We start from the raw sequence: 56,629 nt of genomic DNA, 5'->3' as shown, positions 1-56,629 counted from the left end.
TGCCCAGGGTCGTGCCGCCCTTGACCGTGTACGTCTTCGTGGCCGGCCTGCCGCCCTCGGTGCCCTGCGACGCCGTGACCCGCACCTTGGCCGTCTTGCCGGGGGCGACCAGCGACAGCGTGGAGCCCTTGGAGCGGTTGTCGGCCACCGTCGCGCGCGTGCCCACGGCACTCGTCCCCGGGATGAACGCCGTCTCCTGGTCGGAGCCCTTGCCGCGGACGACCCGCAGGCCCGCCACCACCGGCACCGCGTCCTCGGTCGGCGTGAGGATCAGGGAGCCCGCCTCGCCCTTGGTGACGTCGCCGAGGTCCACGGCGGTCGTCATGCCGGACTTGACGTGCAGGGTGGCGTTCCCCGCCGGGCTGATCGAGCCGGTGGGCGACGCCAGTTGGACCTTCAGGTCCGCGTCGTCGGTGCCGGGCGCGAAGGCCACCAGGCGTACCGAAGTGGCGTCCTTAGGGATGCCGGGCAGGACCACGCGGCCCGCGGGGTCGGCGGACGGGGGCAGCCAGTCGCCGCCGAGCTTGTCGTCCGACGACTGCACGGCGGCCGCGACCCGGCCGCTGCGCGCGGTGACGTGCAGCGTGAGGTTCGTCTGCTCCTTGGGGATGAGCGTGGAGAGCAGCACCGGGACACTGCCGTTCGGCTGGACCTGGATCGACTCCCCCACCTCGGACTTGATGGGGCCGTCCGGGCCGTACAACTCGACGTCGACGACGGCCGCCGAGTCGTCCGGGTTGGTCAGGTGGACGTAGTCGCTGCGGTCCTTGGCGGTGCTCGCGCCCGGGAACCAGAAGTCCGTGTCGGGCGCGGTGCAGTTGGCGCCCTGGACGCCGCGGCCGCTGCCCGCCGCGTACGTGGTGGTCTGCTGGACGGTCCAGCCGGGGGCGAGCCTGCCGTGGGCGGTGCCGATGAGTGCCGGCGATTCGGCCCCGGACTTCTCGGCGGCGACGGGCTCGCCCGGCTTCTTCGGGGTCAGGAACGGCTTGACGGCCTTCTTCTTGTCCTGCTCGTCGCCCTTGACGGCGGCTTCCGTCAACGCCCGGGTGGCGGGCAGCAGTTCCGCCTGGCCCGCCTCTTCGGAGCCCTTCGACTCCGGGGTGAACGCCGTGTACGACGTCTCGGCGAGGTCCGACGAACTGGGCACCGGGCAGAGCAGGCTGGTGCGCTCGACGGGCAGCCGGGCGGCCGCCTTCGCGCCGTCGTCGGCCGAGCCGTCGGGCACGTTGGCCGCGGCGAACCCGGTGACGGCCGCAAGGGCGGCCACGGCGGCGATCAGGGACTGGGTCGTGCGGTTCACTGCTGGCTCCCGTCGGGGCGCTCACTGTCGGGGCTGTGCGGCGGCTGCGGGGGCAGGGGCGGCATCGGGGGCTGCTGCTGCCCGTACGTCGCGTCGTGCGACTGCTCGTACTGCTCGGCGCCGCCCTGCGCCCCTCCGTAGGCGTACGGGTCGTACTGGCCCCCCTGGTAGGGGTCGGCCTGGTAGCCGGACCCGTCGTACGAGCCCGCCGGGTACTGCGCGTCCTGGTACTGCTGCTCGCCGCCCTCGTACGTGCCGTGGTCGGCGCCCGCGTGAGCCGGGGCCTCCCATTCCTCGTACGACTGCGAGTGCGACTGCTGCTGCGGAACCGAGGCCAGGGCCTCCTCCGAAGGAGGAGGCGGCGGAGGGGGAGGCGTGCCGTCCGGCACCGTGCCCTCCTGGGCGGCCTGTTCGGCCGCGGCCTGCTCGTTCTGGGCCCGCAGCCTGCGCGCCCTGCGCCCCTCGCCCTCGACGGGCTGGGCCGGGATGACGGCCTCTTCGGGGAGGTCGTCGTCCACGTCACGGCGGCGGCCCGGCAGCGCGAGCACCACCAGGACGACGGCCATCGCGCCCTGCGCCCACAGCCATCCGGTGTGGCCCGCCGAGCCTTCGTAGGTGACGTCCAGACGGCCACCGGTGGCGGGCAGTTCGAAGCCCTGCGCCCAGCCGTCCAGCGTGGTCCTGGTCAGCGGGCTGCCGTCCAGGGTGGCCGTCCAGCCCTCGTCGGCGGCGTCGGCGATCCGCAGGGTGCGGCCTTCCTCGCCGGCCGGGATGTTCGTGTGCAGCTCGACCGGGCCCGCGGCCACGGGCAGCGGATCGCCCGACTCGGACACGATCGCGGCGCGCGCGACCTGCAGGTCGACGCGCCACAGGGCGCTGCCGTCCTCCTGGCTGAGCCGGGTGAGGCCGGGCGTCGCGTCCAGGACGCGGCTCATCTGGCGTGGCGCACCATCGCGTACGAGGACGTAGCGCACGGCGAAGCCGCCGAGCTGGTCGGCCTGGTCGGCTCCGGAGCCCGCGATGAGGCGGGCGACGATCTTGTCCAGGTGCTTGTTCGAGCCGCCGGCATCGGCGAGTTCGGCGTCGCCGAGCCGGGAACCCGAACCCCGTACGAGCGAGTACGCGACCTGTCCCGCCGACTCGCTGTCCAGGACGAGCGTGCGGGCCTGGTCCTGCGTGCCGCTCTCCTCGGCGACGAACGCGGGCACCTGCACCGGGTCACGGCGCTCCAGGGGTTCGTCGGCGCCGCGGATCATCCACCCGGCGGCGACGAGCAGCGGCCCGGCGGCCGCCGCGAACGCGATGAGGACGGCGACCGGCTGGCGCCAGCCGAAGCTCTGCTCGGCGACACGCGTGCGTGCACCGTCGGCGCCGAGCGCGGCGGCGGCAAGGAGCGCGATGCCGTAGCCGAGCGTGGCGGGTCCGGCCCAGGCCGAGCCGTTCGACAGGGCGGCGAAGACCAGCGCGACCAGTGCGACGACCCACGCGGTGCGGACCGCCAACTGCCGCTCGGTGCGCAGCAGTGCGGCCAGGGCGGCGAGCACGATGCCGATGAGCAGCAGCCCGTCCACGGTCCCGGGACCGCCCGGGCTGCCCCCGAGCAGGTCGAGCGCGCTCGCGGAGCCCGTGCCGAACTCGAGGCCCGCCTCACGGAAGAAGCCGAAGGGCAGCAGCGAGAGCGACCAGGGGGCGAGGATCAGGATCGGGGTGCCGAGCGCTGCCAGGAAGCGCAGTCCGTAGGCGGTGATGTCGCCGCGGCGCACCGCGAGAAGTGCGAGGCCGAGCACCAGGGCGATCGGCCAGACGATCGGCGTGAAGGCGGTGGCGAGCGTCAGGAGCAGTGCGTACGCCCACGTGGCGCGCCAGCTCCCGCGGGTGCCCTCCGAGGAGGCGAGGCCGCTGGCCGCGACGCCCGCGCGGGCGATGAGCGGCAGCAGGATCGCGAGGACGGCGGTGCCGATGCGGCCGCCCGCGAGCGCGCCCGTGGCGGCCGGCAGGAAGGCGTAGGCGACCGAGGCCCAGGCGCGAAGGAGGCGCGACTCGACCAGCGGCCGGGACGCGAAGTAGGCGGCGAACCCGGCCAGTGGCACCGAGCCGACGAGGAGCACCGTGACGGCGAGCCCGGTGGATCCGAACAGCAGCGAGGAGAGCCCCGCGACGAGCGCGAGATACGGCGGCGCCGCCTGGGTGCCGCCGGTCCCCACGGGATGCCAGGCATCCAGGAAGCGCGACCAGAGCCCGGCGGCGTCGGCGGGCGCGGGCAGCAGTGCGCCGCCCGCGAGCGCTCCGCTGCCGAGGAGTTGGCGGCAGGCGATGAGCGAGGCGAAGAGCAGCACTACGAAGAGCATCGGTCCCGGCTTGCGGGCGATGCGCTTGAGGCGTGCGAACTGCTCGACCTCCAGGAAGTCGGCGTCGTCCCCGCCGGGTCCGGACTCGACGGCGCCGTGCCGGCCCGCGCCGGTGACGGCCTCGGGGTCGGAGCGGCCGACGATGTTGCCCGCGACCTGTTCGATGGTGGCGCGCACGGTGGCGCCCGGCGGCGGGAAGAGCGGCCGCATCTCGGCGGCTTCGACCACCGGCTTGCCGCGCTTCTTACGGGCGCCGACGATCCTTCCGGGCCGCAGCAGCGTCCCCAGGAGACCCGCGACCTCGTCGACCGCCTGCCCGGGGACCTTGCCGACCAGATACGCGACGGTGCGCAGGACGGTGCCCACCACGAGCCGGAACAGCACCCAGGGCAGCACGGCCGTACGGGCGTTGACCAGCAGCGTGTACGAGGCGCCCGCCTTGTCCACGCGGTGCGGCGACGTCGACGTACGCCCGACGCAGTCGACGGTGCGGCGCTCGCGCGACGATGCCTCGGCGTGCCGTACGACGGCGTCGGGGGCGACGAGGACGCGGTGTCCGGCGGCCGTGGCGCGCCAGCACAGGTCGACGTCGTCCCGCATCAGCGGAAGGCGCCGGTCGAAGCCGCCGAGCTGGTCGAAGACGTCGCGCCGGATCAGCATGCCGGCCGTGGACACCGAAAGGACGGGCCGTACGTGGTCGTGCTGGCCCTGGTCCTGTTCGCGGCGGTCGATGCCGGTCCAGCGGCGGCCGCTGTTGGCGACGGAGACGCCGACTTCCAGGAGCTGCCTGCGGTCGTACCAGCCGCGCAGCTTGGGGCCGACGATCGCGACGTCCTTGCCCACCTCGCGTTCGTTCTCCACGACGCGGAGCAGTTCGGCGAGCGCGCCGGGCTCGGGCGCGCAGTCGTCGTGCAGCAGCCACAGCCACTGCTCGGGCTCACCGTGCGGCAGTTCAGGCAGGTCGTAGGCGTCGTCGCGCCAGGACCTGGTGACCGGGTCCCAGCCGCTGGGGCGCTTCAGATAGGGCAGCTCTTCCGGGGTCAGCACGCCGGCGGTGCGGTTCGCCTCGTCGACGGCGGTGCCGAAGCCGGAGCGCCGGGCCAGATGCAGGACGCGGTCGGGGCCGAGGGCCTCGGTGACGAGGCGGGCGGAGTCGTCCGCGCTGCCGGTGTCTGCGGCCACGGCGTTCTGCACCGGACGCTCCTGGCCGAGCAGCCCGGCGAGGGCGTCGGGCAGCCAGCGGGCGCCGTCGTGGGAGACGATCACGGCGGTGACTACGTGCCGCGGGAACTCAGGTGCGGCAGCGTCGTGGTGACTGGCTGCCGAATGGCTGTGCACGGACATCGAGGTACGGGCCCCGGTTCGATGGACTGCGGTGGACGCCTGCGCTTCATGGGGGCGCCGGGGCGTCTCGGACGGGGCCCCACACTAACGGCTGGCATCACAACGGCCCGCCGCCTGTGGACATCCCACGGGCGACGGGCCGTTCCTTACGTAGGGGTGTGTGCCGTTTGGTCGGGCGGAACCTGCCGGCGTTCAGACGGCGGCCTTCTTCAGGCGGCGGCGTTCGCGCTCCGACAGACCGCCCCAGATGCCGAATCGCTCGTCGTTGGCGAGTGCGTACTCAAGGCATTCGGAGCGGACCTCACAGGCGAGGCAGACCTTCTTGGCCTCGCGCGTGGAGCCGCCCTTCTCGGGGAAGAAGGATTCGGGATCGGTCTGGGCGCACAGCGCGCGCTCCTGCCAGCCGAGTTCCTCGTCCGCGTCCTCGACCAGCAGTTCCTGAACCAGCTCGGTCATGTGCGCCCCTCGTCTGTACGTGCGTCCCCGTGGTGCTGCCGTTACCGATTTCGGCTGAACGACACGAGTGAAATTACAAGTGTGCCGATCCGGGCCAGTCAAGCCGAGATCTGCTATTGGGTCCCTTATTCACTCTGCGGAACCAAGGCTATGCGGAAAGTGTTCAAATCGACATAAACCCCGACACTTGCCAGTGGCCCATCTCGAGGAGCCCCGTGACCGCCTCCCATCAGGGAAGGACGCCACGGAGATCAGTCCCGTTGCAGCCGGTCCACCGAAGCGAAGGGGATCACATTCGGGTCACGGGATCACGACGGGGTTTACGCGCCGGTTGAAGCGCGATGTGTCCCGTGCGCCGGATGCACAAACCTTTCACCTCAGAGAGCAACCGGATGAGGTGAAACATATCCCACATACCGGACAGTGAGTTGACAGAGAAGGTGTGAGCCGGTGTCCTGGTGGGCATGCTCGCAAACTTGGCACTCTCGACGACCCGCAGCAGCGGGCTCCTCGGTGCTGCCCACGCGCGCTGTCGCTGTTCCTGTTCCAGCTGTTGAGTCATCCGCTTCCAGCTGTTGAACCGCTCGAAACGCGCCACTCCGTAGAGCCGTTTCCAGGGCATCACCGCTTTCAACGCTTCCACCGCTTCCCTTCCGCGACACCCCAGCACTCACGTTGAGGAACCACCGCACGATGAACAGCGACAGCGACCTCCAGATCGCCGGCGACATCCTCGAAGTCACCCACCTCCTGCAGCCCGCCCGGGAACACCCGGCGACCGTGGCCGAGTTCGCGGGCCTGGCCCGCACCATCGCGGCCGACCGCGCGCAGTGGGCCCATCTCGTCGAGTACGACGCGACGAGCCGCTGGTACCACCGCCTGCGCACCGGCCCCGGCTACGAGGTGTGGCTGCTCTCCTGGGTGCCGGGACAGGGCAGCGGGCTGCACGACCACGGCCGCTCGTCCGGCGTACTGACCGTCCTCGACGGCGAGCTGACGGAGCGTACGGAACGCGGCCAGCGCGCGCTCGGCGCGGGATCGCAGCGGGTCTTCGCGCCCGGCTACGTACACGAGGTCGTGAACGACTCGCTTGAACCGGCCGTCAGCCTGCACATCTACTACCCCGGCCTGACCGACATGCCGATGCACGCGGCGCAGTGCGGCGTGAGCGCCAGCGAGCCGGTGGCCGGAGATGTCGTGACCGCCTGACGCGGTGTCGTACCCGCCTGACATGCTTGGCCTCATGCGCATTGTGGTACTGGCCGGCGGTATCGGCGGCGCCCGTTTCCTTCGCGGGCTCAAGAAGGCCGCGCCTGACGCGGACGTCACGGTCATCGGCAACACCGGTGACGACATTCACCTGTTCGGTCTGAAGGTCTGCCCCGACCTCGACACCGTGATGTACACGCTGGGCGGCGGCATCAACGAGGAACAGGGCTGGGGCCGCACCGACGAGACGTTCAAGGTCAAGGAAGAGCTCGCCGCCTACGGAGTCGGGCCCGAGTGGTTCGGGCTCGGCGACCGGGACTTCGCCACGCACATCGTGCGGACGCAGATGCTCGGCGCCGGATTCCCGCTCAGCGCCGTCACCGAAGCGCTGTGCGAGCGGTGGCAGCCCGGAGTGCGCCTCATCCCGATGTCCGACGACCGCGTCGAGACGCATGTCGCCGTCACCCTCGACGGCGAGCAGAAGGCCGTGCACTTCCAGGAGTACTGGGTACGCCTCCGGGCCTCCGTGGACGCGCACGCCGTCGTGCCGGTCGGCGCGGACCAGGCCAAGCCCGCGCCCGGTGTCCTCGAAGCCATCGCCGAGGCCGACGTCGTGCTCTTCCCGCCGTCCAACCCCGTGGTGAGTGTCGGGACGATCCTCGCCGTCCCGGGGATCCGCGAGGCCATCGCGGAGGCGGGCGTGCCCGTGGTCGGGCTCTCCCCCATCGTCGGGGACGCGCCCGTGCGGGGCATGGCCGACAAGGTGCTCGCCGCCGTGGGCGTGGAGTCGACGGCCGCCGCGGTCGCCGAGCACTACGGCTCGGGGCTGCTCGACGGCTGGCTCGTCGACACCGTGGACGAGGGTTCCGTGGAGCGGGTCGAGTCGGCGGGCATCCGCTGCCGGGCCATTCCGCTGATGATGACCGACCTCTACGCGACCGCCGAGATGGCGCGGGCCGCGCTCGACCTCGCGGAGGCGGTGCGCGCGTGAGCTCGTTCCGTGTCTGGGCGGTGCCCGGCCTTCCCGAGGTGCGGCAGGGCGACGACATCGCCAAGCTGATCGCCGCCGCCGAGCCGGGGCTCGCCGACGGGGACGTGCTCCTGGTCACCTCGAAGATCGTCAGCAAGGCCGAGGGGCGGATCGTCGAGGCCGCCGACCGCGAGGCGGCCATCGACAGCGAGACGGTGCGGGTGGTCGCGCGGCGCGGGACCCTTCGTATCGTCGAGAACCGGCAGGGGCTCGTGATGGCGGCCGCCGGTGTCGACGCCTCCAACACCCCTTCGGGGACCGTGCTGTTGCTGCCCGAAGACCCTGACGCATCGGCCCGCGCCGTGCGCGAGGGCCTGCGGGACGCGCTGGGCGTGGACGTCGGTGTCGTCGTCACCGACACCTTCGGGCGGCCCTGGCGGGCCGGGGTCACCGATGTCGCCATCGGGGCGGCGGGCGTGCGGGTCCTCAACGACCTGCGGGGCGGCGTGGACGCGTACGGCAATCCGCTGAGTGCGACCGTCGTCGCCACCGCGGACGAGCTCTCCGCCGCCGGGGATCTGGCCAAGGGGAAGGCCGGCGGGCTGCCGGTCGCGGTGGTCCGCGGGCTGCCGCATGTCGTGGCCGAGACCGGGGAGACCGATGAGGGGGCTCGTGTCATGGTGCGGGGCTCGCGTGACGACATGTTCCGGCTCGGTACGTCCGAGGCCGTGCGGGAAGCGGTGACGCAGCGGCGGACCGTGCGGGAGTTCACCGACGAGGAGGTCGATCCGGGGGCGGTGCGGCGGGCCGTGGCGGCTGCCGTGACCGCGCCGGCGCCGCATCACACGACGCCTTGGCGGTTCGTGCTCCTGGAGTCCGAGGAGTCACGGGTGCGGCTGCTCGACGCGATGCGGGACGCGTGGGTCTGCGACCTGGAGCGGGACGGGAAGTCTTCGGAGTCCATCGCGAAGCGGGTTCGGCGGGGGGATGTGCTGCGCAAGGCGCCTTATCTGGTGGTGCCTTGTCTGGTGATGGACGGCTCGCATACGTATGGGGATGCGAGGCGTGACGCTGCCGAGCGGGAGATGTTCGTCGTTGCCGCCGGGGCCGGGGTGCAGAACTTTCTTGTGGCGTTGGCCGGGGAGCGGCTCGGCTCTGCCTGGGTTTCGTCGACGATGTTCTGCCGGGATGTTGTACGGGACGTTCTTGGGCTGCCGGGGTCTTGGGATCCGATGGGGGCCGTTGCTGTGGGGCACGCTGCGGTTGAGCCCGCGGCTCGGGTCGGGCGGGATGCGGGGGACTTCATCACCGTGCGGTGACTCGCCCCTAAAGGGGCGCGATGTTGCCGACCCGCATGCGTGGCTCCCTGCGCGGTGGTGTTCTGCCGCTCAGGAGGATCAGGCGGGCCGCCCTGTGGCGTTGGCCCGCGTACGGCTCCAGGAGGGCCAGCATCGCCTCGTCGTCCGCTCTGCGGTCGCCTGCGAGGGCGTAACCGATGATGCCGGGCAGGTGGAGGTCGCCGACCGTCACGGCGTCGGGGGCGCCGTTGCTGCGCTGGACGGTCTCCGCCGAGGTCCAGGGGCCGATGCCCGGGATCAGCTCCAGGCGGGCCTGGGCCTGGAGCGGCTCCATCGCCGCCGCCTCCTCCAGGCGGGCCGCCACCCGCGCCGCGCGCAGGATCGCCGACGCGCGCTTGTTGTCCACACCCGCCTTGTGCCACTCCCAGGACGGGATCAGGGTCCAGGTCCTCGGGTCCGGCATGACGTGCAGGCGGAGTTCGGGGGGCGTCGGGCCCGGGGCCGGTTCGCCGTACTTGCGGACCAGCAGGCGCCAGGCGCGGTACGCCTCGTCCGTCGTGACCTTCTGCTCAAGGATCGACGGGATCAGGGACTCCAGGACCAGTCCCGTACGGGTCAGGCGGAGGCCGGGGCGGCGGTGCGCCGTTGCCGCGAGCAGGCGGTGGCGGGGGGTGAAGTCCTCCGGGGCGTCCGAATCGCCGAGGAGGTGCGGGAGCCGGTCCAGGAGCCAGTCCGCTCCCGGGCCCCATGCCTCCGCCTCCGCCGTGCCGGTGCGCAGGGCCACCCGGAGTGTCCCGGGGCCCTGAGGGGTACGGCTCGCCCGCCAGGCCGAGCCGTCCGGTGTCGTACGGAACGTGGGGTCCGATGGGCCTCTTCGGAGCGGGCCCAGGGTCAGGCCCAGGTCCAGGGGGTAGGGCGGGGTCCAGGTGCGGGTCCTGGACGCCGTGGCCTGGCGGGGCACCCCCTGCGGGATCGCCGTTTCGCCGCCGCGCACGGTGGTGCGGGTGGGACGCGGGGCGAAACGGGATGACATCTGTCCGAGGGTAGGGGCTTTTTTGTCCCCTACCCCGCCCCTTCCCGAAAACCCGCTGGCGCGGGGGCCTTGGGCGCCGTCATCACCGGCTTCGCCGAGTTCGTCCGCAAACTCCCCCAAGCTCTTAAAGAGCAGGGGGGGACCCCCTCGACGGGCTGAGAACTTCGCCGGGCCCGGGCTGAAAGACAGCTACTGATCCGACGAGAACCGCACAGCCCCCGCCGGCAGGCTCGCCCCGCACCACACCCGTACCCCGTCCCTGAGCTCGTTGTCGGCGCCGACATCCGCGCCGTCGCCGATCACCGCACCCGCCAGGACCGAGCGGGCGCCGATCCTCGCGCCCGCGCCGATCAGGGAGTCCGTGACGACCGCGTTCGCTTCGATGACCGCGCCGGACAGGACCGTGCTGCCGTCCACGCGGGCGCCCTCACCGATCACCGCGTTCTCGCCGACGACCGTGCCGCCCGTGAGCTTCGCGTCGGGGGCCACCGTCGCCGACGGCAGGACCAGGCGGTCGCCGCAGCGGCCGGGGACCGCCGGGGAGGGGGCGCGGCCGAGGACCAGGTCCGCCGAGCCGCGCACGAAGGCCTGCGGGGTGCCGAGGTCCAGCCAGTACGTCGAGTCGACCATGCCCTGGAGGTGGGCTCCGGAGGCCAGCAGGTCGGGGAACGTCTCGCGTTCGACCGAGACCGGGCGGCCCTCGGGGATCGTGTCGATGACCGAGCGGCGGAACACGTACGCGCCCGCGTTGATCTGGTCGGTGACGATCTCCTCGGGGGTCTGGGGCTTCTCCAGGAAGGCCGTCACGCGGCCCGTCGGGTCCGTGGGGACCAGGCCGTACGCGCGCGGGTCGTCGACCTTCGTGAGGTGGAGGGAGACGTCCGCGCCCGAATCCTCGTGGGTCGCCACGAGGGCGCGGATGTCCAGGCCCGTGAGGATGTCGCCGTTGAAGATCAGGACCGGTTCGTCCGGTCCCGAGTGGAGGCGGGACGCCACATTGCGGATGGCGCCGCCCGTGCCGAGGGGTTCGGTCTCCGTGACGTACTCGATGTGGAGGCCGAGGGCCGAGCCGTCGCCGAAGTACGGCTCGAAGACCTCGGCGAGGTAGGAGGTCGCCAGGACGATGTGCTCCACGCCCGCCGCGCGGGCCCGCGCCAGCTGGTGGGTGAGGAACGGGACGCCCGCCGCCGGGACCATCGGCTTGGGAGTGTGCACCGTGAGCGGACGCAGCCGGGTGCCCTTGCCGCCGACCAGGAGGATCGCTTCTGTCACCTGTCGTCTCTGCTTCCTGCTGGGGCCGGCCGAACTTGAGTCGCGGCCGGCCAGTGTATGCAGATGGCTTTGCAGATCGTGCAGTGCGCTGTACGGGTCGTGCGGTGTGCCCTGTGGTACCGGTCGTGCGGTGGGCGCCGGCCTCAACGGCCCTGGTAGCGGGCGGAGGTGGACCGGGCCGTGCCCAGCTTCTTGTACAGGCGAATTCCGGGGCATGCCGTGGCGAAGCCGTCACGGTGCCCGGAGATCACACGCAGCCGGACCTTTGTGCCTTTCCTGTACAGATTTCCACCGCCGGACTTCAGGTATGTCGTTCCGCGCGGGTTCGCGCCGTACAGGCCGAGCTTCCAAGCGGTCAGCCGGGCGATGGCCTTCACGGCGGCCTTCGGCGGGTTGGCCGAGCCGAAGGAGCCGAGGACGGCGATGCCCATGCTGTGGGTGTTGAAACCGAGAGTGTGGGCCCCGAGGACTGGCTTTGCCACACCTCCGGCACGTCCTTCGTAGATGTTTCCGCACTTGTCGACGGCGAAGTTGTAGCCGAAGTCACGCCAGCCGCTGCTCCTGACGTGGTAGCGGTAGATGCTGCGCAGCAGGGATCCGGCCTGTGAGCAGCGGTAGTTGTTGCCCGACGCGCTGTGGTGCACGAAGGCCGCCTTCACGGATTTCGTGTACGCGAAGTCCTTCTCGCGGAGCCTCTCGTTCGCGCCCCAGCCCTTGCGCGTGATGATGCGCGGCCGGGGTCCGATGTGGGGCCTGACCTTCCCGGCGGCCTCCTCCGCGCCGCCGTGGGCGGCGATCAGGTCGGACTCCGTCTCCTCCTTGCCGAGCGCCGGGATGACGGCCGCGCCGAGCGGGGCGAGGTCGGCGTTGACCGCGGACGCGGCGGCGGTCTCGGCGGTCAGGGGCGTGCCGATGCCGCCGACCGGGGAGCCCTGCGGGGGCGGTTCGGCGCCGGGGTCGACGAGTTCGAGGCGCAGGCCCTTGGGGAGCGGGGACTCCGGGGGCAGGGCGGCCACTGCCCGGTGCTGCGACTGCTCGGAACCCGGCCGTTCGGAACCCGGCCGTTCGGAACCCGGCCGTTCGGAACCCGGCCGTTCCGGCTCCGCCCGTACCCGGATCTCGACGCCGTCCGAGTCGCCGACCCACAGCGGTGCCGTGGAGCCGCGGACCTTGCCCGAGATGCGCTCGGCGGCGTCGGGGTCGGCGGCGTGCTCGTGGTTGTGGGTCTCCAGGTCCTGCCAGGAGGACCAGATGCCGGTGCCGGACCCGCGGGTGCGGACCTGGACGCTGCCGTGCAGTTCGGCGTCCGGGTCGTCCCAGATGACGCCGACGAGGGAGAAGGGACGGACCTCACGCCGGAGCAGGCCCTGCTCGCGGGAGGGCCCCGCACGCAGGGCCCGGCCGGAGTCGAGTGGAGTGAGCCGGAGGGACTGGGTGCTGCCGGGGACCGCGCCCGAGGCCGATTCCACGGCCGGGACCGATGCCGCGTTCGGGGTCGCCGCACGGGCGCCGGACGACGGCAGGGTGAGGGGAAGGGCCAGGGCGGCCGCGCACGTGACGCCGATCGAGGAAGCAAGAAATCCACGCATACGTCTGATAGTTGGCATATCCGGATACTTCTGTCCATCGGGGAACTGACGGACCGTCGGCTCGACTCGGCCGAACCGGTGGCCCGTACTCCCCCGCCGCCCCGGGCGGCGCGCGGGCGTCCGCGTACCCTTGCGCGCGTGAACGCCACCGACCGCACCCCTGCCGACCTGCTGCGATCCGCGCTCGCCGCGGACCCGGGCCGCCCGCTGATCACCTTCTACGACGACGCCACGGGCGAGCGCGTCGAACTGTCCGTGGCCACCTTCGCCAATTGGGTGGCCAAGACCGCCAATCTGCTCCAGGGCGATCTCGCCGCCGAGCCCGGCGACCGGCTCGCGCTGCTGCTTCCCGCGCACTGGCAGACGGCCGTCTGGCTGCTCGCCTGTTCGTCCGTGGGAGTCGTCGCGGACGTCGGCGGGGATCCGGCCAAGGCGGACCTCGTCGTCAGCGGGCCCGACTCGCTTGAGGCGGCGCGCGCCTGCTCCGGGGAGCGCGTCGCGCTCGCGCTGCGGCCGCTCGGCGGGCGCTTCCCGCAGCCGCCCGCGGGCTTCGCCGACTACGCCGTCGAGGTGCCGAGCCAGGGCGACCGCTTCGCGCCGTACGCACCCGTGGACCCGGACGAGCCCGCCCTCGCGGTCTCCGGCGCCGGCGAGCTGACGGGCGCCGAACTGGTGGAGCGGGCCCGCGCCGACGCCGACGCGCGGGGGCTCGCGCCGGGCTCCCGGCTGCTCTCCGGTCTGTCGTACGACACCTGGGAGGGCCTGAGCTGCGGTCTGTACGCCCCGCTCGCGGCCGGCGGTTCCGTGGTGCTCTGCCGCCATCTGGACCAGCTCGCCGACGGCGGCCTCGCCAAGCGGACCGACGACGAGCGGGTGACCGACAGCGTGACGGGCGGGTGACCCGACACCACGGCGGACGGGTGCCCGACACCGCCCCTTAACCGTCCCCCGTTCAGCCCACCCCGGCCCCTGGCCCGCAGGCCACGGGCGCCGCGCAGGTCCATGGTCGTAAGAACGCACCATGCACCGACGTCGCCATGAGGGGTGGACGCACACGTGACCGACACCGCAGGCATGCCCTCCGGACCGGATCGCCCGGACCCGGACGGCGCCCCGCCTGAGCCGAAGGCCACGTACGCACCCGGAGCGGGGTCAAGCCCCACGGGTGCGGGCGTCGTCCGGCGCAGGCGGCGGTGGCTGCGCTGGGCGGCGATCGGCGCCGCCACGGTCGTGCTCGGCACGGCAGGCGCCGGCTGGGCGGTCTACACCAAGCTCGACGGCAACATCACCAAGGACACCGACGCCGCCGCCGAGCTCGCGCGCTACGAGAAGGAGCGCCCGACCCCGCTGGTGCACGACGCGCAGAACATCCTGCTCATCGGCTCCGACACCCGGTCGGGCCGCGGCAACAAGAAGTACGGCCGCGATCCGGGCACCCAGCGCTCGGACACCACGATCCTGCTGCACCTGGCGGCCGACCGGCAGAGCGCGACGGCGGTGTCGATCCCGCGCGACGTGATGGTGGACATCCCCAGATGCCGCCGCCCCGACGGGTCCCGGACGCGGGCCCAGTTCGCGCAGTTCAACTGGGCGTACGAGTTCGGCGGCACGGCCTGCACGATCCGTACGATCGAGAAGCTGACCAGGATCCGGATCGACCATCACATAGTGATTGATTTCGCCGGATTCAAGGACATGGTCGAAGCGGTCGACGGCGTGGAGGTCTGCCTCAAGACCCCGATCAGGGACAAGGACGCCAAGGTGAAGCTGGCCGCGGGCCGGCAGACCCTCAACGGCGAGCAGGCGCTGGGCTATGTGCGGGCCCGCAAGAGCATCGGCAACGGCAGCGACACCGACCGGATGGACCGTCAGCAGCAGTTCCTCGCGGCGCTCGTCAACAAGGTGCGGAGCAATGACGTCCTGCTCAATCCCGCCAAGTTGTATCCGGTTCTCGACGCGGCGACCTCCGCGCTGACGACGGACCCGGGACTTGCGAATTTGCGCGGTTTGTACGAACTGGTGCGCGGCATGCGCAACATCCCCACAGAACGGGTGCAGTTCCTCACGGTGCCCCGGCGCTCGTATGCCTACGACGCCAATCGCGACGAACTCGTCGAGCCCGAGGCGGACGAACTCTTCACGCGCCTGCGCACCGACGCACCCCTTCAGGTGTCGCGCAAGAAGGCGGCACAGACGGTGCGCGAGGATGCCGAGGACTCGTCGGACGACGAGAGCGACGAGAAGCCGGACGACCCTCCGCATAGGCCGAGTCCCGCACCCACATTCCGGGGCAACACGGCCGCCGGAACGGCCTGTAAGTAAAGGCATCCTCAAACGCAAGACGCCCCGCATCAAGAAATGGGGCGGATTGCCCAGTTGTAGGGGAGTGGAATTTGTCACCGACGTCGTTCAGCGCTGAACTGGGCGGATAGTGTGAGCGATCCGGTGCGCCGGGCCCCTTGTGGCCGCGCACCGCTGGACGACTGACCGAGCGCCTTCTGAGGGGGGAAAGGCGCCGCGTGGCCCCGACGGAGGACGCAAACAACCGTGGACGCGCAAGGCCGTGGGCGGGCGGAGAACATCGACCCCGCAGACCAGTGGGTACTCAACCCGAACACTGGCGATTACGAACTGCGACTGAGCCCTTCCGCAGGGCAGTCGGCGGTGCCAGGACCGCGCAGACCTTCACGGTCGGCGGCCCGCCCGGGAGCGCGCGGCCGCGGTGGCCGACGCGACGAGCGCCGTGACGAGCAGCACGAGCAGCACCAGCTGCCGGGCCAGCGCAGACGGCGGGCTCCGCAGCCGGAGTCCGCGGGCGGCCGGCGCAAGCAGAAGCCGAAGAAGTCCAAGGGCAAGAAGGCCCTGACCTGGACCGGCGGCGTGCTCGCCTTCGTCCTGGTCTCGGGCTGCGCGGGCGCGTACCTCTGGTACCAGCACCTGAACGACAACATCACCTCGATCCCCGACGACGGCGCGGGAACCGGCGGCTTCAGCAAGGACCGGGCCATCAACATCCTGGTGATGGGCACGGACAAGCGCACCGGCAAGGGCAACACCAAGTACGGCGACAAGGAGAGCGTCGGTCACGCCGACACGACCATCCTGTTGCACGTCTCCAAGGACCGCACCAACGCGACCGCGTTGAGCATCCCGCGCGACATGATCACGGACATTCCGGACTGCCCGACCACGATGGAGGACGGCAGCAAGAAGACCATCCCGGGCAGCCAGGACGTCCGCTTCAACGAGAGCCTCGGCCAGAGCGAGCGCACGCCCAGCTGCACGATGCGCACGGTCACCGAGATCACCGGGATAAAGATCGACCACTTGATGGTGGCCGACTTCAACGCGGTCAAGACGCTCTCCAGCGCGGTCGGCGGCGTCGACGTCTGTCTCGCCAAGGACATCGACGACCCGGACTCGCATCTGAAGCTGTCCAAGGGCAAGCACACCATCGAGGGTGAGGACGCGCTCGCCTTCGTCCGTACGCGGCATTCGGTGGGCACGGGCGGCGACTTGAGCCGGATCGAACTGCAGCAGCAGTTCCTCAGCTCGCTGATGCGCAAGCTCAAGTCGAACGACACGCTCACCAACCCGAAGAAGATGATAAGTCTCGCCGAGGCGGGCACGAAGGCGCTCACGGTCGACTCCACCATCGCGGACATAATGAAACTCCGCGATCTGGGCATGGAGTTGGGCAAGCTCGACATGAAGAACCTGAGCTTCGCGACCGTGCCCGTGATCGACAACCCGACGGAGAAGGTCAAGGCGACGGTCGTCGTGAACGAGGCCAAGGCCGACCCGCTGTTCTCCATGATGCGCGCCGACGAGTCGCTGACCGAGGTGAAGAAGCAGGAGAAGAAGGAGAAGGCCGCGATCGCCGCCCGCCTCAAGGGCAGCAAGGCGGACCCCTCCGAAGTGCGGGTCAACATCTACAACGGCAGTGGCAAGGCCGGCGCCGCTCAGACAACTCTCGAGTGGCTGCAGAACAGTGAGGGCGTGCTCAAATCCACCCAGCTCGGCAACGCGCCGTCGGACATGAAGAAGACGACGCTCGAGTACGCGCCCGACCAGGCCGACCAGGCCAGGAGGCTCGCCGACATCATGGGCCTGCCCGGCTCCGCGATGAAGCCCGGCAAGAGCGAGAAGAACGCGCAGGGACTCCCGGCGATCAAGCTGACGCTCGGCGGCGACTTCAAGGGCGCCGGGGTTCCCATCAGTAGGCCGTCGAAGGCGCCGGAGGGCATCCAGAAGGTCGAAGCCGACAAAACCGTGTGTGCCAAGTGACCTGAAGCGGCCGTTCTGCGTCTAACACGACGCGGGACGGCCGTACTTGGGGGGCTAGGTGGGGAGGGGCAGGCGATGGCGAGAAGCAGCGTGCGTGGGGAGGGGGCGCGACAACGCGCCCCGCACGCCAGTGATCACGGCTGGGACGAAAGCCAGCACGAGGGCGATGAGCCCCCGGACGGCGCAGACCGGCACAAGCACCGCCGTGGGGGCGGCGGTGGAAGTGCCGGTGAACCGCCGCGCCGCAGACGGCGGATACTGCGCTGGTCGGCAACGGTCCTCTCGGTACTGATACTCGGCACGGCCGGTGCCGGATATCTCTATTACCAGCACCTGAACAACAACCTCGAGACCGACGACCTGAACCTCGGCGACCACCGGGCCCCCGAGCCCACGCCGAACGCGGCGGGCCAGACCCCGCTGAACATCCTGCTCATCGGCTCGGACGCGCGGGACTCCAAGGAGAACCAGAAGCTCGGCGGCGCCAAGGAGACCTTCGGGGGCACGCCGCTCGCCGACGTACAGATGCTGCTGCATCTCTCCGCCGACCGCACCAACATGTCGGTCATCAGCATGCCGCGCGACACCCTCGTCGACATCCCCAAGTGCACCGACCCGGACGACGGCAAGGTGTACGAGGCGTCGACGCAGCGCACGATGACGAACCAGACGCTCGGCCGCGGCGGCCCCGGCTGCACGGTCGCCACCTGGGAGAAGCTCACCAACATCCACATCAACCACTTCATGGAGGTCGACTTCTCGGGAGTCGTCTCCATGGCCGACGCCATCGGCGGCGTACCGGTCTGTGTGGACGCCAACATCTACTCGCGCGACAACGAGGGCCACGGCTCCGGTCTGAAGCTGGAGGAGGGCACCACGTACATCAAGGGTGAGCAGGCCCTGCAGTGGCTGCGCACCCGCTACGGCTTCGACGGCGGCACCGACATCAGCCGCGCCAAGGCCCAGCACATGTACATGAATTCGCTCGTGCGCGAGCTGCGCGACAACGCCAATCTGAGCAGCCCCAACAAGCTGCGCAAGCTCGCCGAGACGGCCACCAGCGCGCTCAAGGTCGACGAGGGCCTTGGCAGCGTCAAGAGGCTCTACGACCTCAGCAACGAGCTCAAGAAGGTCTCGCCGGAGCGGACCACGATGACGACGATGCCGTTCGAGTACGTCGGTGCGCGCGTCGTCCCCAAGCCGGGCGACGCCGAGCAGCTCTTCCGGCTCGTGCGCGACGACGTCTCACTGGACGGCAAGGGCAAGAAGAAGCCCGCCAAGGAGAAGCTCTCGGACGATCCGGCGGCGCCGGACGACCAGATCGCCGTACAGGTGCAGAACGGCACCCGCAGCGACACCGAGCCGCCGGTCAGCGGGCGCGCGTCGACGGTGACTCAGCTGCTCACCGGCAAGGGCTTCACCAAGGCGACGGCCGACACGACGACGGTTCTCGCGGAGGAGGAGACCGTCATCAGGTATCCCAGCGCCGAGCTGGAGGGCGACGCCCAGCGGGTCGCCAAGTCCCTTGGCCTGCCGCTGAGTTCGGTGGAGAAGTCGACGGACGTCTCCGGTGTCGTGCTCGTCGTGGGCGCCGACTGGCGGGAGGGGAACACCTACCCCAAGTCGGCCGGGAAGAAGGACGACAAGACGCCGGATTCGGCCGACGCGCTCAACGGCTCGGACAAGAAGGCGTGCATGCACGTCGACCCGGACTTCACCTGGAAGTGAGCCCGGCCCCGATGACCCGTCCGGCTGTTCTCACGCTTCGGTGAGGACGGCCGGACGCCGGGACGCGATGACCTTCTTGGCGAGCGAGCGCGGGCTGGTGAGGAAGCCCCAGCCCCACGACATGTGCATCGTCGCGAGCGCCACCGGGATCTGAAGGCGCGCCTTCAGCGGAAGGCCCTTGCCCGCGGGCAGCGAGCCCGCGGCGATCGCCGCGAGATATCCGCCGGGGATCACAAAGCCCCACGGCGTGAGCACCGCGCCGACGACGACGCCCGCCGCGATCGCGCACACGGCGGTCGGCGGCGCGAGGTAACGCAGGTTGATGGAGCCTTCGTGGTAGCGGGCGACCACGTGCCGCCAACGGCCGTAGTCCTTGTACTGCTTGGCCAGGGCGCGCACGGAAGGCCGCGGGCGGTACTGCACCTTCAGCTCGGGCGAGAACCAGATGAGCCCGCCGGCCTCCCGGATCCGGAAGTTCAGCTCCCAGTCCTGGGCGCGGATGAACTCTTCGTTGTAGCCGCCCTGTTGCTCCAGGGCCTCGCGCCGGAAGACACCCAGATACACCGTTTCGGCCTTCTGGGCCTCGCCACCGGTGTGGAAGGCTGCGTTGCCCACGCCGATCTTCGAGGTCATGGCGGCGGCGACCGCGTGCTCCCAGTCGTTCTCGCCCTCGGCGTGCATGATGCCGCCGACGTTCTGCGCGCCGGTCTCCTCGAGGAGGCGGACGGCCGTCGCGATGTAGCCGGGCGAGAGGATGCCGTGGCCGTCGACGCGCACCACGATCGGGTGACTCGATGCCTTGATGGCGGCGTTCAGGGCCGCCGGCGTGCGCCCGGTGGGATTCGGCACCGTCTGGACCCTCGCGCGGTGACCGGCCGTCTCGGCGACCAGTTCGGCGGCGATCTCGTCCGTACGGTCGGTGGAGGGGCCGAGCGCGACGACGACCTCCATCTCCCCGTCGTAGTCCTGCTCAAGGATCGCGGTCACGGCAGCACGCAGATGCCGTTCCTCGTTGAGCACCGGCATGATCACGGATACGGCAGGAAGCTGCACGTCGGGCGTCGCGTTCATCGGCGCCACGTTACCGCGAATGGGGGACACCGGCGCGCGCCGCCGGGTCACTACCCGGGCCGCAGATCGTATGGGCCTACGGTTCTGGCGTCCCCCGGCCCGTCAGCGGAGGTGTCCCCCTCGTGCCCACACCGCCCCGCCGCTCCCCAAGCCCCTCCTCGCGCGGACCGCGCCCCCCGCGCCAGGCCGCACCCCGGAAGCAGACGCCCCGCTCGGCCGTGCGGAGGAAGCGGCCCCGCTGGGCCATGCGGGTGGCGACGGCGTTCTCCGTGACGGTGCTCACGGCGGCGGGGATCGGGCACGGGGTGGTGTCCAGTCTCGACACCGGGATCGACCGGGTGGACGCCTTCAAGGACATGAAGAACCGGCCGCAGGGGGGCAACGGCATGAACGTGCTCCTTGTCGGCACCGACGGCCGGGACAAGATCACCAAGGCGGAGAAGAAGAAGTACCGCCTCGGCGGCGCGCCCTGCCACTGCACGGACACGATCATGATCGTGCACATCTCAGAGGACCGGGACCGCGCAAGCGTCGTGAGCCTGCCCCGCGACAGCTACGCGCTGATGCCGCCGCACACCGACCAGAACTCGGGCGACCGCCACAAGGCCCACCCGGTCAAGATGAACGCGGCGTACGCGGAGGGCGGCCCCAACCTCACCGTGCGCACCGTCGAGAAGATGACGAAGGTCAAGATCGACCACTACATGGAGGTCGACTTCACCAGCTTCATGAAGACCGTGGACGTGCTCGGCGGCGTGGAGATCTGCACGGCGCGCCCGCTGAAGGACTCGTACACCGGACTGAATCTGGCCGTGGGCACGCACAAGCTGAACGGCGGCCAGGCCCTGCAGTACGTCCGCACCCGGCACGTCGACGGTTCGTCCGACCTCGGCAGGATGCAGCGCCAGCAGCGGTTCCTCGCCGCGCTGATCGCCAAGGCGACCAGCAGCGGGGTGCTGCTCAATCCGCTCAAGTTCCGCGACGTGAGCAGGACGCTGCTCGGCTCGGTCCGGGCGGACAAGGGCTTCGGCACGAACGAGATGCTGGCCCTGGGCCGGGCGATGCGCGGCTTCTCACCGTCCTCGTCGGAGTTCACCACCGTGCCGCTGCGCAGCAAGGGCGTGAACGTGCCCGGCATCGGCTCCACGCTGAAGTGGGACCCGCGCCGGTCCGGGAAGCTCTTCAAGGCGCTGCGCGAGGACCGCCCGCTCGCCGCGCACAACCCCCGGCGCAAGGCCGCCGTGGTCGGAGTGTCGCCGCAGCAGATCCGGGTGCAGGTCGACAACGCCACCGGCAGGCCGGGCCTGGGCAGGCGGGTCGACAGCGCACTGCGGTCCACCGGCTTCCGTACGACGCGGGTGCCGGGCAATGCGCCGGGCAAGCCCCTCGCGCGCACGGTCGTCGCATACGACCCGCGCTGGGACCGCTCGGCGAAGTCCCTCGCGGCGGCGCTGCCGGGCTGCCGGCTGCGCGCGGTCAAGGGGCAGGGCGCGACCCTGAAGGTGCTCGCGGGCCAGGACTTCAAGAAGATCAGGCCGGTACGGGCGGAGGACGCCTATCAGGGGGAGTTCGGCGCGGTCACGGGCGACCAGGTGGTGTGCCCGTAAGGAACCAGGTGGTGTGCCCGTAAGTACGGCTTCGTTCCCCGCTCGTCTTCGGCCCCCGCTCAGTCGTCGAGACCCTCCGCGGCGCGGGACTGCCGCAGGTCCTTGATCGCCCGGCGCCGCGCGAGGCGGTGCGTACGCCGGATCTGCGCCTCCTGGTAGCGCCGCCGGTCGCGCTCGGTCTCCGGCAGGACGGGCGGCACCGTCCGGGGCTTGCCGTCCGCGTCGACGGCGGCGAAGACGAGATACGCGGAGCCGACCTGCTGCGCAGGCGTCGACTCGTTCCACCGCTCGGCGAGCACCCGGACGCCCACCTCCATGGACGACCGCCCGGTCCAGTTCACCTGCGCCTTCACATGAACCAGGTCACCGACCCGCACCGGCTCCAGGAAGACCATCTCGTCCATGGAAGCGGTGACGGCGGGCCCGCCCGAGTGCCGACCGGCGACCGCCCCCGCCGCGTCGTCCACCAATTTCATGATCACGCCGCCGTGCACCGTTCCGAGGAGGTTGGTGTCGTTGTGGGTCATGATGTGGCTGAGTGTCGTGCGGGACGCCGAGGTCGGCTTGCCCGGAATCTCCGATTCCGGTCCAGGGGCGAGGTCTGTCATGGGCTCCACCCTATGTCTGACGTATGTCCCGGACTCCCCGAGCCGCTTTGCATCAGCTCTGCAACAGCCCTGAACCGAAATCCCGCCCGCCCTGTATGGCGCGCCCCCGGAGACGGCACACTGAGCCACATGAGCGATTGGCCTGACGAGCAGGGCAACGGCCGGGGATACGGCCGTGGCAGCGGGAACGCGCAGCCCGACGGCGCCCGCGTGATGCGGCATGTCCAGCGCGGCGGCGGCACGGGCCGCCCGGGCCAGCAGCCCGGAGGGGTCCCGCAGCAGCCCGCGTACGACGACGGGTACGGCCAGCGGTACGGCGACGCCCGCGACGACATGTTCGAGCCCCGCACGCCCCGCCGGGACTCCTACGACGACGGGTACGACAGCGGCTACAACACCGGCCAGGTCTACGGCTCCCCGAACGGCAACGGCCACGGCGGCGGCCAGGGCGGCGACGACGGTTACGGCACCCGCGCCCCCCGCCCCGCCCCGAACTGGCGCCGGCGCATCAAGATCGGCTCGCTCACCCTCGTCGTCGTCCTGCTCGCGGTCTCCATCGGCACGTACTTCTGGGCCGACTCCAAGCTCAAGCGCGAGGTCGACCTCTCCAAGGTCATCGAGCGCCCCGAGGGCGGCGACGGCACGAACTACCTGATCGTGGGCTCCGACAGCCGTGAGGGCATGTCCGACGAGGACAAGAAGAAGCTCCACACCGGCTCGGCCAAGGGCAAGCGCACGGACTCGATGATGATCCTGCACGTCGCGGACGACGGCGGGAACACGATGATCTCGCTGCCCCGCGACTCGAACGTGACGATCCCCTCCTTCAAGGGCGCCGAGACCGGCAGGCTCTACCCGAACACCGGCCGCCAGACGAAGCTCAACGCGGCGTACGCGGAGGACGGGCCCGAACTCCTCGTCCGCACCGTCGAGTTCAACACCGGCCTGCGGATCGACCACTACGCCGAGATCGGCTTCGGCGGCTTCGCCAAGATCGTGGACGCGGTCGGCGGCGTCGAGATGGACATCCCCAAGGGCTTCAAGGACGAGAAGTCCGGCGCCGACTTCGAGGCCGGCAAGCAGACCCTCGACGGCCAGCAGGCCCTCGCCTTCGTCCGTACCCGTTACGCCCTGCCGGGCAGCGACCTGGACCGTACGAAGAACCAGCAGAAGTTCCTCGCGGCCCTCGCCAACCAGGCGGCGACGCCGGGCACGGTCATGAACCCGTTCAAGCTCTACCCCACGATGGGCGCGGGCCTGGACACGCTGGTCGTCGACAAGGACATGGGCCTGTTCGACGTGGCGTCCATGTTCTGGGCGATGAAGGGCGTCACGGGCGGCGAAGGCAAGTCGATGAACATGCCGCTCGCGGGCTCCACCGGCGGCAACCTCCTGTGGGACAAGGCCAAGGTCAAGCAGATGGTCTCGGAGCTGAACAACGACGAGAAGGTGACGGTCTCGGGCGACTGAGCCGCCTCACGCGTACGTTGGAAGGGGCCCCGCCGGTGCATCGGCGGGGCCCCTTCGCGTACCGGCGGACCTGCTTGTACCCCGAACGCTTCGCCTGCCGCGAAGCCCCGGCTCCCGCGTGTCACGGTGGAATCAACTGCCACCCTGAAGTCCGGAGCATGCCATGGCAGACCTGCAGGTCGAACTCAACACCACCGCCGAGGCCGGAGTGCTGGATGAGCCCTCCACGGAGCGCTCTGCGGAGCCCTTCCCGGAGCCCTTCCCGGAGCCCGCCCAACCGGCCATATCCGAGCCCGAAGCCGAGTCCGCGTCAGAACCGGAAGCCGAGCCCACGTCAGAGCCGGAAGCCGAGCCCGCGTCAGAGCCGGATGCCGAGCCCGCGTGGGACCCCGACCCCCTGCCGGACCCGCTCCGGCGTGCCCACGCGCTGCTCGCCGCCCACCCCGTCGCCGACGGCTACAGCGGACTGCCCTGGGCGCTGCGCGAACTGCCCTGGTGCGACCTGGAGCTCGGCGAAAGCGGGGTGGAGGCCGATGTTCCCCGGCTGCGGGCGGGCGGTGTCGGGGCGCAGTTCTGGTCCGTGCACGTCCCGGAGAACCTCAGCGGTGACCGCGCCCTGAGCGTGACCCTCGAACAGCTCGACTTCATCAAGCACGTCGTCGGCGACCACCCCGAAGGACTGCGGCTCGCCCGCTCCGCGTCCGAGGCGGTCGACGCCCGCCACTGCGGCCGCATCGCCACCCTGATCGGCCCGGCGCGCGGCGCGGCGATCGGCGACTCACTGGCCACGCTGCGGGCCCTGAAAGACCTCGGTCTGTGCTCGCTGACACTGTCCGGCACGTCATGGGCGGGGCCCGACGGCCTGAGCCCGTTCGGCGATGAGGTCGTCCGCGAGCTGAACCGGCTCGGAGTGCTCCCCGAACTCTCCGGCGCGTCCGAGGCCACGGCGCACCGGGTGCTCACCCTCTCGCGAGCCCCGGCGCTCTTCGTACGTTCCGGGGCCCTGGCCCTGCGCGAGGCCCCCGGGAACCTCTCCGACGGTCTGCTGACCGCGCTCGGCAAGGCCAAGGCCCTGTGCCTGGTGCCGCTCGCGGCCGAGCAGACGGGTTCCTCGATCCAAGAGGTCGCGGACCACCTCGATCACGTACGCCGTCTCGCGGGCCCGGAGTGCGTCGGCCTCTCGGGCATGTACGACACCCCGGCCGCGCACCCCGAGGGTCTGGCCGACGTCTCGCGCTATCCGCATCTCGTCGCCGAGCTCATCGAGCGCGGCTGGCCGGATGCGGAGCTCGCGATGCTGACCTGGGGCAACGTCCAACGGGCGCTGCGCGGCGCGGACTTCACCGCGCGGGCGACGCGGGAGCGGCAGCGCCGCCAGGCGGCCGCCGGCTGACGCTCTCGCTCTCGTCATCGTCATGGCCGATCCGGCAGAGGCAGAAGGGATGCCCTGCCGGATCGGCGTAGACACGGAAGTCGCGCTCGCCGCCGCCGTCGTCCAGGTCGAGCGGCTTCGCGCCGATGGCCAGTACGCGCTCCTGGGCGCGCTCGATGTCCTGGACGGTCGGCCCCGCGTCGAAGTCCAGGTGGATCTGCTGCGAGTCGGCGTCGGCGCGGGGCCAGTCCGGCGGGCGGTGACCGGCCACCCGCTGGAAGCAGAGGCGCAGACCGTCGGGGGCGCGGAGGGTGACCCAGTCCGCGTCGTCGTGGGTGATGGCCCCGCCGAGCAAGTGGCCGTAGAACTCGGCGAGTCGGCCGGGGTCAGGGCAGTCGAGCACGACGCTGCGCATGCGGGCGATGGGAGCCATCGTTGCGTCCCCTCGCTCTCTCAGCAGGCGCAGAGGCAGAAGGGGTGCCCGGCAGGGTCCGCGTACACCCGGAAGCTGCGGCTGCGGTCCGACGCCTCCAGCGCGGTGGCACCGAGCGCGAGGACCTCGCGCTCGACCGCGTCCATCTCCGCGGCTTCCACGGTGAGGTCCAGATGGAACTGCTGCGAGCGGTCGGCCGACGGCCACTGCGGCGGGACGTGGCCGGGCGCCGCCTGGAAGGCGAGGGGCGTCCCGTCGTGGCCTTCGAGGTCGACCCAGCCGTCGCCGTCGTCCTTGGGGGTGCCGCCGAGGATGGCGGCGTAGAAGCCGGCGAGGGCGAGGGGGTCGGGACAGTCGAGTACGACGACGCCGAGTTTGGCGAGTGGCATGAGTCTCTCCCGGTTCGAGTGCTGGGTTACCCTTAAAGGCTCTCATCAGGTAACGGTTACTCCATACTCCCGCAATGGAGGTAACGTCGCAAGCATGAATGACAGAGCACCCGCTCCCGGCGGTCTCACGCTGGTCCAGGCGCTGGTGAACACACTGGATCTGGAGTCGGGCGCGGACGCGCTGGACACGGCGGAGGGGCGGGCCCCCTTCGGGCTCGCCGCGGGGGCGGAGACGGTGGCGGCGCGGGAGCTGCGGGAGTCCCTGCGGGTGGCGTGCCTGGCCCATGCGGGGCACGGACCGCATGCGTCCGTGCGGCCGCTCTCCCAACTCCTCGCGGGGGCACCGCTGTTGGTGACGGTCTCGGATGCCGACGGCTCGGCGTCACTGACCCCCGCGGAGCCCGCCGCCCTCGCCTCCCGCGTGGCGGCGGCCATCGCGGAGGCGGTCGCCGCCGGGACGTGGGGCCGCCTCAAGGCCTGCGAGGCGTCGGACTGCCACTGGGCGTACTACGACCGAAGCCCGGCCGGGCGGAGCCGGTGGTGTGACATGGGGGTGTGCGGGGCTCGGGCGAAGATGCGGGCTTATCGGGCGCGGAAGGCTCCGCCTGGGGGTGCGGGGTAGCGTGGCTCGGCAAATCACCGGCTTCGCCGAGTTCGTCCTCAATCGCCGGACGGGCTAAATACTTCGTCGGCCGGGCTGGAAAATTCCAGCCCGGCCGACGACGTCTTACGGGGAATCCTCAGGCCGCCGGGCGACCCATCGCCCGGTACGTCCAGCCGGCCGCACGCCACACCTGCGGGTCCAGCGCGTTGCGCCCGTCCAGGATGAGCCGCGCCGAAGTCACCTCGCCCAGCGACTGAGCATCCAGTTCACGGAACTCTCGCCACTCCGTCAGGTGGAGGACGACGTCCGCGCCGCGCACCGCGTCCACCGCGGTCTCCGCGTACGCCAGCGTCGGGAAGAGGCGGCGGGCGTTCGCCATGCCCTTGGGGTCGTACACCGTGACCTGACCGCCCTGGAGGTGGATCTGCCCGGCGACGTTCAGCGCGGGCGAGTCACGGACGTCGTCCGAGTCGGGCTTGAAGGTGGCGCCGAGGACGGCGACCCGCTTGCCCAGGAACGACCCGCCGCCCAGCGCCTCGCGCGCCATCTCGACCATCTGGCCGCGCCGCCGCATGTTGATGGAGTCGATCTCGCGGAGGAAGGTCAGCGCCTGGTCGGCGCCCAGCTCCCCGGCCCGCGCCATGAAGGCCCGGATGTCCTTCGGCAGACAGCCACCACCAAAACCAATACCGGCCCGCAGGAACTTCTTGCCGATCCGGTCGTCGTACCCGAGCGCCTCCGCCAGCTTCACGACATCGCCGCCCGCCGCCTCGCAGACCTCCGCCATCGCGTTGATGAAGGAGATCTTCGTGGCGAGGAAGGAGTTGGCGGAGGTCTTCACGAGCTCGGCGGTCGGGAAGTCCGTCACGACGAAGGGCGAGCCCTCGCCGACCGGACCCGCGTACACCTCGCGCAGCAGCTTCTCCGCGTGCGCGCTGCGTACGCCGACCACGATGCGGTCAGGGTGCAGCGTGTCCTGCACGGCGAAGCCCTCCCGCAGGAACTCCGGGTTCCAGGCCAGCTCGGCGTCCGCGCCCACCGGAGCGGCGGCGGCCAGCTCGCGCGCGAGGCGGTCCGCGGAACCGACCGGCACGGTCGACTTGCCGACGACCAGGGCGGGCCGCGTCAGATGCGGGGCCAGCTGCGCGAAGGCACTGTCGACGTAGCTCATGTCACAGGCGTACTCGCCGTGCTTCTGCGGAGTGTTCACGCAGACGAAGTGGACGTCGCCGAAGGCGGCGACCTCGGCCCAGTCCATGGTGAAGCGCAGGCGCCCGCTCGACCCCTCGATCCCGGCGACGTGCTTGCGCAGCAGTTCCTCCAGGCCGGGCTCGTACATCGGGACCTCGCCCCGCTGCAGCATTTCGATCTTCTCGGGCACGACATCGAGCCCGAGCACCTCGAAGCCGAGCTCGGCCATGGCCGCGGCGTGCGTGGCGCCGAGATAGCCGGTGCCGATCACGGTGATCTTGAGGGCCATGCGGTGCTCCAGGGGTCTACGGCCGTCAGTGCGGTGCCCGAGCATAGTCGGGCCTCTGACGGGGCACGTTTTCGCCGTCGGTGTCCCCTTGCTGCCCGCTGTCAGGAAGGTCACGTATCCGTCCCGTGGGCCGACCACTAAAATTTGGGTTACTTAACGGTAATTAGCGTCCTTGGAGCGTGAGAGACCTTGGCCGGATCGGCTGATTTCGACCTGTACCGCCCGTCCGAGGAGCACGACATGCTCCGCGACGCGATCCGTTCGCTGTCCGAGGCGAAGATCGCACCGTTCGCCGCGGCCGTCGACGAGGAGGCCCGCTTCCCGCAGGAGGCGCTCGACGCTCTCGTCGCCAATGACCTGCACGCGGTGCACGTACCGGAGAGCTACGGCGGCGCGGGCGCCGACGCGCTCGCCACGGTCATCGTGATCGAGGAGGTGGCACGCGTCTGCGCCTCGTCCTCGCTCATCCCCGCGGTGAACAAGCTGGGCTCCCTCCCGGTGATCCTCTCCGGCTCCGAGGAGCTGAAGAAGAAGTACATGTCGCCGCTCGCCAAGGGCGACGGCATGTTCTCGTACTGCCTGAGCGAGCCCGACGCGGGTTCGGACGCGGCCGGCATGAAGACGAAGGCCGTCCGTGACGGGGACGAGTGGGTCCTCAACGGCGTGAAGCGCTGGATCACCAACGCGGGCGTGAGCGAGTACTACACGGTCATGGCCGTCACCGACCCGACCAAGCGCTCGAAGGGCATCTCCGCCTTCGTCGTCGAGAAGTCGGACCCGGGTGTCTCCTTCGGCGCCCCGGAGAAGAAGCTCGGCATCAAGGGTTCGCCGACCCGCGAGGTCTACTTCGACAACGTTCGCATCCCCGCCGACCGCATGATCGGCGAGGAGGGCACGGGCTTCGCCACGGCGATGAAGACCCTGGACCACACCCGCATCACGATCGCGGCCCAGGCACTCGGCATCGCGCAGGGCGCGCTCGACTACGCCAAGGGGTACGTCAAGGAGCGCAAGCAGTTCGGCAAGCCGATCGCGGACTTCCAGGGCATCCAGTTCATGCTCGCGGACATGGCCATGAAGATCGAGGCGGCACGTCAGCTGACGTACGCGGCGGCGGCGAAGTCCGAGCGCGGCGACGCCGACCTCACCTTCCAGGGTGCGGCGGCGAAGTGTTTCGCGTCGGACGTCGCGATGGAGGTCACCACGGACGCCGTCCAGCTGCTCGGCGGCTACGGCTACACCCGTGACTACCCCGTCGAGCGGATGATGCGCGACGCGAAGATCACGCAGATCTACGAGGGCACGAACCAGGTCCAGCGGATCGTGATGGCCCGCAACCTTCCCTAGCGCCTGCGCTCTCACCGGTACGTTCGTCGCCCTCGCCCCTTACTTGGGGCGAGGGCGACTTCGTGCGGGCCCTGGGATCAGGCGTCCAGCTGCTCCAGCGTCGCCACCGACGGGCCCCGGCGAGACTGGACGTCCCGTGCCACGTCCTCCGCGGCGGCAAGGACCCGTACCGCGTTCTGCCACGTCAGCTTCGCGAGGTCGCCGCGGGACCAGCCGCGGTCGAGGAGTTCCGCGATCAGGTTCGGGTAGCCCGCGACGTCGTCGAGGCCGTCCGGGGTGAACGCCGTGCCGTCGTAGTCGCCGCCGATGCCGATGTGGTCGACGCCCGCCGCCTCGCGCATGTGGTCGAGGTGGTCCGCCACCGTGGAGACCGTCGCGACGGGGCGCGGGGTCGACTCCTCGAAGGCCGCGTGGACCTTCATCGCCTCCGGCGTCGTGTCCAGGTGGTGGAAGCCGTGCTTCCGCATGTTCGCGTCGGCCGCCGCCGTCCAGTCCACCGCGGCCTGGAGGACGAACTTGGGGACGAACGTCGCCATCGCCACGCCGCCGTTCGCCGACAGGCGCTCCAGGACGTCGTCCGGGATGTTGCGCGGGTGGTCGCACACCGCCCGCGCGGACGAGTGGGAGAAGATCACCGGCGCCACGGACGTGTCCAGTGCCGCCCGCATCGTCGTCGCCGCCACATGGGAGAGGTCCACGAGCATGCCCGTGCGGTTCATCTCCCGGACCACCTCACGGCCGAAGGCCGACAGGCCCCCGACGCCCGGCTCGTCCGTCGCCGAGTCCGCCCACGCGATGTTGTCGTTGTGCGTCAGGGTCATGTAGCGCACGCCCAGCGTGTGCAACGCCCGCAACGTGGCAAGGGAGTTGTTGATGGAGTGGCCGCCCTCCGCGCCCATCAAGGACGCGATACGGCCCTCGGTGCGGGCCTTCTCCATGTCCGCGGCCGTCAGGGCGCGGGCCAGAGCCGAGGGATGGCGCGCCAGCAACTGCTCGACGCAGTCGATCTGTTCGAGCGTCGCGCTGACCGCCGCGTCGCCGGTCAGGTCCGTGCGGACGTACACCGACCAGAACTGCGCGCCGACACCGCCCGCCCGCAGGCGGGCGATGTCCGTGTGGAGGTTGCCCGTCTGGTCGGCCGCGATGTCGAGGCGGTCGATGTCGTAACCCGCCTTCTCGCGCAGCGCCCACGGCAGGTCGTTGTGGCCGTCGACCACCGGGAAGTCGGCGAGGAAGGAGCGGGCATCGTCCAGAGAGGCACTGGCACTGTCCAGGGAAGTCATGCCGCTACTTTCCCGAGCCGAAGCCGAAACCGGAACCCGCTCCCTCGACCTTCGCCCGAAGCCGCTTGCCCTTCTCCGTGGCCTGCTCGTTCAGCTCCTGCTGGAACTCCCGCATACGGGCGAGGAGTTCGGGGTCGTGCGCGGCGAGGATGCGGGCCGCGAGGAGGCCCGCGTTGCGCGCGCCGCCGACCGACACCGTCGCCACGGGGACACCGGCCGGCATCTGCACGATGGAGAGGAGGCTGTCCATGCCGTCGAGATACTTCAGCGGGACGGGGACTCCGATGACCGGGAGCGGGGTCACCGAGGCCAGCATGCCCGGCAGATGCGCCGCGCCGCCCGCGCCCGCGATGATCACCTTGATACCGCGGTCGGCCGCTTCATCGCCGTACGCGATCATCTCGCGCGGCATCCGGTGCGCGGAGACGACGTCGACCTCGTAGGGGATCTCGAACTCGTCGAGCGCCTTGGCCGCCGCCTCCATGACGGGCCAGTCGGAGTCCGAGCCCATGACGATGCCGACCACGGGGGACACAGGAGACGTGCTCATTCGGTGATCGTTCCTCTGAGATAGCCGGCTGCGTGACGGGCGCGCTCGAGCACGTCGTCCAGGTCGTCGCCGTAGGTGTTGACGTGGCCGACCTTGCGTCCGGGCTTCACGTCCTTGCCATACATGTGGATCTTCAGCTGCGGGTCGCGCGCCATGCAGTGCAGGTACGCCTGGTACATGTCCGGGTAGTCGCCGCCCAGGACATTGGCCATGACCGTCCACTTCGCGCGTGGGCGCGGGTCGCCGAGCGGCAGGTCGAGCACCGCGCGGACGTGGTTGGCGAACTGGGACGTGATCGCGCCGTCCTGCGTCCAGTGGCCCGAGTTGTGCGGGCGCATCGCCAGTTCGTTGACCAGGATGCGGCCGTCGGTCGTCTCGAAGAGCTCGACCGCCAGGTGGCCGACCACGCCGAGGTCCTTGGCGACGCGCAGCGCCAGCTCCTCGGCCTGCAGGGCGAGGGCCGCGTCGAGGCCGGGCGCCGGGGCGATCACGGTGTCGCAGACGCCGTCGACCTGCTGCGACTCGACGACGGGGTAGGCCACGGCCTGGCCGTGCGGTGAGCGCACGACGTTCGCCGCGAGCTCGCGTACGAAATCGACCTTCTCCTCGGCGAGCACGGGGACACCGGCCCGGAAGGGTTCTTCGGCGTCCGCGACGGAACGTACGAACCACACCCCCTTTCCGTCATAGCCGCCACGCACCGTCTTGAGGATGACCGGGAAGCCGTCGCCCTCGGCCGCGAAGGCGGCCACATCGGCCGGGTCCTTCACGATCCGATGGCGTGGACACGGCACGCCGATCTCCATGAGCTTCGCGCGCATCACGCCCTTGTCCTGGGCGTGCACCAGCGCGTCGGGCCCCGGACGCACGGGGATGCCGTCCGCCTCCAGGGCCCGTAGATGCTCGGTGGGTACGTGTTCGTGATCGAAAGTGATCACGTCGCAGCCCCTCGCGAAGTCACGCAGCGTGTCGAGGTCGCGATAGTCGCCGATGACGACATCGCTGACGACCTGCGCCGCGGAATCCTGAGGGGTGTCACTGAGGAGCTTGAATCTGAGGCCGAGGGGGATGCCCGCCTCGTGGGTCATGCGGGCGAGCTGACCGCCGCCGACCATGCCGACTACCGGGAACGTCACACCCCCAGGGTATCGGCCTGTATCGGCCATCGGAGAACGGCCGGATTCCGCGCCCCCCACGGCCTCTCCCGTCACAGAGCCGCCACAGTGTGGAGGCGTCCGCGCGCGGCGGACGGGGGGCGCTGGTTAGCATGGCTTGGTTGACGCGACCGAATCACCACATCGTCGACACGACCAAATTCGAATCGACGGGGGTTGGGGCGACCACCATGACGGAACGTGGCGCACTACGGGTGCGGCTGGATCGGCTCGCGCGCGAAGTCGTCAAGTTCGGGGCCGTGGGAGCGGTCGGGACGGTGGTGAACTTCGGCGTCTTCAACTTCGTACGCCATGTCTCCGACCTGCAGGTCGTGCGCGCGAGCGTGATCGCCACGGTCGTCGCGATCGCCGTGAACTACATCGGTTTCCGTTACTTCACGTACAAGGACCGTGACAAGAGCGGCAGGACGAAGGAGCTCACGCTCTTCCTGCTGTTCAGCCTCGTCGGCCTGGTGATCGAGAACGGCGTGCTCTACGCGGCGACGTACGGCTTCGGCTGGGACGGCCGCCTGGAGTCCAACCTCTTCAAGTTCCTCGGCATCGGCATCGCCACCTGCTTCCGCTTCTGGTCGTACCGCACCTGGGTGTTCAAGACGCTGCCCGCGCGGGAGGCCGTCGCCCATGCGGAATCGTTCCTGGACGCGGAGCCCGAGCCCTCCAGGGCCCCCCGGCGCACCGTGCAGCGGACCCGCTAGCGGACCGTTTCCCCGCCGTCACCGCCGTCGCGCTTCTGCGGCGGCGTACGCGAGAGGAAAAGGCCGAACACCGGCGGCTTCGTCTGCAGCATCTCCAGGCGGCCGCCGTCCGCCTCGGCCAGGTCGCGCGCCACGGCGAGGCCGATACCCGTCGAGTTGTGGCCGCTGATGGTGCGCTCGAAGATCCGTGCGCCGAGGTCGGCGGGGACTCCGGGGCCGTTGTCCGTGACCTCGACGACCGTCTGGGTGCCGGTGACGCGGGTGCGCAGGGCGACGGTGCCGCCGCCGTGCATAAGCGAGTTCTCGATCAGCGCGGCCAGGACCTGGGCGACCGCGCCCGGCGTGCCCACGGCCTGCAGATTCCGCTTGCCGGAGCTGACGATGGCGCGGCCCGCGCTGCGGTAGGCCGGGCGCCACTCCTCCAGCTGCTGCTTGATGACCTCGTCCAGGTCGAAGGAGACGGCCGAACCGGTGCGCGGGTCACGGGAGTTGGTGAGCAGCCGCTCCACCACGTCGGTGAGCCGCTCGACCTGCGCGAGCGCGATCGTCGCCTCCTCCTTGACCGTGTCCAGGTCGTCGGTGACGGTGATCTCCTCCAGGCGCATGGAGAGGGCCGTCAGCGGCGTACGCAGCTGGTGCGAGGCGTCGGCGGCGAGGCGGCGCTCGGCGGTCAGCATGCGGCCGATGCGCTCGGCGCTGCCGTCCAGGACGTCCGCGACGCGGTCGAGCTCCGGCACCCCGTACCGCTTGTGGCGCGGCCGAGGGTCGCCCGAGCCGAGGCGCTCGGCGGTCTCGGCGAGGTCGGTGAGCGGGGATGCCAGGCGGTTGGCCTGGCGCACGGCGAGGAGTACGGCGGCGACGATCGCGAGGAGCGCGACGGCGCCGATGATCAGGAGCGTGCGGCCGACCTCCTGGGTGACCGCGGTGCGGGGCTCCTCGACAGTGACCCGCTCGCCCTCCTCGCCGTCCGCGGTGGCCCGGATGACGTCGCCGCCGGGGCGGCTGCCGATCTCGATGGGGGCGCGGCCGGGGATCTCGATGAGGGCGTAGCGGTCGTTGTCGACCCCGGCCACGTCAAGCAGGATCCCGGCGTTGATCCGCTCGTCGCTGATGAGCCGGCTGTCGACGATGCCGGCGAGGCGGACGGCCTCGGAGGTGACTCGCTCCTGGGCGCTGCTGCTGATGGTCCTCGTCTCTACGACGACGAGGCTCACTCCGAAGACGGCGATGACTACGAGGACCACGGCTAGCGTGGAGCTGATCAGGCGGCGGCGCATTTACCCAGTGTCCTGGATACGGGCCCCGTCAGGGGCGCGGGGAACTGCGCGGCAAGCCCCCACCGGTCCGCAGACGCGTCTGCCTCCGGCGGTTCTACGGCGAGTGCGGGTTCATCGTGGTTGCTCGCGCAGTTCCCCGCGCCCCTTGCGGGGCGCTCCTCAGGCCCGGATCAGCTCTTCTCGAAGCGGAAACCCACGCCCCGTACCGTCGCGATGTACCTCGGGTTCGCCGCATCATCGCCCAGCTTCTTGCGCAGCCAGGAAATGTGCATGTCCAGGGTCTTGGTGGAGGACCACCACGTGGTGTCCCAGACCTCGCGCATCAGCTGGTCGCGGGTGACCACCCGGCCCGCGTCGCGGACCAGGACCCGCAGCAGGTCGAACTCCTTGGCCGTGAGCTGGAGCTCCTCCTCGCCCATCCAGGCGCGGTGCGACTCGACGTCGATCCGCACGCCGTGCGTGGCCGGCGGCTGCTGCGGCTCGGTGGCGCCGCGCCGGAGCAGGGCCCGGACCCGGGCGAGCAGCTCGGCGAGGCGGAAGGGCTTGGTCACGTAGTCGTCGGCGCCCGCGTCCAGGCCCACCACGGTGTCCACCTCGTCGGCGCGGGCGGTCAGGATGAGGATCGGCGCCGTGTGCCCCTCGGCGCGGAGCCGGCGGGCCACCTCCAGGCCGTCCATGCCGGGCAGCCCCAGGTCGAGTACGACGAGGTCGACGCCGCCCTGCAGACCTGCGTCGAGGGCGGTCGGGCCGTCCTGACGGACTTCGACCTCGTAGCCCTCCCTGCGCAGGGCGCGGGCCAGCGGCTCCGAGATGGACGCGTCGTCCTCGGCGAGCAGTACACGGGTCATGGGGTGATGGTAGTCCGCGACGGACGACCGCCGTGGGGTGATCGACAGCTGATCGAATGCTTACGGTGGAACCCTGCGGCTATGTGGTGCGATCCTGAGAATCACCTTTAAATGTGGGCTGTTGGTTCCGTCATAACCTGTGATCCATCTCTCAAGTCCTTTCATATGCCGCACTGTCGTGGCGTATGGTGACCCAACGCCTGATGCACTACTCAAGGACCTTTGGCCCGCTGTGCGCGCCTTAGGTCTCTTTTATGTGCGGGTTGGCTCAAGCCAGCCTTGAAAGGAATGACCTGTGGTCGGGCCCTGCGCGTGATGTTGCGCCCAGGGCGTGGATCTCGGAGTCGTGAGACGCCGGTGCCGACCGCCCCCCACCGGGCGCGCACACGCTCCTGCCGCGCGTCCCGAACCCACGAGGATCGACCATGGCGTCCAGCCTGACGAAGGACTCGGCCAGTACCCCTGGCTCTGAGAAGACCTTCTTCGGCCACCCCCGCGGACTGGCCACACTCTTCATGACCGAGATGTGGGAGCGTTTCTCCTACTACGGCATGCGCGCTCTGCTCGTGCTCTACCTGGTCTCCGGCGGCGCCGACGCCGCCACCGGCAGCCAGGGCGGCGGCCTTGCGTACACCGCAGCGACCGCCACGGCCATCTACTCCGTCTACGTGGCCATGGTCTATCTCATGGCCATGCCCGGAGGCTGGATCGGCGACCGCATCTGGGGCGCCCGCAAGACCGTCGCCATCGCGAGCATCGTGATCGTCGCCGGCCATGTGTGCCTGGCCCTGCCGAGCTCGGCGATGTTCTTCGTCGGTCTGGCCCTGGTCGCGGTCGGCTCGGGTCTGCTGAAGGCCAACATCTCGACGATGGTCGGCCAGCTCTACAGCGACCCGAAGGACCTCCGCCGCGACGGTGGCTTCACCATCTTCTACATGGGCATCAACCTCGGTGCCTTTGCCGCGCCCTTCGCCATCGGCATCCTCGGCGAGAAGGTCAACTGGCACCTGGGCTTCGGCCTGGCCGCGATCGGCATGGCGCTCGGCGCGATCCAGTTCATGGTCGGCTCCCGCCACCTGTCCGCGGAGAGCAGCAAGGTCCCGAACCCGCTGTCCGCCGAAGAGAAGCGCGGCGTCATCGTCAAGACGCTGGCCGCCGTCGCCGTGATCGCGGCGTTCTACTCCGTCGTGGCCTTCACCGACGTCTACCGGCTCACCCTCAACTGGGCGCTGCTCCCGATCACCGTGGCCGGTCTGCTGATCCCGGTCGCGGTACTGGTCAAGATCAAGCGGGACAAGGACCTCAACACCGAAGAGCAGACCAAGATGACGGCGTTCATCTGGTTCTTCGTGGCCGCCGCGATCTTCTGGATGATCTTCGACCAGGGCGCGTCGACGCTGTCCCTCTTCGGTGACTCCAGCACCTCCCGGGACATCTTCGGCTGGGAGATGCCGAACACCCTGTTCCAGTCGCTGAACCCGGGCTTCATCATGCTGCTCGCCCCGGTCTTCGCCGCCGTGTGGATCAAGATGGCCCGCAGCGACCGCGAGCCCAGCACGATCGTGAAGTTCTCGATCGCCCTCGTGGTGGCCGGCGCCTCGTTCTTCGTGTTCCTCGTCCCGATGGGCATGGCCACCGGCGACACGAAGGTCACCATGTGGTGGCTGGTGCTGATCTTCCTGATGCACACGGTCGCCGAGCTGTGCCTGTCCCCGGTGGGACTGTCCCTGACCACGAAGATGGCGCCCGCGAAGTACGCCTCCCAGATGATGGGAGTCTTCTTCCTCGCCGTCACCGCGGGTGACAGCGTGACCGGCATGCTCGCCATCGCCGGGGTCGACCTCAACGGCCGGGGCATGGTCGCCCTGGAGGCCGCGGCCGCGGTGCTCGCCGGCTTCGCGGTCTACACGGCCCGCAACAAGGTCAGGGCGCTCATGGGCGACGTGCGCTGACCCGCATAGACCCACGCTCGAACTGAGGGCCGCCGCACCACCCGGTGCGGCGGCCTTTCGCGATTCTGCGGGCGCGGGGCCGCAGGGCGGTGAAGCATCTGGCCATGCGTCGTACGTTGCCGGCCCTCGCCCTGAGTGTGGCGTTGCTGTCGTCCAGTGCCGCCGTGCAGGCCGCTCCCGAGCCGCCGCCCGGCAAGACCTTCCCGTACGGGGGCCACCCTCGGCAGACCCTCACCGTGTACGGCGACGGGGGCCCCGCCCTGCTGATCCTGCACGGCGGGTCCTGGGTGCGGGACACCGACTGGAGCGGCTGGGCCCGGTGGTTCGCCGGGCAGGGGTTCACCGTGTACGACACCGACTACCGGCTCGCCACCGACGCCGCCTGGCCCGCGCAGCGCGACGACGTGCTCGCGGCGCTGCGGTGGGTGGCGCTGCGGTCGGGCGAGCGGCCGCTGGTGCTCGGATCGTCCGCGGGCGGGCATCTCGCCCTGAGCGCCGGGGCGTACGGGGCCGGTGCCTCGCAGGTCCGCGGCGTCGTCGCCCTCTCCCCCGTCGCCTCGCCCTACCGCGCCTGGGCGGACGGCGGGCGGCCCGCCGCCTCGTCCGCGCAGCGCGGGCTTCGGCGGTCGGCCCAACTGCTCGCGGGGTGCTCGCCGGACCGGGGCGGGCAGTGGTGCTGGAACCAGTGGGGCGACCTCGCCGCCACGTCGCACGCATCGGGCGCGGACGACGCGCCCATGCTCCTCGCCCACTCGGCGGGGGACTTCGTGCCGGTCGCACACGCGGATGAACTCGCCCGATCTCAGGCGGTGTTGGGGATGACGGACGCCACCGTGCGCGTCGAGCCGGGAGCGGCGCATGGGGGCGTACTCCTGAAGTCGCCCAAGCTGAGGCGACTGGTGCTGGGGTGGTTACGCGAGCACAGCGCCTAGGCAGGGTCACCGCATGGCCGGCCACCTGAACGCCGGATGCCCGGCCCTCGCCTGAAGGCCCTGAGCGCCGGGGCGTACGGGGCAGGTGCCTCGCGGGTCCGCGGCGTCGTCGCCCTCTCCCCCGTCACCTCGCCCTACCGCGCCTGGGCGGACGGCGGGCGGCCCGCCGCCTCGTCCGCACAGCGCGGCGGGAGATTTCGTGCCGGTCGCGCACTCGACGGAACTCGCGGGTACGCAACAGGAGTTGAGGATGAGGGACGCCACCGTGCCCGTCGAGCCCGGGGCCGCTCACGGGGGCGTACTCCTGAAGGAGCCACGCCTCAAGCGGGCCGCGCTGCGGTGGCTACGGGAGCACTCTTAAGGGGCGCCGAGGGGCGCCCCGTAAGGGGCGCGGGGAACTGCGCGACCAGCCACGACGGCCCCGCAGAATTCCCCGCACCCCCAGCAGAGCGCTAGCGCAGGCCGCCCCTCCGCCTCGGCAGGAACGTGAACACCGCGCCGCCCAGCAGGATCACCGTGCCGGCGACCAGGCCCAGGGCCCGCAGCGCGCCGTTGTCGTCGGCGCCGGTCTCGGCGAGGTCACCACCACCAGAGGACGAACCCCCGGCGGAGCCACCCGTGTCGGAGCCGCCCGCGGATCCGGACCCGCCGGCCGCGCCGCCGGGCTGGGCCGCCGTGTCGATCTCCAGGGACACCTCCGTCTTGGCCGGCGTGCAGGTCGTCGTCGTACCGAGTGCCTCGACCGTCAGGACGCCCGGCGAGAGCGTCGACTTGCCGTCGGCGCCCGGCTTGTAAGTGCCGGTCAGGTCAGGGATGTTGATCGGTTCGCCGGACTTGATGGGCTCCTTGTTGGTGGGGCCCTCGACGTGCACCGTGCCCTTGTCCGCGCCGCCCAGCTTGACCTCCATCGACGGCTTCACCGAGTCCGCGGGGATGTCGGCGGGGCTGTCCATGACGGACTTCTTGAACTGCACGGTCAGGCCGTAGTTCCCGCCGTCCTTCTTCGCGTCGATCTGGACGGGGGACGTCGCTTCCTTGTCGCCGATGGGCGTCTTGCACTTGTAGGGGATCTGGACTTCCTTGCCGGTGAAGTCGGTCTCGCCGCCGCCTCCGCCGGTGGAGCCGCCGGTCGAGCCGCCTCCCGTGTCGCCGCCCGTGTCACCACCGGTGTCGCCACCCGACGAACCGCCCGTCCCGCCGGTGTCCCCGCCGGTCGAGCCACCTGACGTACCGCCGCCTGAACTACCGCCGCCGTCCGTCACCTTGATGGTCGCGCCCGCCTTGACCTCCTCCTTCGGCGTGCACTTGGTGTCGGTCGACATCGGCTTGCTGACGTTGATGTTGTACGCGTCCGGGGTGAGCGTGACGTCGCCCGCCTTGGTCAGTTTCAGTTTGCCCTTCATGCCGGACAGGACCATCGGGCTGTTCTTCTTGATCGGCGGATTGACCCGCTCGCCCGCCATCGCCAGGTCCCCGGTCTGACCGCCCGCCACCTTGATGGTGCCGGTCGGCTTCACCGTGTCCTTGTCGAGGTCGAGGATGTCCGGGTTCTTGGACGCGGCCTGGGTCGTCTTCCATACGACCTCGACCTCGTCGCCCACCTTCGCGGTGGCCGGCGCGGTGATCTCCACCTTCGTGGTGCCCTGCACCGGCGGCAGACCCGAGATCGCCGGCGGGATGCACTCCGTCTTGTACGCCACCTCGGCCGCCTGCGCGGGGCCCGCCGCAAACAGGATGCCCGCCCCGCCAAGGAGGAGCGAGACCGAGGCCGCGCCCGCTCTCCGTCGTTTGCTGATCACGTGTTTCCCTTCGTCGTATTCGTCGTCGGGCTGTTCTCTGACGGTGCGGAGAGCTGTCCGGCGGGTGCGGTCCCGCCGGGGTCGGTGTCAGGGGTGAACCACGGGAGGGCGGTCGTTTGCGTACCGGGTTCCTCCGTGACGGCCGGCTTCGTACGCTGCTTGCCGCGCGCCGCCTGATCCGCCGCGACCGCCCCCTGAGGCAGCCGCAACTTCGGCAGCCGGTCGGTGAGTTCGGCGAGCCTGCCGGTGCGGTGCCGCCCCGCGGAACGGCTGCGCGCGCCGCCTCGGCGGTTCGGGCGGAGCCTGTCCACCACCGCCATGCCGATGCGGAAGACGGCCGCCGGCACGACCACGCAGAGCAGGATCCAGAAGAGGGTGACGCCCCAGGGGCGGCCGACGCCCCAGGGCTGCTCGGCGAGGACCTTGCCGCCGAACTTCAGCGAGACCAGGTAGCTGCCGTGCGCTCCCGCCGAGAGCTCCACCGGCAGTATGATCTGCGCCTTCTTGCCGGGGGCTATGGTGCCGCGCCACTGCTGCTCCTCCCACTGCGGGGCGAACACGCCGTGGGAGGTGCCCACTTGGAAGATCGGGTCCTTGACGGGGGCGGAGCCGACGTTGCCCACCGTGAAGACGAGCTTGCGGGACGGCGGGGCGCCGAACCAGGTCAGTACGCCGCTGGAGCCTTCCAGGCGGGTGTCGGTGAGGACGGAGAGCCTGCCGCCGCCCTGCTGCTCGGACAGGGCTTCGACCGGGTGGCCCGCGACCTTGAAGGGGGCGTCCGCCTGGGCCTTCTCCCCCGTTACGGTCGCCACGTGGACCACGCAGGGGCAGGGCTCCGGAGGCTCCGCAACGGGGAGCTTCTTGGTGAAGGTGCCGTCGCTCTTGGTGGTTACGGCGAGGCCCTCCGCGTTGGCGCAGGAGTTCGTGCCGCCGGGGACGCCTCTGGCCGGGGTGGCCTGGCCGCAGATGAGGATCATCAGGAGGGCGTCGGGGCGCCAGGCCTTGCCCTTGACGGTGATGTCGCCGCCTTTGCCGGCCTGGGCCTTGGAGAGGGTGACCTTCGGCTTGTCGGCGGCTGTGGCTTGAGCTGCCGGGAGCAGCAGCGCCGCGAGTGCCGCGAGCGCGGCGGCCATGGCCATGCACCACTTGCCGCCTCGCTTACCAGTGCCCGGCAGTGCAGCGTTGTGCCCACCCTTCCCCAAGCTCTCGGCTCCGCTCGAGCAGGGGAGACCCCACTCGCCGTGCGGAACGCCTGCCCACAACGGGGAGTCGTTCACAGTCGCTCGTCCCTTCCCGTGCCCGCTGCCGTCAACTCACGTTCCCTGATGCCCTGTTCAAGCTCATGCGGCGGTGGTTCGTCCGTTGCCTCCCGGCGTCTCCGTACGAACCAGAACGCCGCCCCCGCCGCCCCCAGCAGCGCGGCCCCCGCCACCCAGCCCCACGGCACAAAGCGCACCGAGGCTGATGCCTCGTCCCTGGCATCGCTCGCCGCCGTCACCGTGAGGGTCACCTCGGCGGAGTCGAGGGACGGCGCGTCCTTCCACGGTTCCGTCAGGGTGACCCTGCGGCCGGGGAGGAGTTCGATCGGGAGGGGGCGGGCGGGGCGGTCCAGGAGGGTGCCGAAGAGGCCCTCGGCGCGGATCGCCAGCTTCGGGGTCAGGACGGTATTGCCGCGGTTCACGATGTCGTACGTGATGCGCGAACCCTCCGCCTTCACCTTCTCCACCGTCAGCGCGGACAGCGTGGGACCGCTGACCCGCAGATGCACACGGACCCCCGCGTCGCGCCCGCCGCCGCGCGCGACGATCGCGCCGGGGTGGTCGCCCGGTATGGCGCCCTCGGGGACGCTCACGCTGAACGGCACCTCGGCGCGGGTGCGCGGAGGCACCTTCACCTTGCGCCGGGCGAAGGTGATCCAGGAGCCGGTGTCGGTGGGCTTCCCCCGGTCCAGGGAGAAGGCGCCGCCCCGTGTGTTGTCCGCGTCCGCGCCGGTCAGCTCGATCGTGCGCGGCTTCGACCCCGGATTGGTGACCGTCACCGTGTCCTCGAGGACGGAACCGGGCGTGCCCTCCACATAGAAGTAGGGCCGCCCGTCCTTCGCGGGCCGCGTCCCGCCTCCGGCCGACGGCGCGACGGACCACGCTCCGGACTCGTCGGCGTACCCGGGCGTCGCCACGGCCGCGCCCGTCACCAGTAGGGCCACGGCCAGGGGGAGAGCGCGGGCAACGGACAGCAGCGACGGCATCGGCGGCTCCTGGGTCTTCGTACGCGGCGGTCGGAATGAGGGCGCGCGCGGTCACCGCGTCCCCACGACGCCGCGCACCGCGCCTATCGCGAACGCGCCGCCTGGTTCCTGCGGGTCAGCCACAGCGCACCGGCCGCGCCCGCGAGCAGCACCGTGCCGCCCAGGGTGCCGAGCGCGATCGCGGAGTCCGCGGGTCCGGTCTGCGGGAGTTCGTCGCCGCCGGAGGGGGGGCTCGCCGAGCCGCCGGAGCCGCTGTCTTCACTCGATCCGCCGCCCGTGGTGCCGCCGCCGCCCGATCCCTCCACGTCAAGGGAGAGCGAGGGCTTGGGGCTGTTGGACGGGGTGCACGTCGTCGTCGTACCGAGCGCCTTGATGGTCAGGACACCGGCGGTGAAGGTGACCTTGCCGCTCTTCTTCGGCGTGTACGTCCCGGTCAGGTCGCTGATCTTGATGGGGGTGTTGGCGGGGATCGCCTTGTCGTTGGGCGCCCCGGACACCGGGACCGTGCCGCTCTCGGCGCCGCCCAGCTTGATCAGCGCGCTCGGCTTCATCGCGCCCTTGCCGAGCTCCACGGGGCTGGAAGAGACGCCCTTCTGGAAGGACATGGTGAGTTTGTAGCCACTGCCGCTCTTGACGCTCTTGATGTCGATCGGCGAGACCGCGCCCTTGTTCCCGATGGGCGTCTTGCACTGGTAGTTGACGTCCTGGACCTCGGCCTGCGCGGCGGGGGCGGCCATCAGCACCGCCGAGCCACCGGCCAGAGCCGTGGCGAGCGCGAGTGCGGCCCTTCGTTTCTGGTGAGACACCTCAGGTTCCCCTCATGCCGGTCGTGGCGTGCCGCGGGGTGCGGATTTACTGACGGCACATCAGATTGGGCGCTCAAGGTACGCCCGGGGCCTTGCCGAGGGAAGACAAAGAACGCGCCGGATCTGTAGTGATCCGGCGCGTGAACGAACCGTGGGTAACCCAAGGGGGAATTGGGCGGGCGCTACACAGGGCGGCCCGAGCGCGCCCTACACGGGCGCGCTCAGCTCCGCCCACACCGTCTTGCCGGAGACACCGGGGGTCCTGACGACCCCCCAGTCCAGGCAGAGCCGCTGCACTATGAACATCCCGTGCCCGCCGGGCCGCCCCGCGCGGTGCGGCGTGCGCGGCGCCGGCTGGCCCGCGCCGCGGTCGGAGACCTCTATGCGCAGCACCTTGGCGTCGGAGGAGAGCCACAGCTCGTCCGGACCCTCGGCGTGCAGACACGCGTTGGTCACCAGCTCGGAGACGACGAGGAGAACATCCTCCGCGGCCGCGCGCTGGTCGGCGCCCGCCGCGGGCAGCCAGCCCCACGCCTGCAGGGCCTGGCGCGCGAAGTCCCGGGCGAGCGGGACGATGCCGCTCGCGCCGTTCAGGCTCAGCCTGCGGACCTGGCGACCCTGACCGACCGCAGCCGCGGGGGCCGGGCCCTCGGGAGCGTCCGCGACGGCGGCCTCCGACTCCGGGCCGCGGTCGCCCGGCGAGTAAGGCCGGGTGGTGCTCATCAGCGCTTCACCTCACCGACAAGGGGACTCTGGACAAGTAACTGGACAAGATTGATTTAGGGACTTCTGACGGGACTTCTGGCGCGACTTCCGACGGGACTCCTGACCGGACTTCTGCTGACGGATCCAGGGTGTCTCCTGCCCGGCCGAACCGTGAGAACACCCACTTATTCGGTGCGACCCGTGTGACGCTGGTAACGCGACGATCACGCAGAGACAACTGGCGCGTAACTCTTGGGTACGTTCCGTGAGCCGGGCGCCCGCTCAGAGGGTCAGCGCCGCTTCTAGCGTCTCGTGGACGGTGAAGACCGCATCGGCCCCGGTGATCTCGAAGACCCGGGCCACCACCGGCTGCATTCCCGCCAAATGGACTCCGCCTCCCGCGGCCTCGGCTTTGAGCCGGGCCCCCAGGAGCACGTTGAGTCCCGTGGAGTCCATGAACTCCAGCCTCGAACAGTCGATGACAAGGCGCGAGAAGCCGTCGTCGAGGCAGCTCTCGAGTGGCTCACGCAACAGATCGGCGGTGTGGTGATCCAACTCACCCGCCGGAGTCACGACGGCACTCGGGCCCTCTCCTCGCACTTCGACCAGAAGTCGGCCCCGATGTGCGCTGCCGACCGTCCCGCGGTCCATTCCGTCACTCACTTCCGACCGTCGTGGCTGTTGATGACGCCCTCGAACATTACCGCCCTCTGTACGCCCCGGGTACCCGAACATCCCCCCGAATTCGGACATTTCGTCGCAGAACGCACTTGCGACCGGGCTGTGGAAGCGGGTAGGGGTAGAAGAGACAGCAATCAACACGGACGGCTTTGGAGGCGCCGCACACCGCAGTGCACGTATTGGCATCGGCAGCCATATGCCGAGAACGATGGAGGACACCATGTCACCCCGGCTCGACGAATCGCATACTGACCAAGCGACGTCGACACTCCCGACGCACCACATCGAGACAGCGATCCCGGGCCCCCGCACGGACGGCACGCCGGAAGTCCCTCCGGCCCTGCAGGCCGTGACAGACACGGAAGCCCTGGAGCACGGGCTCGCCGATCTCCCCGAGATCCCGCCGTACGCCGAGGTGGGGCCGCTGGACGCGAGGGCCCTGTCCAAGACGCTCTTCGAACGCCTCGAGTCGCTCGAGGAAGGCACGCACGAGTACGCGTACGTCCGCAACACGCTGGTCGAACTCAACCTCGCCCTGGTGAAGTTCGCCGCCTCCCGGTTCCGCTCCCGCAGCGAGCCGATGGAGGACATCATCCAGGTCGGCACCATCGGCCTGATCAAGGCGATCGACCGCTTCGAGCTCAGCCGCGGCGTCGAGTTCCCCACCTTCGCCATGCCGACCATCGTCGGTGAGATCAAGCGCTTCTTTCGCGACACGAGTTGGTCGGTGCGCGTGCCGCGCCGCCTTCAGGAACTCCGACTGGACCTCGCCAAGGCGGGCGACGAACTCGCCCAGCAGTTCGATCGCGCCCCCACGGTGGGCGAGCTCGCCGAGCGCCTGGGCATCTCCAACGACGAGGTCGTGGAGGGCATGGCCGCCTCCAACGCGTACACGGCAAGCTCGCTGGACGCCCAGCCGGAGGAGGACGACTCCGAGGGCGCGCTTGCGGACCGCATCGGTTACGAGGACCACGGGCTCGAAGGCATCGAGTACGTCGAGTCGTTGAAGCCGCTGATCGCCGAACTGCCGCCGCGCGACCGGAAGATCCTGTCGCTCCGCTTCGTCGCCAACATGACGCAGTCGGAGATAGGCGACGAGCTCGGCATCTCCCAGATGCACGTGTCGCGACTTCTGTCACGAACTCTCGTCAAGCTCCGCAAGGGTCTGACCGTCGAGGAGTGATCCCCGAGCGTTGCCCAAGCTGTCCTCAATCGCCGGACGGGCTCAATGAATTGAGCTGCCCGTCCGGCGATTGCATTTTCTCAGCTGTCTGTTGCTTTCAGCTCTGCAGCTGCTTTCAGCTCTGCAGCGCCGCCGCGACGGCTGCCTCCGCGTGGATCCGGGTGGTCGGAAACAGCGGGACCTCGCTGTGCTCCTGGCCGATGAGGAGCTCGATCTCGGTGCAGCCGAGGATGACGCCTTCGGCCCCGCCCCGTACGAGATCGGCGATGACCCCCTGGTACGCCGCGCGGGACTCGTCCCGCACCACCCCCACGCACAACTCCTCGTAGATCACTCGGTGCACGAGCGCCCGCCCCGCCGCATCCGGAACAAGGACGTCCAACCCCCGCGAGACAAGCCGCTCCCGATAGAAGTCCTGCTCCATGGTGAACGCGGTGCCGAGCAGCGCCACACGCCGCACCCCTGCGTCGAGCACCGCGTCGGCGGTCGCGTCCGCGAGGTGGAGCAGCGGCACGGAGAGGGCGCCCTGCACCTGGTCGGCGACCTTGTGCATGGTGTTGGTGCAGATCAGCACGAGGTCGGCGCCGGCCGTCTCAACTCCCTTGGCGGCAGCGGCGAGCAGCTCCCCGGCCCGCTCCCACTCCCCCGCGACCTGCAGCTCCTCGATCTCCGCGAAGTCGACGGAGTACAGCACGCAGCGGGCGGAGTGCAGCCCGCCGAGCCGCTCCCGTACGAGTTCGTTGAGCAGCCGGTAGTACGCGGAGCTGGACTCCCAGCTCATGCCGCCCAGCAGCCCGATGGTCTTCATGGATGTCACCTCTCCGTCGCGGCCAGTTCGAGGACCGTGGGGATCACGGCGAACGTGGCGTCCATGTGCGCGACCAGCGCCGCGCGGTCCTGCTCTCCACCCGGAGTGGACCATTCCTTGAGCGCAGCGCGCCACGCCGAGAGCATCAACTCCAGAAGCAGCCGCACCCGTAGCGGGCCGATGTCCGCACCCGGCCCCGGGCCGAGCCCGGCGACGGCGATCGCGACGACCTCGTCGGTGACCTCCGCGCAGTGCCGCAGGCTGTGGGCGTTGAGCGCGGGCGTGGCATCGGCGAGGGCACGGCTCGCCAGGAACCGCCGCTCCCAGCCGTCCTCCATCCCCGCCACGGCGACGTACAGCGAACGCTTGAAGACGGCGAGCAGCGGCTCCCCCGCGAACGTCCGCTCGCCGATGTCCTCGACATAGGCCCGCCAGAGCTCCCGCTCGGGCGCGAGTGCGACGTCCTCCTTCGAGGCGAACGTACGGAAGAAGGTGCGCTTGGAGACTTCGACGGCCTCGACGAGTTCGTCGAGCGTGGCGGCGCCGAAGCCCTTCTCGCCGAACAGCTGGAGCGCCGTCTCGACGAGCGCCCGCCGCGTACGCAGCTTCTTCCGCTCGCGCAGCGGCAGTTCGCTCCGCCCGCCGCCGCCCGTCGTACCCGTCTCGCTGTCCGCCATGGCGTCATCCTAGCCCTGCTCGCCCCCCGTGAGCCTTTGCCTCTTGATGCCTTATGCCACTGAGTGGCACTATCTTCGCCATGCGAGCACTGACGATCGACCACTCAGCCCCCGGCCGCCTCACCCTCCGCGAGGTCCCCGACCCGAAACCCACCCCCCATCAGGCACTTGTCCGCATCCACTCCTTCTCGGTCAACCACGGGGAGGCGGCGTTCGTCGTCCCGAACGGCGAGGAGGGCACGATCCCCGGCTGGGACGCGGCGGGGGTCGTCGTGCGGGCGGCTGCCGACGGCTCGGGCCCCGCGACCGGCACGCCTGTCGTCACGCTGGGGGCAGCGGGCGCCTGGGCCGAACTCCGCGCCGTGGACGCGGACTTGATGGGTTCGATCCCCGAAGGCGCGGATCTCGGCGCGGCAAGCGCGCTGCCGGTCGCCGCCGGGTCGGCACTGCGCGGGCTGCGGCGCCTCGGCCCCATCCTGGGGCGCCGGGTCCTCGTGACGGGCGCGAGTGGCGGCGTCGGCCGGTTCGCGGTGCAGCTCGCGGCGCGCGGCGGCGCGCATGTCGTGGCGGCGACGAGCGACCCCGCCAAGAGAGAGGCACTGATCAGCCTGGGCGCGCATGAGGTCGTGGCGGCCGACGCCCTCAAGGACATCGCGCCGGTGTACGGGGTGATCGACGTGGTCGGCGGCCCTCAACTGGTCTCCGCGTACGACGCGTTGGCACCGCACGGAACACTGGTGGCCATGGGCCACAGCTCGGGAGCCGGGGAGGACTTCCCGTACGGCGCGCTCTTCGGCGACGGCGGCCGCCACGACCGCTCCGTGACGACGTTCTTCCTGATGGACGACGCGGAGGGCCTCGGCACCGACCTGGAGTGGCTGGCGTCGCTGGTCGCCCGCGGCGAACTGGACCCCCAGATCGGCCGCCGCGACGACTGGGGCCGCACGGGAGAGGCACTGGCCGCGCTGCTGGGGCGGGAGGTCGCGGGGAAGGCGGTGCTGGACATTCCCGTGGCGGGCCTCTAGGGCAGCGCGATGCCGTGGATCACGGCCGGTCTTCCGTAGGTGACGGGCCTTGGCGTCTGACCCTCGGCAGTCGGCTGCCGGGTCATGCACTGATCACCCGCCACACGCATATACGGGCTGGTCAAGTCACCTTCTGCCGTGACTTGTCCTCACTGCTCTATGCGACTACGTGACTAGCCTGCGGTCGCCCTTGTGGCAGGGGTATGTCCATCCGTAGCTTGCTGACCACACAGACCGGAGGGGTCTCAGTGGACGAACTGCGGATGATTGCTGGTGGACCGTGCACCAGCGACGACGACAAGTGCGGGAACGGCGACTGCCCGACCGTGTACGCGACGCCGGAACCCGGCATGTTGGCGATTCAGGGCTACGACGTGACCCACCCGACGCCGGATGGCGAATCGGTCGTGTTGATCCCGGAGGACATCCTGAAGGAGGCGGCCCGTGCCCGTGGATGGCTCTAGCCCCGTACTGCTGGACGGCGACGCGTGGCAGGCGTACTTCCGCGATTTCAAGCGTTCCGCCTTCCGGCTCGAGGTGCACCAGACGTACACCATGCCCGCCGAGGCTGAGACCCTCCGCGACTTCCTTGCAGGATCCCAGAGGCCCGAGGGATTCAACGCGTCGTGGCATCGGACGATCAGAGAGCATGCGGCGGCCGGGCGGACGATGACACGCGCCAAGATCGTGCGCCGACCGCTCACACCGTACAGCCGGTATCTGTTCGAGTGGTGCATCCCCGGAAATGTTGCAGCCGGGGAGGACTACCAAATGGTTGATGTGACCGACCGACCGAACCCTGGACTTCCTGAACAGGATTTCTGGATGTTCGACGAATCGACGGTCGTACACCTCAACTACCGCTCCGACGGAACGCAAATCAACCGCGAGCTGATCCAAGACCCAGACATGGGTAAGTATCTCGCGTGGCGGGATCTCGCCCTGGAAAGTGCCGTACCGTTCAGTGCCTATCGAACCTGAGACGCAAGCACGGGAACGGAAGGATTTGGCGGAGGCCCTTCGAGGTCTCCGCCGCGCTTCCGGCCTCAGCGGTGAGCGCCTGGCGCTCCGCTGCAACATGAGCCAGACAAAGATCAGCCGCATCGAGACTGGCCGCGCGCTGCCCACGGTCATTGACGTTGAGCGAATCCTCAGGGCTTTGGCCGTACCCGACGAGGTTTCCAACGAGCTGTTACGGCTGGCGCGCAGGGCCAATGTTGATTACGCGTCTTGGCGCGCTTATGCGCGTGTTGGCCTCTACCACAAGCAAGCCGAGCTGAAGGCACTTGAGTCTTCCTCGCGGGTGATGCGGCACTTCCTGCCCGCCATCCCTACCGGCCTCCTGCACGTTCGCGAGTACGCCGTCGAGACGCTGTCACCCACGGTGGACAGCGATCCTGCCAGGGACGTCCTCAGGGCAGTGCAGGCCCGCATGGACCGCCAGGCCATCTTGGACGACACGTCACGCTCGTTCTGGTTCCTGATGACCGAACAGGCCGTGAAATGGCGACGGGCGAGCGCCGGAGCCATGGCAGCACAGTGTGCGCACATGGCAAAGGTCAACAGGAAGCCCAACGTCGAGATTGGGATAGTCCCGCAAGGAGTGCAGGTTCCCGGTACGCCGATGAACATCTTCGTCGTCTACGACGACCGCCTTGTGACGGTCGAACTGTTCTCCGGGGAAGTCGTATTGCGTGACCCGAGGGATATATCCCAGCACCTGAGTCTGTTCGACCTGTTCTGGTCTCATGCCCTCACCGGCGATGACGCTTCAGCCTTTCTGGCCGATACCGCTGAAGGCTTTATGCGTCAACGTAACTAGCGCTCTACATTTCCCTGTTGGGGCGCAATGATGGCTTCACCAATTGAGCAGGAAGGTGCAGCTATGCAGAACAGAACTGACCTGTACGGCCTCCCCATCTCCGAGGCCGCCGTGTTCAGCAAGGCATGTGGAGGCAACACGCACCCGGACGGCGAATCGTGCGTGACCCTCTCCAAGATCGGCGAGGACGCTTGGGCGGTGGGTGACAGCAAGCGGCCCGACGTCACGCCGTTGCGCTTCACCACAGCCGAGTTGGACGCGGCCGGTATCGACCCGGCGAGGTTCGGGCTCTCCGCCTGACCGCCCGCGCGGCCTCCGGTTGGGCTCCGCTCTCTCCGACAGGGCAGAGACCTGCCGGAGGCCCCGCTCCCTACTCCCCTGAACGGGACGACAGTTGCACCACCACGGTTATCTGTGGACCGGACCCAAGCAACGCTTCGACGACGAGGCCCTGCGTCGGCCTCCGCCCCTACACCCGCCCCCGGACGGCAGCCGGCCCGAGCTGGTCCAGCGCCACCGGGAGGTGAAGGCGGAGTTCCCCGTCATTGACCTGCCGCCGCTGGAAACGGCGTACTGGCTGATCAAGCCGGAGAAGCTCATCCGGGGTACGTGGGAGGAGCCGAAGGAAGCCGCGGACTGGCTCGGGGAGCGGGTGGCCGAGTACGCGGCTCGGTTCGACTCCGAGGGCGGGCGGGAGGGGGCACGCCTCGCGATACTCGTCGACTCCGCTGTCGAACGGCTCGGTTGGGGTGGGGATGTCGCACACGGCTGCTATCTGGAACGGCCCTCCTTCCTGTCCGTCGCCCTGGTGTGCTGCTCCCCGAACCGCTCCCTGCCCGAACTGCCCTGCCCCGCAACAGGCGTCAGCCGACGCAAACCCCCCGCCGCCACACCTCCCTGACCAGCGGAACCCCCGGCCGGTAGGCCAGGTGGACGTGGCTCGGGGCGTCGAGGAGGGCCAGGTCGGCGCGGGCGCCCTCGCGGAGTACGCCGATGTCCGTGCGGCGCAGGGCCGCCGCGCCGCCCGCCGTTGCCGACCAGATCGCCTCGTCCGGGGTCATGCCCATGTCCCGTACCGCCAGGGCGATGCAGAAGGGGACCGAGGACGTGAAGGACGAGCCCGGGTTGCAGTCCGTGGAGAGGGCCACCGTCGCGCCCGCTTCCAGGAGGCGGCGGGCGTCCGGCCACTCGGCGCGGGTGGAGAACTCCGCGCCCGGGAGGAGTGTCGCCACCGTGTTGCTGTTCGCCAGGGCGTCGACGTCCGCGTCCGTCAGGTGTGTGCAGTGGTCCGCCGATGCGGCGTCCAGTTCTACCGCCAGTTGGACTCCCGGGCCGTACGAGAGCTGGTTCGCGTGGATGCGGGGGTGCAGGCCGCGTGCCTTGCCCGCCGTCAGGATCGTGCGGGCCTGGTCGCCGTCGAACGCGCCCTTCTCGCAGAAGACGTCGATCCAGCGGGCGTGGGGGGCGCAGGCTTCCAGCATCTCGCCCGTGACCAGTTCGACGTACGCCGCCGGGTCCTCGGCGTAGTCCGGGGAGACGATGTGCGCGCCCATGTACGTGACCTCGTCCGTGTGGCGGGACGCGATGCGTAGGGCTCGGGACTCGTCCTCGGTGTTCAGGCCGTAGCCCGACTTCGTCTCGAACGTCGTCGTGCCCTGGCGGAGGGCCTCCGCCAAGTAGTGCGTGAGGTTCGCCTCCAGCTCGGCGTCCGTCGCCGCGCGGGTCGCCGCCACCGTCGTGCGGATGCCGCCCGCCGAGTACGCGCGACCCGACATGCGGGCGTTGAACTCCTGGGTGCGGTCGCCCGCGAAGACGAGGTGGGAGTGGGAGTCGACAAAGCCGGGGATCGCTGCCTTCCCCTGGGCGTCGTGGGTCTCGTCTGCCGCCGGGGCCTTTGCGGCGGGGCCGACCCAGGCCACTGTCTCGCCGTCCAGTACGACGGCGGCGTCCTGGATCAGGCCCAGAGGACTGCCGTCGCCCTGGGACGGGTCGTTGGTGACGAGGCTGGCGATGTTGGTGATGAGGGTGGTGGTGGCCATGTGGGTCTCCGTGGGTGGGGGGGGCTGAGGTCCGAGCGGTTTCCTTTCCCCGATCCCGCCCCTTCCCGAACTTTCCGGCTCCGCCGGCCGTGTACGTACCGTCATCACCGGCTCCGCCGAGTTCGTCCTCAAACGCCGGACGGGCTGAAATGGCTGCGGGGTATCGGGTGGGCGGGCGGGAAACATCCGCCGCGAAGCGGCGGTTCAGTCCGGCGTCAATCTCGCAGCGCCGACACCGCCTCCGCCAGCGCCCCCGGCACGTCGTCCACCAGGGCATGGGACCCGTCCCGTACGACATGACGGCCCCCGGCCACGGTATGGCGCACGTCCGCGGCGGACGCCGCGAAGACCGCCGTCTCCGCCGCCAGGCGCGGCAGCGGGCCCGCCGTGCGGACCGAGTCCAGGGCGATCGTGGTGAGGTCCGCGAGCGCACCCGGCACGATGACCCCCGCGTCCGCCCAGCCAAGCGCCGCATGCCCGTCCGCCGTCGCCGCGCGAAGCAGCGCCGCCGCCGTCCAGTGGCCCCGCGTGTGCGAGCGCAGGCGCTCGTTCAGTTCCATCGCCCGCGCCTCTTCGAGGATGTCGATCACCGCGTGACTGTCGCTGCCCAGGGAGAGAGGGCTGCCTGCCTGCTGAAGTCTGACCGCCGGGCCGATGCCGTCCGCCAGGTCGCGTTCCGTCGTCGGGCACATGCACGTACCCGTCGAGGAACCGCCGAGCAGCGCGATGTCCCCGTCCGTGAGGTGGGTGTTGTGGACGCCCGTCGTGCGGGGGCCCAGCACCCCGTGCTCCGAGAGGAGTTGCGTGGGAGTGCGGCCGTGCACCGCCAGGCACGCCTCGTTCTCCGCCGTCTGCTCGGAGAGGTGGACGTGGAGGGGGGCCTTGCGGGACGAGGCCCACTCCGCCACCACTCCCAACTGGCGTGCCGGGACTGCCCGTACGGAGTGGATCGCCGCTCCGATGCGTGCGTGGTCGCGGTCCTTGAGCGCCGACGCCCGTTCCGCCCACGCCTCCGCCGTGCCGTCGGAGAAGCGGAGCTGGTGGCGGTTCGGGGGCTCGCCCCGCGACTCCGTCAGCAGGCCCGACGCCACGTACGCCGTGTCCAGGAGCGTGATGCGGATGCCCGCGTCTGCCGCCGCCTGGATCAGCGCCTCCCCCATCGCGTTGGGGTCGGAGTACGGGGTGCCTCCCGGCCCGTGGTGCAAGTAGTGGAACTCGCCCACCGTCGTGATGCCCGCCAGGGCCATCTCCGCGTACACCGCCCGCGCCAGCGCGTGGTACGTCTCGGGCGTCAGGCGGTCCGCCACCGAGTACATGACCTCCCGCCACGTCCAGAACGTGCCGGAGCCGACCTGGACCGTGCCGCGCAGCGCCCGGTGGAAGGCGTGCGAGTGGGCGTTTGCCAATCCCGGGAGCGTCAGGCCGCGCAGCACCGTCGCGCCCGGCGGGGGTGAATCGACCCCCTTGCGGACGGCCGTGATCCGGTCGCCCTCCACGTCGACCGCGACCCCCGGCTCGACATTCGTGTCCAGCCAGGCCTGCTCCAGCCAGTACGTCGTCACCTGCACGCCAGCCCTTCCAGTACGTCGGCCAGTGCGGTCACCCCGGCCACGCAGTCGTCCTCGGCGGCGAACTCGGCCGGGGAGTGCGAGATGCCCGTGGGGTTCCGTACGAACAGCATGGCGGTGGGGATCGACTCGGACAAAATGCCCGCGTCGTGTCCGGCGCCCGTTCCCAGGACGGGGATCGGCTGGTCCGCGCCGGCGCCCAGGATCGTGGCCAGCTCGTCCCGCAGCGCGTCCTCGAATTCCACCACCGGCGTGAAGGACTCGCGTACGACGTCGAGGTCGATGCCGTGCCGGTCCGCGTACTCGCGGGCGGCCTTCTCGATGCCCGTGACGACCGTGTCAAGGGACTGCTGGTCCGCGGCCCGTGAGTCCAGCCAGCCCCGCACCAGCGACGGGATCGCGTTCACGCCGTTCGGCTCCACCGAGATCTTGCCGAACGTCGCCACCGCGCCCGCCAGTTCGGCCTCCCTGCGGGCCGCGAGGACCGTCTCCGCGTACGTCAGCATCGGGTCGCGGCGGTCCACCAGGCGGGTGGTGCCCGCGTGGTTGGCCTCGCCCCTGAAGTCGAAGCGCCAGCGGCCGTGCGGCCAGATGGCGGACGCGATGCCCACGGGGTCGCCGGAGAGGTCGAGGGCGCGGCCCTGTTCCACGTGCAGTTCCACGAACGCGCCGATGCGGGCGAGGCGTTCGGGGTCCGGGCCGATCGCCGACGGGTCGTAGCCCGCCGCCTCCATCGCCTGCGGGAGCGTGACTCCGTCGGCGTCCGTCAGGCGGTGCGCGGCCTCCGCGGTCAGCTTGCCCGCCGTCAGGCGCGAGCCCACGCAGGCCAGGCCGAAGCGGGCGCCCTCCTCGTCGCCGAAGTTGGTGATGGCGAGGGGGCGGCGGAATGCCACCTTCCGTGCGCGGAGTTCGTCGAGCGCCGCGAAGGCGGAGACGACCCCGAGCGGGCCGTCGAAGGCACCGCCGTCCGGGACGGAGTCCAGGTGCGAGCCGGTGACGACCGCGTCGCCACGGGACGGGTCACCGAGCCAGGCCCACTGGTTGCCGTTGCGGTCGACCTCGTAGTCGAGGCCCCGCGCCTCCGCCTGCGCCTGGAACCAGAGGCGGCACTCGGCGTCCGCGCCGGTCCAGGCGTAGCGGCGGTAGCCGCCCGAGGCGTCGCTGCGGCCGATGGGCCGCAGCGAACGCCACATGGCGTGGAACGTGTCGCTCACGCGGTGCCTTCCTCGCGCATGGGAACTCGAACGCCCTTCTCCGCCGCCACCGACTCCGCGATGTCGTAGCCCGCGTCCACGTGCCGGATGACGCCCATGCCGGGGTCGTTCGTCAGGACGCGGCGGATCTTCTCGCCCGCCAGCTTGGTGCCGTCGGCGACCGAGACCTGGCCCGCGTGGATGGAGCGGCCCATGCCGACGCCGCCGCCGTGGTGGATGGAGACCCAGGAGGCGCCCGAAGCGACGTTCACCATGGCGTTCAGGAGCGGCCAGTCGGCGATCGCGTCGGAGCCGTCGAGCATGGCCTCCGTCTCGCGGTACGGGGAGGCCACCGAGCCGCAGTCCAGGTGGTCGCGGCCGATCGCGAGCGGGGCGGCGAGGGTGCCGTTGCCGACCATGTCGTTGAACATGTCGCCCGCCTTGTCGCGCTCGCCCTGGCCGAGCCAGCAGATACGCGCCGGGAGGCCCTGGAAGTGGACGCGCTCGCCGGCCATCTTGATCCAGCGGTGCAGCGACTCGTTCTCCGGGAAGAGGTCGAGGATCGCCTTGTCCGTCTTGTGGATGTCGGACGCCTCGCCGGAGAGCGCCGCCCAACGGAACGGGCCCTTGCCCTCGCAGAAGAGCGGGCGGATGTAGGCGGGGACGAAGCCCGGGAAGGCGAACGCACGGTCGTAGCCGGCCAGTTGGGCCTCGCCGCGGATCGAGTTGCCGTAGTCGAAGACCTCGGCGCCCGCGTCCATGAAGCCGACCATCGCCTCGACGTGCTTGGCCATGGACTCACGGGCGCGGGTGGTGAAGCCCGCCGGGTCCTTCGTGGCGTACGACTGCATGTCGTCGAACTCGACACCGACGGGAAGGTACGACAGCGGGTCGTGGGCCGAGGTCTGGTCCGTCACGATGTCGATGGGCGCGCCCTCGGCGAGCATCTGCGGGAGCAGCTCGGCCGCGTTGCCGAGCAGGCCGATGGAGAGGGGGCGGCGGGCGTCGCGCGCCTCGACGGCCAGCTGCAGGGCGTGCTGCAGCGAGTCGGCCTTCACATCGAGGTACTTGTGCTCGATGCGGCGCTCGATGGCGCGCGGGTCGACGTCGACACAGATCGCGACGCCGTCGTTCATCGTCACGGCGAGCGGCTGGGCGCCGCCCATGCCGCCGAGCCCGGCCGTCAGCGTGATCGTCCCGGCCAGCGTCCCGTTGAACTTCTTCGCGGCGACGGCGGCGAACGTCTCGTACGTGCCCTGGAGGATGCCCTGCGTGCCGATGTAGATCCAGGAGCCCGCGGTCATCTGGCCGTACATGGTCAGGCCCAGCTGCTCAAGGCGGCGGAACTCCTCCCAGTTCGCCCAGTCGCCGACCAGGTTGGAGTTGGCGATGAGCACGCGCGGCGCCCACTCGTGGGTCTGCATGACGCCGACCGGGCGGCCGGACTGGACGAGCATCGTCTCGTCCTGCTTGAGGGTCCGCAGCGTACGCACCATGGCGTCGAAGGAGCGCCAGTCGCGGGCCGCCTTGCCGGTGCCGCCGTAGACGACGAGCTTGTCGGGGTGCTCGGCGACCTCGGGGTCGAGGTTGTTCTGCAGCATGCGCAGGGCGGCTTCCTGCTGCCATCCCAGGGCGCTCAGTTCCGTACCGCGCGGTGCCCGTACGGGGCGGGGTCCTGACATGGCGATTGCCTCCTCGCGTGAAGTACTGCCGGTGGTGCGCTGCTGTGACCTTGTTATTCACATCCTGCGACGTTGAATAGAGCTAGTCAATACATTGACAGGGCAGCGGGACCGCGCCGCGGGTGATTGGCTTGAACGCATGAGCGATCAGGGCGCGGAGACCGCACACGCATCCGGGGCGGGCGGCGGCCCGGAAACCCCGACACGACGCCTCACGGCGGTGGATCCGGCGGCCGAGTCCGCCGCCCGCCGCGACCAGGCCGTCCGCGCCGCCGTCGAGCAGGGGCTCGTCGGGCCCGCCGCCCCCGTCGCGGGGCTGCTCGACATCACCGGCATCCGCGCATCCGCCGCCGCCCTGCGCGCCGCCTTCGACGCGGTCACCCCGGACGGCACCCCCGTCCTGCACGCCTTCGCGGTGAAGGCATCGCCCCTGGTGCCCGTCCTGCACCTCCTTCGCGACGCGGGCATC

At 70.4% G+C, this 56,629-nt stretch carries 50 protein-coding genes and 1 pseudogene (2 of these 51 cut by a window edge); 23 read left to right on the top strand and 28 right to left on the bottom strand.

The window, feature by feature from the left end; translation table 11 throughout:
- The 3 genes from AB0G47_RS18845 to AB0G47_RS18835 all read right to left on the bottom strand — a co-directional run.
- Nucleotides 1–1,300: the 5' portion of a DUF5719 family protein gene (locus AB0G47_RS18845; protein ID WP_360770786.1), read on the bottom strand. It extends 203 nt beyond the left edge of the window; 1,300 of the gene's 1,503 nt are visible here — the first part of the coding sequence; its start codon is at nt 1,298–1,300; its stop codon lies off the left edge, out of view.
- Nucleotides 1,297–4,992 carry a glycosyltransferase family 2 protein gene (locus AB0G47_RS18840; protein WP_360770783.1) on the bottom strand — a complete coding sequence of 1,232 codons (3,696 nt, stop codon included), beginning with the start codon at nt 4,990–4,992 and terminating at the stop codon, nt 1,297–1,299. Before AB0G47_RS18840 ends, AB0G47_RS18845 begins: the two co-directional genes overlap by 4 nt.
- A gap of 192 nt (nt 4,993–5,184) precedes the next feature.
- A complete protein-coding gene (locus AB0G47_RS18835; protein WP_016642094.1) occupies nt 5,185–5,448 on the bottom strand; it encodes a WhiB family transcriptional regulator in 264 nt (87 codons plus the stop codon).
- Nucleotides 5,449–6,141: 693 nt separating this feature from the next.
- Between AB0G47_RS18835 and AB0G47_RS18830 the strand changes: the two genes are divergently transcribed.
- Genes AB0G47_RS18830 through AB0G47_RS18820 form a run of 3 tightly spaced genes read left to right on the top strand, consistent with a single transcriptional unit; the run spans nt 6,142 to nt 8,946 of the window.
- Nucleotides 6,142–6,657, top strand: coding sequence for a cysteine dioxygenase family protein (locus AB0G47_RS18830; protein WP_360770779.1), 516 nt, complete (start codon nt 6,142–6,144; stop codon nt 6,655–6,657).
- Between the two features lie 34 nt (nt 6,658–6,691).
- The gene (cofD, locus tag AB0G47_RS18825; protein ID WP_360770776.1) at nt 6,692–7,648 is read left to right on the top strand and encodes a 2-phospho-L-lactate transferase; all 957 of its coding nucleotides are present in this window, start codon (nt 6,692–6,694) and stop codon (nt 7,646–7,648) included.
- Nucleotides 7,645–8,946, top strand: a complete 1,302-nt coding sequence (locus AB0G47_RS18820; RefSeq protein WP_360770773.1) for a coenzyme F420-0:L-glutamate ligase — start codon at nt 7,645–7,647, stop codon at nt 8,944–8,946. The genes cofD and AB0G47_RS18820 overlap by 4 nt, the downstream gene beginning before the upstream one ends.
- Before the next feature lie 7 nt (nt 8,947–8,953).
- Here AB0G47_RS18820 and AB0G47_RS18815 read toward each other — a convergent pair whose 3' ends face one another.
- The 3 genes from AB0G47_RS18815 to AB0G47_RS18805 form a co-directional block, all read right to left on the bottom strand.
- Entirely contained in the window at nt 8,954–9,958 is a 1,005-nt protein-coding gene (locus AB0G47_RS18815) for a DNA-3-methyladenine glycosylase 2 family protein (RefSeq protein ID WP_360770770.1), read from the bottom strand.
- 189 nt (nt 9,959–10,147) lie between these two features.
- Nucleotides 10,148–11,230 (bottom strand): NDP-sugar synthase, encoded by a 1,083-nt coding sequence (locus tag AB0G47_RS18810; protein ID WP_360770767.1) that lies wholly within the window; start codon nt 11,228–11,230, stop codon nt 10,148–10,150.
- A gap of 143 nt (nt 11,231–11,373) precedes the next feature.
- Nucleotides 11,374–12,819, bottom strand: coding sequence for a peptidoglycan recognition protein (locus tag AB0G47_RS18805; RefSeq protein ID WP_360770765.1), 1,446 nt, complete (start codon nt 12,817–12,819; stop codon nt 11,374–11,376).
- 138 nt (nt 12,820–12,957) lie between these two features.
- On the opposite strand from AB0G47_RS18805, the gene AB0G47_RS18800 reads away from it, so the two are divergent.
- From AB0G47_RS18800 to AB0G47_RS18785, 4 genes are all read left to right on the top strand, one after another.
- Nucleotides 12,958–13,719 carry a TIGR03089 family protein gene (locus AB0G47_RS18800; RefSeq protein ID WP_360770762.1) on the top strand — a complete coding sequence of 254 codons (762 nt, stop codon included), beginning with the start codon at nt 12,958–12,960 and terminating at the stop codon, nt 13,717–13,719.
- Nucleotides 13,720–13,875: 156 nt separating this feature from the next.
- Nucleotides 13,876–15,141, top strand: coding sequence for an LCP family protein (locus AB0G47_RS18795; RefSeq protein WP_360770760.1), 1,266 nt, complete (start codon nt 13,876–13,878; stop codon nt 15,139–15,141).
- Nucleotides 15,142–15,366: 225 nt separating this feature from the next.
- Entirely contained in the window at nt 15,367–17,106 is a 1,740-nt protein-coding gene (locus AB0G47_RS18790; protein ID WP_360770757.1) for an LCP family protein, read from the top strand.
- Nucleotides 17,107–17,181: 75 nt separating this feature from the next.
- Entirely contained in the window at nt 17,182–18,834 is a 1,653-nt protein-coding gene (locus AB0G47_RS18785; protein ID WP_360770755.1) for an LCP family protein, read from the top strand.
- A gap of 30 nt (nt 18,835–18,864) precedes the next feature.
- Here AB0G47_RS18785 and AB0G47_RS18780 read toward each other — a convergent pair whose 3' ends face one another.
- Nucleotides 18,865–19,905: a glycosyltransferase family 2 protein gene (locus tag AB0G47_RS18780; protein ID WP_360770752.1), complete on the bottom strand. Its 1,041-nt coding sequence runs from the start codon at nt 19,903–19,905 to the stop codon at nt 18,865–18,867.
- A 122-nt stretch (nt 19,906–20,027) separates the two neighbouring features.
- Between AB0G47_RS18780 and AB0G47_RS18775 the strand changes: the two genes are divergently transcribed.
- Nucleotides 20,028–21,512: an LCP family protein gene (locus AB0G47_RS18775; protein ID WP_360770749.1), complete on the top strand. Its 1,485-nt coding sequence runs from the start codon at nt 20,028–20,030 to the stop codon at nt 21,510–21,512.
- 59 nt (nt 21,513–21,571) lie between these two features.
- Here the strand turns inward: AB0G47_RS18775 and AB0G47_RS18770 are convergent, their stop codons facing one another.
- Nucleotides 21,572–22,120 (bottom strand): acyl-CoA thioesterase, encoded by a 549-nt coding sequence (locus AB0G47_RS18770; RefSeq protein ID WP_266866227.1) that lies wholly within the window; start codon nt 22,118–22,120, stop codon nt 21,572–21,574.
- A 129-nt stretch (nt 22,121–22,249) separates the two neighbouring features.
- Here AB0G47_RS18770 and AB0G47_RS18765 point away from each other — a divergent pair, with 129 nt between their 5' ends.
- Both AB0G47_RS18765 and AB0G47_RS18760 read left to right on the top strand, forming a co-directional pair.
- Nucleotides 22,250–23,590, top strand: coding sequence for an LCP family protein (locus AB0G47_RS18765; protein WP_360770746.1), 1,341 nt, complete (start codon nt 22,250–22,252; stop codon nt 23,588–23,590).
- 163 nt (nt 23,591–23,753) lie between these two features.
- Nucleotides 23,754–24,983, top strand: coding sequence for a membrane dipeptidase (locus AB0G47_RS18760; RefSeq protein ID WP_360770743.1), 1,230 nt, complete (start codon nt 23,754–23,756; stop codon nt 24,981–24,983).
- Nucleotides 24,984–25,011: 28 nt separating this feature from the next.
- On the opposite strand, the pseudogene AB0G47_RS18755 reads toward AB0G47_RS18760, so the two are convergent.
- Both AB0G47_RS18755 and AB0G47_RS18750 read right to left on the bottom strand, forming a co-directional pair.
- Nucleotides 25,012–25,395: pseudogene (locus AB0G47_RS18755) on the bottom strand (VOC family protein); the annotation flags it as partial.
- 20 nt (nt 25,396–25,415) lie between these two features.
- Entirely contained in the window at nt 25,416–25,784 is a 369-nt protein-coding gene (locus AB0G47_RS18750; protein ID WP_360770741.1) for a VOC family protein, read from the bottom strand.
- A 94-nt stretch (nt 25,785–25,878) separates the two neighbouring features.
- Between AB0G47_RS18750 and AB0G47_RS18745 the strand changes: the two genes are divergently transcribed.
- Nucleotides 25,879–26,406 carry a CGNR zinc finger domain-containing protein gene (locus AB0G47_RS18745; RefSeq protein ID WP_360770738.1) on the top strand — a complete coding sequence of 176 codons (528 nt, stop codon included), beginning with the start codon at nt 25,879–25,881 and terminating at the stop codon, nt 26,404–26,406.
- A 118-nt stretch (nt 26,407–26,524) separates the two neighbouring features.
- On the opposite strand, the gene AB0G47_RS18740 is transcribed toward AB0G47_RS18745, so the two are convergent.
- Nucleotides 26,525–27,868, bottom strand: coding sequence for a UDP-glucose/GDP-mannose dehydrogenase family protein (locus tag AB0G47_RS18740; RefSeq protein WP_360770735.1), 1,344 nt, complete (start codon nt 27,866–27,868; stop codon nt 26,525–26,527).
- 189 nt (nt 27,869–28,057) lie between these two features.
- Here AB0G47_RS18740 and AB0G47_RS18735 point away from each other — a divergent pair, with 189 nt between their 5' ends.
- Nucleotides 28,058–29,215, top strand: a complete 1,158-nt coding sequence (locus AB0G47_RS18735; RefSeq protein WP_360770732.1) for an acyl-CoA dehydrogenase — start codon at nt 28,058–28,060, stop codon at nt 29,213–29,215.
- 77 nt (nt 29,216–29,292) lie between these two features.
- Here AB0G47_RS18735 and AB0G47_RS18730 read toward each other — a convergent pair whose 3' ends face one another.
- From AB0G47_RS18730 to AB0G47_RS18720, 3 genes are read right to left on the bottom strand one after another with little or no spacing between them, the layout of a single operon-like run.
- Nucleotides 29,293–30,498: a dipeptidase gene (locus tag AB0G47_RS18730; RefSeq protein ID WP_360770730.1), complete on the bottom strand. Its 1,206-nt coding sequence runs from the start codon at nt 30,496–30,498 to the stop codon at nt 29,293–29,295.
- A gap of 4 nt (nt 30,499–30,502) precedes the next feature.
- Nucleotides 30,503–31,048 (bottom strand): 5-(carboxyamino)imidazole ribonucleotide mutase, encoded by a 546-nt coding sequence (purE, locus tag AB0G47_RS18725; protein WP_360770727.1) that lies wholly within the window; start codon nt 31,046–31,048, stop codon nt 30,503–30,505.
- Nucleotides 31,045–32,184: a 5-(carboxyamino)imidazole ribonucleotide synthase gene (locus AB0G47_RS18720; RefSeq protein ID WP_360770724.1), complete on the bottom strand. Its 1,140-nt coding sequence runs from the start codon at nt 32,182–32,184 to the stop codon at nt 31,045–31,047. Before AB0G47_RS18720 ends, purE begins: the two co-directional genes overlap by 4 nt.
- Before the next feature lie 209 nt (nt 32,185–32,393).
- On the opposite strand from AB0G47_RS18720, the gene AB0G47_RS18715 reads away from it, so the two are divergent.
- Nucleotides 32,394–32,918: a GtrA family protein gene (locus AB0G47_RS18715; protein ID WP_360770879.1), complete on the top strand. Its 525-nt coding sequence runs from the start codon at nt 32,394–32,396 to the stop codon at nt 32,916–32,918.
- Here AB0G47_RS18715 and AB0G47_RS18710 read toward each other — a convergent pair.
- A complete protein-coding gene (locus AB0G47_RS18710; RefSeq protein ID WP_360770721.1) occupies nt 32,915–34,195 on the bottom strand; it encodes an ATP-binding protein in 1,281 nt (426 codons plus the stop codon). The two genes, AB0G47_RS18715 and AB0G47_RS18710, sit on opposite strands and share 4 nt — an antisense overlap.
- A 170-nt stretch (nt 34,196–34,365) precedes the next feature.
- Nucleotides 34,366–35,043, bottom strand: coding sequence for a response regulator transcription factor (locus AB0G47_RS18705; RefSeq protein WP_266866199.1), 678 nt, complete (start codon nt 35,041–35,043; stop codon nt 34,366–34,368).
- Between the two features lie 425 nt (nt 35,044–35,468).
- On the opposite strand from AB0G47_RS18705, the gene AB0G47_RS18700 reads away from it, so the two are divergent.
- Together AB0G47_RS18700 and AB0G47_RS18695 are read left to right on the top strand one after the other, a co-directional pair.
- Nucleotides 35,469–36,995, top strand: a complete 1,527-nt coding sequence (locus tag AB0G47_RS18700; RefSeq protein ID WP_360770717.1) for an oligopeptide:H+ symporter — start codon at nt 35,469–35,471, stop codon at nt 36,993–36,995.
- A gap of 104 nt (nt 36,996–37,099) precedes the next feature.
- Nucleotides 37,100–37,927: an alpha/beta hydrolase gene (locus AB0G47_RS18695; RefSeq protein WP_360770714.1), complete on the top strand. Its 828-nt coding sequence runs from the start codon at nt 37,100–37,102 to the stop codon at nt 37,925–37,927.
- Between the two features lie 452 nt (nt 37,928–38,379).
- Here AB0G47_RS18695 and AB0G47_RS18690 read toward each other — a convergent pair whose 3' ends face one another.
- The 6 genes from AB0G47_RS18690 to AB0G47_RS18665 form a co-directional block, all read right to left on the bottom strand.
- Complete coding sequence (locus AB0G47_RS18690; protein WP_360770711.1) at nt 38,380–39,726, bottom strand: hypothetical protein; 1,347 nt, start codon at nt 39,724–39,726, stop codon at nt 38,380–38,382.
- Complete coding sequence (locus AB0G47_RS18685; RefSeq protein WP_360770876.1) at nt 39,723–40,859, bottom strand: hypothetical protein; 1,137 nt, start codon at nt 40,857–40,859, stop codon at nt 39,723–39,725. The genes AB0G47_RS18690 and AB0G47_RS18685 overlap by 4 nt, the downstream gene beginning before the upstream one ends.
- 140 nt (nt 40,860–40,999) lie before the next feature.
- On the bottom strand, nt 41,000–41,971 hold the full coding sequence (locus AB0G47_RS18680; protein ID WP_360770708.1) for a DUF916 domain-containing protein: 972 nt from the start codon (nt 41,969–41,971) through the stop codon (nt 41,000–41,002).
- An 83-nt stretch (nt 41,972–42,054) separates the two neighbouring features.
- On the bottom strand, nt 42,055–42,777 hold the full coding sequence (locus AB0G47_RS18675) for an LPXTG cell wall anchor domain-containing protein (RefSeq protein ID WP_360770706.1): 723 nt from the start codon (nt 42,775–42,777) through the stop codon (nt 42,055–42,057).
- Nucleotides 42,778–42,984: 207 nt separating this feature from the next.
- The gene (locus tag AB0G47_RS18670) at nt 42,985–43,500 is read right to left on the bottom strand and encodes an ATP-binding protein (RefSeq protein ID WP_360770703.1); all 516 of its coding nucleotides are present in this window, start codon (nt 43,498–43,500) and stop codon (nt 42,985–42,987) included.
- 264 nt (nt 43,501–43,764) lie between these two features.
- Nucleotides 43,765–44,133 carry an STAS domain-containing protein gene (locus tag AB0G47_RS18665; RefSeq protein ID WP_360770700.1) on the bottom strand — a complete coding sequence of 123 codons (369 nt, stop codon included), beginning with the start codon at nt 44,131–44,133 and terminating at the stop codon, nt 43,765–43,767.
- 238 nt (nt 44,134–44,371) lie between these two features.
- Between AB0G47_RS18665 and AB0G47_RS18660 the strand changes: the two genes are divergently transcribed.
- Entirely contained in the window at nt 44,372–45,346 is a 975-nt protein-coding gene (locus AB0G47_RS18660) for an RNA polymerase sigma factor SigF (RefSeq protein WP_360770697.1), read from the top strand.
- Between the two features lie 115 nt (nt 45,347–45,461).
- Here the strand turns inward: AB0G47_RS18660 and AB0G47_RS18655 are convergent, their stop codons facing one another.
- Both AB0G47_RS18655 and AB0G47_RS18650 read right to left on the bottom strand, forming a co-directional pair.
- Nucleotides 45,462–46,154: an aspartate/glutamate racemase family protein gene (locus AB0G47_RS18655; protein WP_360770695.1), complete on the bottom strand. Its 693-nt coding sequence runs from the start codon at nt 46,152–46,154 to the stop codon at nt 45,462–45,464.
- A 5-nt stretch (nt 46,155–46,159) separates the two neighbouring features.
- The gene (locus tag AB0G47_RS18650) at nt 46,160–46,831 is read right to left on the bottom strand and encodes a helix-turn-helix domain-containing protein (protein ID WP_360770692.1); all 672 of its coding nucleotides are present in this window, start codon (nt 46,829–46,831) and stop codon (nt 46,160–46,162) included.
- An 80-nt stretch (nt 46,832–46,911) separates the two neighbouring features.
- On the opposite strand from AB0G47_RS18650, the gene AB0G47_RS18645 reads away from it, so the two are divergent.
- The 6 genes from AB0G47_RS18645 to AB0G47_RS18620 all read left to right on the top strand — a co-directional run bounded on the left by AB0G47_RS18645 (nt 46,912) and on the right by AB0G47_RS18620 (nt 50,579).
- Nucleotides 46,912–47,856, top strand: a complete 945-nt coding sequence (locus tag AB0G47_RS18645; RefSeq protein WP_360770689.1) for a zinc-binding dehydrogenase — start codon at nt 46,912–46,914, stop codon at nt 47,854–47,856.
- Nucleotides 47,857–48,119: 263 nt separating this feature from the next.
- A complete protein-coding gene (locus tag AB0G47_RS18640) occupies nt 48,120–48,320 on the top strand; it encodes a hypothetical protein (RefSeq protein WP_360770875.1) in 201 nt (66 codons plus the stop codon).
- Entirely contained in the window at nt 48,301–48,837 is a 537-nt protein-coding gene (locus AB0G47_RS18635; protein ID WP_360770686.1) for a DUF6879 family protein, read from the top strand. Before AB0G47_RS18640 ends, AB0G47_RS18635 begins: the two co-directional genes overlap by 20 nt.
- Nucleotides 48,806–49,678, top strand: coding sequence for a helix-turn-helix transcriptional regulator (locus tag AB0G47_RS18630; RefSeq protein WP_360770683.1), 873 nt, complete (start codon nt 48,806–48,808; stop codon nt 49,676–49,678). The genes AB0G47_RS18635 and AB0G47_RS18630 overlap by 32 nt, the downstream gene beginning before the upstream one ends.
- A 63-nt stretch (nt 49,679–49,741) precedes the next feature.
- Nucleotides 49,742–49,978, top strand: coding sequence for a DUF397 domain-containing protein (locus AB0G47_RS18625; protein WP_360770680.1), 237 nt, complete (start codon nt 49,742–49,744; stop codon nt 49,976–49,978).
- A gap of 94 nt (nt 49,979–50,072) precedes the next feature.
- On the top strand, nt 50,073–50,579 hold the full coding sequence (locus AB0G47_RS18620) for a hypothetical protein (protein WP_360770676.1): 507 nt from the start codon (nt 50,073–50,075) through the stop codon (nt 50,577–50,579).
- On the opposite strand, the gene hutI is transcribed toward AB0G47_RS18620, so the two are convergent.
- The 4 genes from hutI to hutU form a co-directional block, all read right to left on the bottom strand.
- Nucleotides 50,542–51,717 (bottom strand): imidazolonepropionase, encoded by a 1,176-nt coding sequence (gene hutI, locus AB0G47_RS18615; RefSeq protein WP_360770673.1) that lies wholly within the window; start codon nt 51,715–51,717, stop codon nt 50,542–50,544. The genes AB0G47_RS18620 and hutI overlap by 38 nt on opposite strands.
- A 215-nt stretch (nt 51,718–51,932) precedes the next feature.
- Entirely contained in the window at nt 51,933–53,285 is a 1,353-nt protein-coding gene (locus AB0G47_RS18610; RefSeq protein ID WP_360770671.1) for a formimidoylglutamate deiminase, read from the bottom strand.
- Nucleotides 53,276–54,478, bottom strand: coding sequence for an allantoate amidohydrolase (locus AB0G47_RS18605; RefSeq protein ID WP_360770872.1), 1,203 nt, complete (start codon nt 54,476–54,478; stop codon nt 53,276–53,278). The genes AB0G47_RS18610 and AB0G47_RS18605 overlap by 10 nt, the downstream gene beginning before the upstream one ends.
- Nucleotides 54,479–54,495: 17 nt before the next feature.
- The gene (hutU, locus tag AB0G47_RS18600; protein ID WP_360770668.1) at nt 54,496–56,160 is read right to left on the bottom strand and encodes a urocanate hydratase; all 1,665 of its coding nucleotides are present in this window, start codon (nt 56,158–56,160) and stop codon (nt 54,496–54,498) included.
- A gap of 139 nt (nt 56,161–56,299) precedes the next feature.
- Here hutU and AB0G47_RS18595 point away from each other — a divergent pair, with 139 nt between their 5' ends.
- Nucleotides 56,300–56,629, top strand: the start of a protein-coding gene (locus tag AB0G47_RS18595) for a diaminopimelate decarboxylase (protein ID WP_360770665.1). 1,092 nt of this gene lie beyond the right edge of the window; the window shows 330 of its 1,422 coding nt (coding positions 1–330); the start codon lies at nt 56,300–56,302; its stop codon lies off the right edge, out of view.

The organism is Streptomyces sp. NPDC021622 (genome assembly GCF_040640795.1).
GTDB lineage: Bacteria > Actinomycetota > Actinomycetes > Streptomycetales > Streptomycetaceae > Streptomyces.
Note: the sequence above shows the minus strand (reverse complement) of the source record. Positions and strands in the feature narration are given on the sequence as shown.

What these genes read in the sequence shown, in the direction of transcription:
- hutU (WP_360770668.1), bottom strand. Translation starts at nt 56,160, where the DNA reads ATGTCAGGACCCCGCCCCGTACGGGCACCGCGCGGTACGGAACTGAGC.
- AB0G47_RS18685 (WP_360770876.1), bottom strand. Translation starts at nt 40,859, where the DNA reads ATGGCCGCCGCGCTCGCGGCACTCGCGGCGCTGCTGCTCCCGGCAGCT.
- AB0G47_RS18785 (WP_360770755.1), top strand. Translation starts at nt 17,182, where the DNA reads ATGGCGAGAAGCAGCGTGCGTGGGGAGGGGGCGCGACAACGCGCCCCG.
- AB0G47_RS18730 (WP_360770730.1), bottom strand. Translation starts at nt 30,498, where the DNA reads ATGACTTCCCTGGACAGTGCCAGTGCCTCTCTGGACGATGCCCGCTCC.
- AB0G47_RS18765 (WP_360770746.1), top strand. Translation starts at nt 22,250, where the DNA reads ATGAGCGATTGGCCTGACGAGCAGGGCAACGGCCGGGGATACGGCCGT.
- AB0G47_RS18625 (WP_360770680.1), top strand. Translation starts at nt 49,742, where the DNA reads ATGCAGAACAGAACTGACCTGTACGGCCTCCCCATCTCCGAGGCCGCC.
- AB0G47_RS18740 (WP_360770735.1), bottom strand. Translation starts at nt 27,868, where the DNA reads ATGGCCCTCAAGATCACCGTGATCGGCACCGGCTATCTCGGCGCCACG.
- AB0G47_RS18655 (WP_360770695.1), bottom strand. Translation starts at nt 46,154, where the DNA reads ATGAAGACCATCGGGCTGCTGGGCGGCATGAGCTGGGAGTCCAGCTCC.
- AB0G47_RS18835 (WP_016642094.1), bottom strand. Translation starts at nt 5,448, where the DNA reads ATGACCGAGCTGGTTCAGGAACTGCTGGTCGAGGACGCGGACGAGGAA.
- AB0G47_RS18605 (WP_360770872.1), bottom strand. Translation starts at nt 54,478, where the DNA reads ATGTGGCGTTCGCTGCGGCCCATCGGCCGCAGCGACGCCTCGGGCGGC.
- AB0G47_RS18650 (WP_360770692.1), bottom strand. Translation starts at nt 46,831, where the DNA reads ATGGCGGACAGCGAGACGGGTACGACGGGCGGCGGCGGGCGGAGCGAA.
- AB0G47_RS18665 (WP_360770700.1), bottom strand. Translation starts at nt 44,133, where the DNA reads ATGGACCGCGGGACGGTCGGCAGCGCACATCGGGGCCGACTTCTGGTC.
- AB0G47_RS18660 (WP_360770697.1), top strand. Translation starts at nt 44,372, where the DNA reads ATGGAGGACACCATGTCACCCCGGCTCGACGAATCGCATACTGACCAA.
- AB0G47_RS18770 (WP_266866227.1), bottom strand. Translation starts at nt 22,120, where the DNA reads ATGACAGACCTCGCCCCTGGACCGGAATCGGAGATTCCGGGCAAGCCG.
- AB0G47_RS18645 (WP_360770689.1), top strand. Translation starts at nt 46,912, where the DNA reads ATGCGAGCACTGACGATCGACCACTCAGCCCCCGGCCGCCTCACCCTC.
- AB0G47_RS18745 (WP_360770738.1), top strand. Translation starts at nt 25,879, where the DNA reads ATGAATGACAGAGCACCCGCTCCCGGCGGTCTCACGCTGGTCCAGGCG.
- AB0G47_RS18705 (WP_266866199.1), bottom strand. Translation starts at nt 35,043, where the DNA reads ATGACCCGTGTACTGCTCGCCGAGGACGACGCGTCCATCTCGGAGCCG.
- AB0G47_RS18805 (WP_360770765.1), bottom strand. Translation starts at nt 12,819, where the DNA reads ATGCGTGGATTTCTTGCTTCCTCGATCGGCGTCACGTGCGCGGCCGCC.
- AB0G47_RS18780 (WP_360770752.1), bottom strand. Translation starts at nt 19,905, where the DNA reads ATGAACGCGACGCCCGACGTGCAGCTTCCTGCCGTATCCGTGATCATG.
- AB0G47_RS18815 (WP_360770770.1), bottom strand. Translation starts at nt 9,958, where the DNA reads ATGTCATCCCGTTTCGCCCCGCGTCCCACCCGCACCACCGTGCGCGGC.
- AB0G47_RS18760 (WP_360770743.1), top strand. Translation starts at nt 23,754, where the DNA reads ATGGCAGACCTGCAGGTCGAACTCAACACCACCGCCGAGGCCGGAGTG.
- AB0G47_RS18695 (WP_360770714.1), top strand. Translation starts at nt 37,100, where the DNA reads ATGCGTCGTACGTTGCCGGCCCTCGCCCTGAGTGTGGCGTTGCTGTCG.
- AB0G47_RS18670 (WP_360770703.1), bottom strand. Translation starts at nt 43,500, where the DNA reads ATGAGCACCACCCGGCCTTACTCGCCGGGCGACCGCGGCCCGGAGTCG.
- hutI (WP_360770673.1), bottom strand. Translation starts at nt 51,717, where the DNA reads ATGGCCACCACCACCCTCATCACCAACATCGCCAGCCTCGTCACCAAC.
- AB0G47_RS18715 (WP_360770879.1), top strand. Translation starts at nt 32,394, where the DNA reads ATGACGGAACGTGGCGCACTACGGGTGCGGCTGGATCGGCTCGCGCGC.
- AB0G47_RS18680 (WP_360770708.1), bottom strand. Translation starts at nt 41,971, where the DNA reads ATGCCGTCGCTGCTGTCCGTTGCCCGCGCTCTCCCCCTGGCCGTGGCC.
- AB0G47_RS18750 (WP_360770741.1), bottom strand. Translation starts at nt 25,784, where the DNA reads ATGCCACTCGCCAAACTCGGCGTCGTCGTACTCGACTGTCCCGACCCC.
- AB0G47_RS18710 (WP_360770721.1), bottom strand. Translation starts at nt 34,195, where the DNA reads ATGCGCCGCCGCCTGATCAGCTCCACGCTAGCCGTGGTCCTCGTAGTC.
- cofD (WP_360770776.1), top strand. Translation starts at nt 6,692, where the DNA reads ATGCGCATTGTGGTACTGGCCGGCGGTATCGGCGGCGCCCGTTTCCTT.
- AB0G47_RS18830 (WP_360770779.1), top strand. Translation starts at nt 6,142, where the DNA reads ATGAACAGCGACAGCGACCTCCAGATCGCCGGCGACATCCTCGAAGTC.
- AB0G47_RS18640 (WP_360770875.1), top strand. Translation starts at nt 48,120, where the DNA reads ATGATTGCTGGTGGACCGTGCACCAGCGACGACGACAAGTGCGGGAAC.
- purE (WP_360770727.1), bottom strand. Translation starts at nt 31,048, where the DNA reads ATGAGCACGTCTCCTGTGTCCCCCGTGGTCGGCATCGTCATGGGCTCG.
- AB0G47_RS18840 (WP_360770783.1), bottom strand. Translation starts at nt 4,992, where the DNA reads ATGTCCGTGCACAGCCATTCGGCAGCCAGTCACCACGACGCTGCCGCA.
- AB0G47_RS18700 (WP_360770717.1), top strand. Translation starts at nt 35,469, where the DNA reads ATGGCGTCCAGCCTGACGAAGGACTCGGCCAGTACCCCTGGCTCTGAG.